This is a genomic window from Bacillus sp. FSL P2-0069, assembly GCF_038593315.1.
Lineage (GTDB): Bacteria > Bacillota > Bacilli > Bacillales > Bacillaceae > Bacillus > Bacillus safensis.
This window is the reverse complement of the sequence record NZ_CP151984.1, coordinates 3,335,302-3,392,577: the sequence shown is the minus strand read 5'-3', so window position 1 is coordinate 3,392,577 and position 57,276 is coordinate 3,335,302. Positions and strand designations below refer to the sequence as shown.

Sequence of the window (57,276 nt, the reverse complement as noted above, 5' to 3'; positions counted from 1 at the left end):
TCCTAATATAGAAAGACAGAACCCCATTGAGTGGAAGGGATTGGTATGGAGAGGTGTTCAATTATTGTAGCGTATCGTCATGAAAGGATTTTCAAAAGGTCAATTGACAGGTCAGAACTTATAGCCAAAGCAGTCTGAAAGACAAAGGATAACGGCGTTGATTTACGGTTTGTTTATCATCTTCTGATCACCGTTGGATGTTAAAAAAGCTTGTATTTCTTCGATGCCTAGTCCAATTTTTTTCGCTTCCTGAATCAAATAAACCCACTCTTCGTCAACTCTTCTTTTCACTTGCGTATCCATAATATCCTCCAGTTCAATAAGACATATTCACTGCAACCAATGACTTGAACAAACCGTCTAGTAACTGTACGTGTGGTTGAAAACAGCGCAAAATAAATTTTGTCGAAAAATGATGACATTTAACCTATTTTGTAAAATCTATCACCTACCACGTCCCTAAAAAAATGACTAAAAAACCCATAAATATTGAAATCTTACTTCTAATAATAAACAATTGTAAAGTCAGTTGAAAGATTATAAATTAAAATAATGATAAAGACCTAAAACATTTGACTCATATAAACCAATTGCGTTGACATTTGCCATCGAGTAGAACAAATTTCATCTTTTCAGGACATACATATTGTTCGTTTGGGAAGTTCTTCTCAAGATGGTATTCTAAAAGAAACAGAAACCACCAAGAAGGAATGAAGAAAGACATGTATAGCCTTTTTCAAAAGTATCAAGAAGTTGTCATGTATCTTGTGATGGGTGTGTGTACAACCATTGTCAATATCGTCAGCTTCTATTTATTCGTTGAGATGTTTTCCATGGATTACAAAACAGCTACGGTTGTTTCATGGGTATTTGCTGTTCTCTTTGCTTATATCACCAATAAGAAGTATGTCTTCAAGCAAAAGGCTCGTGACACAAAAAGCCTCATGCGTGAGCTTTCTTCATTTTTTAGTGTCCGTCTCATGTCTCTAGGTGTAGATCTGGGGCTGATGATTTTATTTGTGAGCCAAATGGCGCTCAATGAAACCGTCGCAAAAATTCTCGTCAACTTTGTGATTGTGGTGGTCAATTATGTCGCCAGTAAGTGGTTCGTCTTCAAGAAAACAAAAGAAGATGCGATTTAACACATAAAAAAGATAGGTGATGTGAAATGAGCAGCAGGCCAGACGACTTATATGATGCCATATATCAACAAACAGAAAAGCAGCATGAACAAGTGCTGAGGCTAGTCAAAGAAATGACCGCACATCCAGAAGCGTTTTCGGAACAAGAAAAGGAAAAGATCAACCGAATGGACATTGCGCTTCAAACGGCAACGGACATTTTAGAAAACTTAATGACCCCTGATACGCAAATGACGATTGTTTTAAAACAAGGAAGAATTCATGTTGATCTGTCAAAATCGTAAAAGAAGCAGCCAATGATGAAGCGGCTGCTTTTTATTATGCATCGCTTGTTTCCCGCAGTTGCTTTGGAGACATGCCGATTTTCTTTCGAAAGACTTTATTCAAGTAATTCGCATTTCGGTAGCCGCACTGTATGGCGATTTCTTCAATTGAGTATTTCGTTGTTTTTAATAATGTTTCCGCCTTCTCTAACCGGATATTGGTTAAGTAATGAATAGGTGTGAAGCCAGTGGCCTTTTTGAATTCCCTCGTAAAATGACTTTTGGATAAACGTGCCGCAGCTGCCATATCGTCTGGGCCAATTTCCTCGTGAAAATGATGGCTGGCAAACAAGGCCGCTTGGACGATGGGCTCAGGCCATTTTTCCATTTGTCCCTCAAGCTTTGGCAAATATGAATACAGTTCCATGACAAATTGATAAGCAAGGCTAGACCCCTCAAATGGATTGGTAATCCGTCTTTCACTGGCTTCATCATAAATTTTCTTCAGCAGGCGGATCGGTTTGGAATGAGGATGAAAACGCATGACCTGCTTTCCTTGATCTATAAATTGGTCAAAGCAAAGATCACAGGCTTCCCCATAAAGCGTCAAATAGAGAAATTCCCAATGCTCACTGTCCTCTGGAAAATAATATTGATAGGCACTTGGACTTTTCACAAGAAAGGCCTGCCCTGGCAAGACTTTGAACCGCTTCTGTCCGATTTCAATCATGCCGTGTCCAGACAGTGTGAGCTGAAAGATGCACTTGCCCTGATCCTTCCGCTCCACGCCATTCCAGCTGTATAACGAAGATGATTGAACCTCCCAGCCAACAGACCATATTTGTGCCGGCAATGTAACATCAGAATGGTGAAAACGAAATGCAAATGCTTCCTTCTTCAAATTGGAAAACCTCCTTCACAGCAAAAAACAACCTTTTTCTATTTTGAATCATGTTACACCTCATATCACATCGTACCATTCACAGCAAAAAAAGGGTATTTTTTAACGATTTTTTTACCATTGAACTTACGCAGTTCAGGCAACTAAAATAAGAGTATCAGATGAGAAAAGGGGAATGGATATGATCGATATGTTACGCACGGCATTTCACCAGCAATTTGGGGATAAAGAAGAAGAACTTCGCTATTTTTTTGCCCCGGGAAGAGTGAACTTGATTGGTGAACATACAGATTACAATGGAGGTCATGTATTCCCTTGTGCGCTCACTCTCGGTACATATGCAGCATGTGCAAAGCGGTCAGATGGCCGCGTGAGAATGTATTCCTTGAACTTTGATGGCGATGGTGTGAAAGAATTCGACCTTTTTGAAATCGCTTACTTAGAGTCGGATGGCTGGGCGAATTATCCGAAGGGCGTGTTCCATCAGTTTATTGAAGCAGGGATGAAGATAGAAGAAGGCTTTGACATTGTATACGGCGGCAATATTCCCAATGGCGCAGGCCTGTCTTCCTCTGCCTCCATCGAGCTTGTCACCGCCGTCTGCATCAATGAATGGCATTCATTCGGCGTTTCAAATGCCCGTCTTGCCCTCCTTTCGCAGCGTGCAGAAAATGAATTTATTGGCGTCAATTGCGGCATCATGGATCAGTTTTCAATTGCTCTTGGAAAAGAAGATCACGCCATTTTGCTTAATTGCGATACCCTTGATTTTCAATACAGTCCGTTTCGGCAAGAGGGACTGGCGCTTGTCATTGCCAATACAAACAAAAAGCGGACACTGGCAGACTCCAAATACAATGAACGCCGGTCAGAGTGTCAATCAGCTTTAAACGATTTACGAGAAGAAATCGACCTTGCCCACTTATGTGAGCTCACGGCAGATGAATTTGCCGAACATGCCCATTTGATTCAGGATGAAACATGCCGCAAACGTGCAAGACACGTGGTGACAGAAAACGAGCGGACCATAAAAGCAGTCAAATTTCTGAAAGATGATAAAATGGAAGAAATAGGTGCGCTTATGAAGGCTTCTCATCTCTCTTTAAAGAATGATTATGAAGTGACTGGATTTGAACTAGATACACTGGCAGAAGCCGCTTGGCTCCATCCTGGAACGATAGGCTCTCGTATGACGGGCGCGGGTTTCGGCGGCTGTACGATCAGTATTGTGAAAGAAAAGCAGCTGGCATCATTTATAAAAGAAACGGGTGCGATTTATCAAGAGAAGACGGGCATTCAAGCCTCTTTTTACACAGCTGGAATTGGAGGCGGCGCAAGAGAACTCACGAAGGAGGAAGTGTAATGACAATTTTAGTGTGCGGGGGAGCAGGGTACATTGGCAGCCATGCGGTAGCGGCTCTTTTAGCGAAAGGTCAACAAGTGGTGGTAGTGGATAATTTGCAGACAGGGCACAAAGAAGCTGTTTTGGAGGGAGCTGTTTTAGAAGAGGGAGATTTACGAGATCAAGATTTTTTAAGACAGGTTTTCAAAACGCATCAAATAGAAGCGGTGATGCACTTTGCCGCAGATTCACTTGTCGGCGAGAGTGTAACAGACCCGCTAAAGTACTATGACAACAACGTTGGAGGAGCGACAGCCTTACTTCAGGTGATGAATGAATTTGATGTGAAACACATCGTTTTCTCTTCAACCGCTGCCGCATATGGTGAACCAAAGCGAGTGCCGATCGTTGAAACGGATGAGACGAATCCAACCAATCCTTATGGAGAAACGAAACTAGCCATTGAAAAAATGCTGAAGTGGTCTGAGCAGGCATATGGAATGAAATACGTTGTGCTTCGCTACTTTAATGTAGCTGGCGCTCATACAGAAGGACTTGTCGGAGAGGATCATCAGCCTGAGACACACCTCATTCCGATTATTCTGCAAGTGGCTTTAGGAAAACGAGATCAGATCATGATTTACGGTGATGATTATGAGACAGAGGATGGCACGTGTATTAGGGATTACATTCATGTCATGGATTTAGTAGAGGCGCACATCTTAGCTGTTGATCATCTGCGCGCTGGAAAAGGAAGTGCAACATATAACTTAGGGAATGGCACTGGTTTCTCCGTGAAGCAGGTAGTAGATGCTGTAAGAAACGTCACGGGTCATGCGATTCCAGCACAGGTCGCTGACAGACGCGCGGGAGATCCAGCAAAGCTGATTGCTTCTTCTGAAAAAGCGCTGCAAGAATTAGGGTGGACACCTCAATATGCTGACCTTCACACCATCATTCAAAGTGCGTGGGATTGGTTTCAGAAGCATCCAGACGGCTACCAGAGTAAATAACGCATAACAGGCAGGCAAGAGAGGGGACAGAGAGAATGGCGGTTGATATTTTTGAAAAACTGGAACAGCTGATTCAATACGGGATCAATCAAGAGCTGATCACACGACTAGATATCGATTATACGAGAAATCGGCTGCTTGAGGTGCTTGGGCTGGATGAAGCTGAGCCAAGAACAGTCTCAGGGGAAGCGGAGCTTGAAGACATCTTAATGCCGATGCTGGATTGGGCAGTTGAGACTGGCCTTATCCCTGAGGGGACGGATACGTATCGCGATTTACTAGATGCGAAAATCATGGGATGCTTGGTGGCGCCTCCAAGTGTCATCTGCGCAAAGTTTGAAGAGAAGCGCCAGCATGAAGGGCCAGAGGCTGCTACAAGCTGGTTCTATGAAATGCAGCAGCACGCACACTATATTCATACAGGCAGAATCGCCAAAAATGTGCAGTGGTTTACACCAACAGATGATGGCGTGCTGGAGATCACAATCAATCTATCAAAGCCGGAAAAGGACCCAAAAGCAATCGCTGAAGCCAAAAAGCTTAGTCAAAAACAATATCCTCTTTGTCTCCTTTGTAAAGAAAACGTTGGGTTTGGGGGGCGCATCAACCATCCAGCGAGACAGAATCACCGGATTATTCCTGTGACACTCACAGATGAATCTTGGTTTCTACAATTTTCACCTTATGTGTACTACAACGAGCACTGCATTGTGTTCAAAGGCGAACATGAGCCGATGAGCATCACCAAAAAGACCTTTGAACGATTGCTTTCTTTCATATATATATACCCGCACTATTTCATCGGATCGAACGCCGACCTTCCGATTGTCGGGGGCAGTATATTAAGTCATGACCATTTTCAGGGCGGTGCGCATGAATTTCCGATGGCAAAAGCGAAACTTGAAGATGTTTTTTCTCTGAGTGCCTTTCCGAATGTGAGGGCCGGGATTGTGAAATGGCCGATGTCTGTGATCCGCCTTCGAAGCAGCGATAGGCAGACGCTTGCAGACGCCGCAGACTTTATCTTAAACGAGTGGAAAATGTATTCAGATGAAGGAGTAGAGCTGCTAGCTCATACAGGAGAGACGCCGCATAATACCATTACACCAATTGCACGCCGACATGGAGATGACTATGAATTAGATCTAGTGCTGCGTAATAATCGTACAAACAAGCAGCACCCGGACGGAATTTTCCACCCGCACGAAGAAGTCCATCATATTAAAAAAGAGAATATCGGATTAATTGAAGTGATGGGTCTTGCAGTTCTTCCTGGTAGATTAGCAGAGGAATTGAGCCAATTAAAAGAAGCGCTGTTATCTCAAAACCCCCTTGAAGAAATCAAAGCCCGTCCTGCTATCACGAAACATGAAGCATGGGCAAAGCGTCTGCTTGAAGAGAACACCTTTACAGAAGAGAATACAGAAGCCATTTTACAAAAAGAAGTCGGCATCATTTTTTCTCGAATTCTCTCACAGGCGGGTGTGTTTAAAAGAACCGAGCAAGGGAAAACAGCTTTTAAACGTTTCATTCATACACTCATATAGGCAGGTGATTAGATGATTGAACAAGTAAGAACAATAATGGAAGAAAAACAGCTCGACGGTGTCTTAATTCAAAAGCGAAATAACTTCTCCTGGCTGACAGGAGGAAGAAGAAATCACATTGTGTTAAATACACCAGAGGGCGTGTGCAAGCTGCTTGTGTTAAAAGACGACATCGTCCTCATCGTGAATCAAATGGAAGAAAAGCGGATCATTGAAGAAGAGATGGCGTATATCGATCACCCATTTCAAGTGGTGACGATGGATTGGTTTGAGGATGATACGGCACACATTCAAACACTCACAAAAGACAAACGAATCGGGTCAGACATTCAAATGGACGGATTCGAATGGGTTGAGCCGGATTTGTCGCAAGTTCGATCCATTCTTTCTGCATCACAGCTCCGCCAATATGAAACGCTTTGTCATGAAACAGCGGTCATTGTAGAGAGTGTCTGTAAAGAAATCGTTCCAGGACAGACGGAGCACGAAATCGCTTCTTTAGCGGCTCAAAAAGCGATCGCGCAGGGAATGACGATTGAAGTGCTGCTTGTAGCAACAGATGACCGGATTCATCAATACCGTCATCCAATTCCAACAGACAAAAAACTTCAAAAGCATGCGCTTGTTGTCCTTTGTGCTGAACGGCATGGACTCGTGGCGAATGTCACAAGGTCTGTTTACTTCGGTCAGCTTCCACAGGAGCTTGAAGAGAACAAAGAGCGGCTTGCACGAATTGACACGGTCATGAATGCCGCTACGCGCCCCGGTAAGACTTTGGGAGACGTGTTGAAAGCAGGTATCGCTCAGTATGAAAAAGAAGGCTTCCCTGATAGCTGGAAAAAGCTTCATCAAGGAGGAAAAACGGGCTTTATATCTAGAGAAATGATTGCAGTGCCTTCATCGAAGGAAGAAATTCAGCTGCAGCAAGTGTTTACATGGAACCCTTCATTGCCTGGATTGAAATCAGAGGATACGATGGTCGTAGAGAAAGAGGGGAACCGCTTTTTAACCTATACAGGCAAGTGGACATACATTGACGTTGAACATGAAGGGGACATCTATAGGCGCCCTGATATTTTAGTAAGAGATGAATAATTGCAGAATGCCGGCGCTAAGCCGGTTTTTTGCTGGAAGTCATTAAGTGGGATTCCACATATTCAACATGATTACCAATTCTTACAGTGTATAGTCAGAGGATCGATACTTTCTTTTCTTATCAACTTGCGTTAAAATAAGTAAGGTTTTTGTTAAATGTGGGGATACCTATTTTGAAATTGTTTACCTAGATAAAATTTCATTAAGTTAAATTGAAATTTGACCAAACTTTTTTATTGTGGTAAACCTAAATTTGACAAAGTTCTTGATTGTTTGTCCTTTGCCTTCAACTCTCAACTTTTCAAAATCCTAGAAATTTATTGTGTGTGCAATAATATAAATTTATGTCGAATTTATGACATTTTAAAAGAAATCTGTTGAAAAATAAATGAACTTTTGAAAAAAGGGAAGCTAACTCTAACAGATTTTGATAGCATTACAAAGGGAAGAAAAGTTTTCGAAGGCAGATGGCTTTTCACAATTATTCAGCAATTTATACATTATCTAAGGAAGGATGGTGATCTTCTTGTTCAGAGCCATTAAACCTATGCTTTTATTAGCGATGCTCGTGAGTGTTTTTGTATTAGGAGGTTGCAGCAATATCGCTGTTTTAGATCCTAAAGGACCAGTCGCAGCACAACAAAAAGACTTAATCCTTTTATCGATCGGATTTATGCTCTTTATCGTTGGTGCGGTATTTGTAATGTTTACCATCATTTTGGTTAAATACCGTGAGCGTAAGGACGTTGGAAACGCCTCTTATAACCCAGAACTACACGGGAACACGCTTCTAGAAGTTGTCTGGACAGTGATCCCAATATTAATCGTTGCTGCCCTTTCAGTTCCAACTGTAAAAACAATTTACTCTTTGGAAGAGGCACCTCAAGCAACAAGCCATAAAGATCCTCTTGTCGTTTATGCGACAGCTGTTGATTGGAAATGGATCTTTAGCTATCCAGAGGAAAATATTGAGACAGTGAACTACTTAAACATTCCAAAAGATCAGCCGGTTTTATTCAAAATCACTTCCGCTGATACAATGGCATCACTATGGATTCCTCAGCTAGGCGGGGAGAAGTATGCGATGGCTGGAATGGAAATGGAACAATATCTTCAAGCTGATGAAGTAGGCACATACCAAGGAAGAAACGCCAACTTCACAGGCGAGGGCTTTGCTCAGCAAAAATTCAAAGTCAATGCGATGACGCAGTCTGACTATGATAAATGGGTAAACAAAACGAAGAAAGAAGCACCAAAGTTAACGAAGAAAACGTATGACTACTTGATGCTTCCTGATGCTGCAGATGTGCAGACATTCTCATCAACACATTTATCCTTTGCGAAGCATGGAGAGGATTCTGAATACGCACTCCAAGCACGCAAACGTTTAGGTTACCAATCAGTTTCTCCGCATTCCAAAACAGATCCTTTCGAGAATGTGAAGAACTATAAAAGAAAACTAGATAATGAATAAACTGACTAAGGAAAGGAGGAGGCCGTTATGCATTTAAAATGGGATGAGTTTTTTGTAACTGGAGACCCATTAATTCTTGGTGCGCAAATTTCTATCGCTCTTACCTCCATTGCCATCGTGTTTGTTTTAACCTACTTTAAAAAGTGGAAATGGCTCTGGAAAGAATGGCTGACATCAGTTGATCATAAAAAGCTTGGAATCATGTATATCCTTGCTGCTGTGATTATGTTCTTCCGCGGTGGGGTAGACGGACTGATGATGCGCGCGCAGCTGGCGCTTCCTAATAATACGTTTTTAGATTCAAACCACTATAATGAAATCTTTACAACGCATGGTACGATCATGATTCTATTCATGGCGATGCCATTTTTAATTGGTTTAATCAACGTCGTTGTTCCTCTTCAAATTGGTGCACGTGACGTTGCATTCCCTTATCTGAACAACCTTAGCTTCTGGACATTCATGGTCGGAGCAATGCTGTTCAACATTTCCTTCGTTATTGGAGGATCACCAAGTGCAGGCTGGACGAGTTACATGCCGCTCGCCGGAAATGATTTCTCACCAGGACCTGGACAGAACTACTACTTGCTCGGGCTCCAAATTGCAGGTATTGGTACACTTATGACAGGTATTAACTTCATGGTGACCATCTTAAAAATGCGTACAAAAGGTATGACACTTATGCGTATGCCAATGTTTACATGGACAACATTGATTACGTCTGTCATCATCGTTTTTGCATTCCCTGTACTAACAGTTGCTTTAGCACTTATGACATTTGATCGTTTATTCGGTTCTGCATTCTTTACACTCGAAGCAGGCGGTATGCCGATGCTTTGGGCGAACCTTTTCTGGATTTGGGGACATCCTGAGGTATATATTGTTATCCTGCCGGCTTTCGGTATTTTCTCAGAAATTTTTGCGACGTTCTCAAGAAAGCAGTTGTTTGGTTACAAAGCGATGGTTGTATCAATTGTGGCAATCTCTGTTCTTAGTTTCCTTGTGTGGGTTCACCACTTCTTTACAATGGGGAACAGTGCAGCGGTTAACTCATTCTTCTCGATTACAACAATGGCGATTTCTGTACCAACAGGTGTGAAAATCTTTAACTGGCTCTTTACGATGTATCGAGGCCGTATCAGCTTTACATCACCAATGCTTTGGGCACTTGGTTTCATCCCAAACTTCGTAATCGGTGGTGTAACTGGGGTTATGCTTGCGATGGCAGCTGCGGATTACCAGTACCATAACACGTACTTCCTTGTATCCCACTTCCACTATGTATTAATCGCAGGTACTGTATTTGCTTGTTTTGCTGGTCTTGTTTTCTGGTATCCAAAAATGTTTGGTTACAAGTTAAACGAAAGAATCGGCAAATGGTTCTTCTGGGTATTCATGATCGGATTTAACATCTGTTTCTTCCCGCAGTACTTCCTAGGACTGCAAGGAATGCCAAGACGTATCTATACGTATGGACCAGAAGATGGCTGGACTGCACTAAACTTTATTTCAACAATTGGTGCATTTATGATGGGTATCGGATTCATCATCCTTTGCTACAACATTTACTACAGCTGGAGACATTCAAAACGTGAAGTGTCTGGAGACAGCTGGGGAGAAGGACGTACACTTGACTGGGCGACATCTTCTGCAATTCCGCCGCATTATAACTTTGCAGCACTTCCAGAAGTGACAACACCAGATGCATTCCATCATTGGAAGCAAAACAATGTGGACGTTCATCCTGAAAAAGAATTCAAGAAAATTCACATGCCGCACAATTCAGGCAGACCGCTGATCATGTCTGCATTCTTTGGACTTGGTGCATTCGGTCTTGTATTTGAATGGTACTGGATTGGCGTTATTGGCTTAATCGGTGTATTCGCAACGATGATTTTACGTTCATTCGAATATGACGATGGCTACTATATTCCTGTTGAAGAAGTCATTGAAACAGAGAAAAAGAATAAGGAGGCGCAGAAGTAATGGGACATAATGATAGCAGCTATGCAAATGCACCGCTTGAATATCGCTCTGAAACCGGACGTTTAAACATCCTTGGTTTCTGGATATTCCTTGGCGCGGAAATCGTGTTATTCTCAACACTTTTTGCGACCTACTTTGTTCTACATGGCAGAACAGCTGGCGGCGTTTTACCAGCTGAGCTGTTTGATATGAAGCTTGTATTGATCATGACATTCCTGCTATTGGTTAGTTCATTTACATGTGGGATTGCTGTTCATGAAATGCGCCGTGGAAGTACAAAAGGGGTTGTCATATGGACGATTCTCACACTGCTTCTAGGTGCAGGCTTCGTTGGATTTGAGCTTTTCGAGTTCTTCCATTATGTACATGAAGGTGCGAGCATCCATACAAGTGCGTATTGGTCTGCATTCTTTGTACTTTTAGGAACTCACGGATTACACGTATCGATCGGTATCTTCTGGATTACCGGGATCTTGTTCCAAATTAAAAAACGTGGATTAACTCCACAAACAGCAGCGAAGATTTTCATCTCAAGTCTATACTGGCATTTCCTTGATGTTGTATGGATTTTCATCTTCACAGCTGTTTACTTGATCGGATTAGGGGGGCTTTTGTGATATGGCTGGAAAAACACATTCCTCAGCAGAGCACGAACACTTCCCTTGGAAACACGTAGTTGGCTTTATCCTATCCATTGTGCTGACAGTCTTAGCATTCTGGATTGCGATTGGAGCTGAAATTGGCAGTTCCGCAAAACTATGGATTATCTTTGGTTTTGCGTTCATTCAAGCATTCTTGCAGCTGTTCATGTTTATGCACATGACAGAGAGCGAGAACGGAACTGTTCAAGTCGGAAATACTTTGTTTGGTCTGTTCTGTGCGATTATCTTCGTCATCGGATCTGTTTGGATCTTTGCGGCTCACTACAGCCACGGAGAGAACAGTAAAGACGGTTATTCACCGTCTGCGCCAAAGCAGTCTGAGCATTCAGAGAAATAATAAAAAAACCACTCATCTCTTGAAGGTGAGTGGTTTTTATCATGATGGTGATAACGCTTCCAATAGTTGGGCGATATCTATCTGCTGCTGAATCTTTTGCGAATGAATGGAAGTCCGTAGATGAGGAACGCTGCAATGTGAGCCAAAATCACGTTAATGGCAAAGAATGCGATCATGAAGGTATGTCCTGCTGGAGATAAACTGCTTGTCATGTAAAGACCGAAGAAAATCCACATAATCATAATGGGTGGAATAGATGCTAATGCAATCTTTCTGTTTTCCAGCCATAAAAACAGGGGTGTAGCCGTTGCAATACATAGGTACGCAAAGAACATATCCATCGTATCCAACTCCTTTGTAAGTTGATGTTCAAATCAAATGAGAGGTCAGGATGCAATTGTGTCTGTTTTTAGGAGATATTGTGAACATTTTGTTACAAGTATTATACCACAATTGACTTTGAAGTAAACGTAATAATTGGAAAATGGGCCTTATTCCATACAAAATGGTTTTATTCCTCAGTGCAGCTTATCTCATCTGATGTTTACTTGTCATATCGCCACATAGGTCATTGAATTTTCCCCTTAAAATCTGTAAAATAAACTTTTTAAAGGACTTGAGATCGATTGAATGAAAAGTGTATAGAGGGATTTTTTCCTATTGTTAGGATGAAAAGTATTTCATTTTTTGAAAATTGAATGGAACCTTTCGGATGTATCTTCCGTCATATTTAAGGTGAGTTGATTTTGTGAAAATTTCAATCTAATATAAATAAGGGCTTTTATGTTTTGTAATAAGGGTGGTTAGTTCATGAACAAGCAGAATACATCTCCTTACTATCAAGGAGATTTGATTTTTATATTTTTAGCCTTCTTTGCCATCAGTGTCATTGCGATTTATGCTGCGGGTCAATTTGGGCAGTACGGATCTAATGCATGGACCAGACAGATTATTTACTACATGGTCGGAGTTATATGTATTGTTGCCATAAATTACTTTGATTTGGAGCAATTAGAGAAGCTAAGTCTCTATATTTTTATAGGCGGAATACTGCTGTTACTTTTTCTGAAGGTTGCTCCTGCACAAATCGGAGGTCATGATTTTGCTCCAATCAAAAATGGTGCAAAAAGCTGGTTTGTGTTACCTGGAATAGGGACATTTCAGCCTTCAGAGTTCATGAAAATTGGTTTGATTATGATGCTTGCATCTGTCATTGGAAAGTCTACACCTAGAGGAAAGCGGACATTAGAGGATGATATTTTCCTTCTATTAAAAATTGCCGGGGTGGCAGCTGTACCAGTTGGACTGATCTTCTTGCAGGATGCAGGGACTGCGGCTGTTTGTATGTTTATTGTTGTGGTGATGGTATTTTTATCAGGGATCAATTGGAAACTGATCTCTCTCATCGGTTCAGTGGTTGTGCTTTTAGTTGCTTCTGTTTTAGCTGTGATTATCTTATTCCCTGATTTTGCGAAAACAATCGGCATTCAACAGTACCAAATTAACCGGATTACAGCTTGGCTGCCTGATAGCTCTACGTCAGCCAACCAAGCGCAGACGCAGGATGCATCTGGATCTGATAAATATCAAGTGGAGCAGGCGATTATGGCCATTGGTGCAGGGCAGATTTTTGGGAATGGCATTAAAAATTTAAAGGTCTATGTCCCAGAAGCACAAACGGATATGATTTTCTCCATCATAGGAGAAGCCTTTGGCTTTATCGGCTGTGCGTTTGTTGTGATCATGTTCTTCTTCTTGATTTACCGGCTTGTCGTACTGATTGACCGTATCCATCCTTATAGCCGATTTGCGTCATTCTTCTGCGTAGGATATACAGCATTGATTGTAATCCATACGTTCCAGAACATTGGCATGAACATAGGCGTGATGCCTGTAACAGGGATTCCACTCTTATTTATCAGCTTTGGAGGAAGCTCTGTCTTGTCCGTTCTCATTGGATTCGGGATCGCCTATAACGCAAGCGTTCAATTAACGAAATATCAAAGTTATTTATTTAAATAAAACGGGTAAGGGCAGTCTAAGTATAGGCTGTCTTTTTTTATGCGAGTTTTCATTTTTGAAAAGCCCTATGTCTTTGCCTTATGATAGAAGAAGTGAAGGAGGTCTTCGAATTGAACAAAACGATAGAAACCATATTAAATCATCGATCCATCCGTTCGTTTACAGACGAGCGTTTGACAGAAGAAGAGGTGCTGACACTGATCAAAAGTGCACAGGCTGCTTCGACATCAAGCTATGTACAGGCGTATAGTATTATTGGGGTGACAGATCAGGAGAAGAAGGCCAAGCTTGCTGAACTGGCTGGGAATCAGCCTTACGTTGAGAAGAATGGGCATTTCTTTGTCTTCTGTGCAGACTTGAAACGCCATGATCATATTGCAAAAAGAGCAGGGAAGAATCATCAGGAGGCGTTTGAGAATACGGAAGCCTTTCTCATTAGCGTCATCGATGCGGCATTGGCTGCACAAAATGTCAGTGTTGCTGCAGAATCAATGGGACTTGGGATCTGCTATATTGGCGGACTGCGTAATCAGCTGAGAGAAGTCTCTGAAGTGCTTGAAACGCCATCTTATGTGCTGCCGTTATTCGGTCTGGCTGTTGGCCATCCAGCTAATCAGTCGTCACAAAAGGAACGGCTGCCAGTTGAACTCATCTATCATGAAAATTCATATCAGCAAGATGAAGCGCATGTGGATCGTTATTTAAAAGAATACGATGATCGTATTTCGGCATATTATGAAGAACGAACAAACGGTGAGAGAAAAGATACTTGGTCTGAGCAGATGCTGCGGGGCTTTAGTCAGCCAAAGCGTGCCTTCCTTGGAGAATTTGTGAAAGAGAAGGGCTTTAATCGAAAATAAATAAGACATCCCCCTTTCCATTTAAGAGAGGGGGATTTCTGTAAGAGGTGCAGCATAATGAAATTAAGTATACTGGATCAATCTCCTTTGATAGGAGGCGCTACGCCTGCTGAAGCACTGAAGCAGACGGTTGAACTGGCGAAGCAAGCGGAGAAGTGGGGCTATCACCGTTTTTGGGTATCAGAGCATCATTTTTCAAACCGGCTTGCAGGATCGAGTCCAGAGGTGCTTCTCGGCCATTTATCAGCCGTTACATCGCACATCCGCATTGGCTCAGGCGGCGTTATGCTCCCGCACTACAGTGCCTATAAAGTAGCAGAGAACTTCAGGGTTCTCGAAGCGCTGGCTCCCGGCAGAATCGATCTTGGGATTGGACGTGCCCCTGGTGGTATGCCCATTTCTTCCATTGCCCTTCATCATGGTGAGCGAAAGCGTCTAGGCGACCAGTATCCTGAGCAGGTAGAGGAATTGAAGGTCTATTTACATGATCTAGCGGATGAATTTTACCCGCTGCCTCATTTGACCGCTTCTCCGAAGGTTGAGACCGCGCCAGAAGTATGGATGCTCGGTTCCTCTGGCGGGAGTGCAAGGCTTGCGGCGAAAGCAGGTGCAGGCTACACGTTTGCTCTTTTTATTAATGGTGAAGGCGGAGAAGACTCTGTGGAGCAATATATCAACCGATTTGAACCTTCAGTATTCGGTGAAAAGCCGCGTGTCAGTCTGGCAGTCTTTGTTTTATGTGCCGAAACAGAGGAGCAGGCAGAAAAACTGGCTGTCAGCTTAGATTTATCTTTACTTGCCAATGAACAAGGGCTGAATCTTGAAGGCTTTCCTTCATATGAAGAGGCACAGTCGTATTCCTACAGTCCATATGAACAAAAACGAGTGGCTGCTAATCGTCAAAGGATGGTCGTTGGAACGCCAGCATCTGTGAAAGAGCAGCTGACCGCACTCGCGAAGGCTTATCGGACAGATGAATTGATTGCTGTGACCATCACACATCACATGCAAGACCGGCTCACATCGTATCGTTTATTAAAAGAAGCCTTTGATGCATAACGTATGTATATTTATCGCCTGCGGAGCCAGTACAAGGGGAAAAGGAGCATCATGGTGAGGAAGAAGGCGGCTGACACGAGCAGGCTGAGCGGGTAGATACAGGAAGTATAAACAGACAGCTCGCATGCTTGATGAAAAGGACGAGGCTGCTTCGTGTGTAAAAAGGTTAGAAAATAAACCAAGGTGATCGTCAGAAAAAAAGCAGTAAAAAAAGAAACGATCCATAGCAATATCAACATGAGTTTCTCTTTCCTCCATATATGATCGAAAAGCCTTGATGAGCTTATCCGCTCATACAAGGCTTTTCTTGTGATTCACATTTATTCAGGGTAAATTTCGAAAGCTTCCTTCGTTTGTACGGTATCTGATTTTCCTTTCAAGCTTGCATACGCAAGCATTGTATACTCACCAGCTTCAAGCTTCTGGCCTTGATTGATTGTGCCATTCCATTTTACGCGGTGTTCTCCTTTATCAACATGTTGATAAACACCAGCTTCACCTAAATACTCTCCATCGGTCGAGTAGACAAGGAATGCAAGGTTCTCAGCACCGCCAGGCAGGTAGCTGCTAATGACATAGCTTCCAGCACGATTGTCCGGCTCTACGGAAACAGAAGTGACGCGCGGATAATCAGGCTCTTTCACAATCAATAAAGTAGGGATTTCTGTGATCTTTCTGCCATTTTCGCGAAGGGTTATGCTGCCTTGGTACGTCCCTTTTTTGGTTTTTCCGTAATTCACCTGTACTGCGGAAGTAAAGGATCCAGTGGAATTCCCTTTGACGGTGATTTTTTTCGTTCCGTTTGTACTAATGCCGCTGCCATTGAATTTGTAATCAATGGTATACGTTTTCGGTGCTTTTGAAAGGTTTTCTACCTTAAATTTTTTCGTTTTGATTTGAACGCCTTTTTCCTTTAAGAAAGTGCCGTAAGAATAGCTCGCATCAGAAACGATAGAAGACGCCTGAAGTGATTCCATGATTCGAACGCTGCCTGTTCCTTGTGTGTTATGAGGGAATGGGCTGCCATTTGCGTCAAACAGTTTTTCTGCTGTATTCATCAGCAATGCTTTGATTTGTTCAGTTGAGTACGATGGTTTTGCTTGTTTGATGATCGCTGCAACTCCTGCCACATGAGGAGATGCCATACTTGTTCCTTGCTTAGACCCATATCCGTAAGGCTGAGAAGGATCATGCGTTGGGATCGTACTCACAATGCTGACGCCAGGTGCTGACAGATCAGGCTTAATCATCCACGTATCCACAACCGGTCCGCGGGATGAGAAGTCAGCGACTTGCTCACTAAGTTCCTTGACAAATTGAATGGAGAAAGCCGTTGTATCGTTTCCAGCCTCAATGGCTTTAATAAGCGCTGTTCCTTCAGCTTTTGACAGCTTAATCGTAGGAAGTGCGAGACCTGGTACATCGACTGGGATTTCTCCATCGGTATTGTTATACATCACAACGCCGATTGCACCAGCGGCTTTTGCATTGTCGACTTTATCCACAAAAGCAATGGCACCCCGTTCAATCACAGCCACCTTTCCTTTCACATCGATGTCTTCAAATGCCTTTTCGTCACCGATTCCTGCTTGGACGAGTGTGACTTGTTTTTGGTCAAGCGCTTTTAAATCACTCTCTTGGTAGTATCCCATGACTTTTGCAGTAGAATAATTTGGGAATTTCACATTGTAAAGGCTGTACGGAAGCTGAGTTGCTCCGACAGAAATGGCCTCTCTTGACGTGCCGGGAGAACCGACAGTCCAGCTGTTCGGACCGCTGTTTCCATTCGAAGTCACAGCGACAACGCCTTCAGACATGGCCCAATCAAGTGCAATGCTCGTTGCATAATCAGGGTTATTGACACTGTTTCCAAGAGAGAGGTTCATGACATCTGCTCCGTCAGTAACAGCCCGGTCGATGCCTGCAAGAACGTTCTCAGTTGTTCCAGATCCACCTGGTCCAAGTACACGGTATGCAAGAAGCGTGGCATCCTTTGCGACCCCTTTAATTTGTCCATTTGCCGCAATCGTTCCTGCCACGTGTGTGCCGTGATCTGTGGATTCGCCTCTAGGATCTCCTTTAGGTGTCTCTTGCGGAGAATAATCATTATCAACAAAATCATAGCCTTTGTATAAACCGAAGTTTCCTTTTAAATCAGGGTGGGTATAGTCTACTCCAGTATCAATGACTGCGACTTTGACCCCTTTTCCAGAATAGCCGGCATCCCATGCTTTTGGTGCACCGATAAATGGAGCGCTTTTATCCATAAGCGGGGAGACATCTTCGTTTGGAAGCTGGATACTTTCTTTTTTCACTTCATCGGTTTTATATGTAACATCCGGATAAACGGCTTTTACTCCATCCACTGCGAGCAGCTTCGGGATTTCGTTTGCAGGAAGTTTCATAGAGAAACCAGAGAAAACTTTTTCATATTCTTGACGAACACTCGCTTTATCTACCTCTTTGAGTGCTGCGTTCTTTACTTTTGTTCGAGATTTTTTGAGGGAGGCCTTTGTTTGTGATTCGCCTTCTTGCTCGGCTTCAACTAAGGATTTTTCCTTTAATTCAACAATGACAGTGGTTTGTTTTTTCGAGTTGACATTGATTTCACCGAAGATTTCTGCTTTTTCTAGTTCCATCTTTTTGTTAGATGGAGCAGCAGCAGCCTGTTGACCGGTAAAGAATGTGGATAAAATAAAAATAGTGGAGAACAATAGAACAGAAGAACGAGATATTACCTTTTTCATTTATTTTCCCCTTTCTAGCTGTGTTTTTAGGGAGATAGCCTTTCTTTTTGTGGATAAATAGGAAAGATTCACTGCCCGTTATTAAGTATTCAATACGTTGAAAACAATTCCTTTACTAAAATGGTCTTATTTTACATAGTTATAAAGAACTATTTTGTTTATAAAGTCGCACTTATTCACAAATGTCTGTTGATAACTCAATTATTCAGATACATATATGGAAAATAAAAAATTTACATACACAAAATCTAGTAAGAGGGTGTTGATATGTGGATAAACCCTGTTGATAAGGTGTGCTTATCTTTGGGATAGCGTGTGCATAAAATTTTCATTGAACCATCCAGGCACATGATGATCTTCTGCACTTTTCAACAAAACTTCTGAAAACTAGTTGGTTTTTTCACCCAGATTGTGACAAACCTCTCTTTTTTCCCGGGATATGATAGGAGCAGTTGTTTAGCTAGAGCTGCTAGATTCTAAGAAAAGCGGAGGGATGTTCAGTGAAGAAATTAAAAAGCTGGTTGAGCGTATGGTTTGGTTTTATGATGAATGTGCTTGTGAACCCTGGTGTGATGATGAAACAGCAAGGGTTTCAGGCGGCCGCGGCGGATGCCGGATTCTTTGAAGTAGTGAAAGAGAGAGAGCTGGAGAAACTGGCAGAAGAACATAAGAAGAAACGCAGGATAGAGAAGCGGTTTACTCAAAGTCTGATGATGCTTGAAGAGAAGACGATGCGAGAGGCGCGTGCTGGTCCGCTCTTACCTTTACAGAAAAAGTGAAACAGGGTAAAATCCCACATAAGAAATGTTATCTGCTGGGAGAGGATACCCCTTGAAGATATATAAAATATTGAATAACAACGCAGTGATTGTGAAGGAGGGCGATCAGGAGAAAATTGTGATGGGACCCGGAATTGCTTTTCAGAAGGGGAAAAATGACGTCGTTCCTCTTCAAAAAATAGAGAAAATCTTTGTTGTGCGTGAAGAAAATGAGAAATTCAAACAAATTCTTGCCACATTGCCAGAAGCGCATATTGAGGTGGCAGAGCATATCATCAGTTATGCAGAGGGGAAACTCATGATGCCGCTCAGTGATCACATTCACATATCACTGACTGATCATTTGTCCTTCGCCATTGAACGCCTTCAAAAAGGCATTGTGTTATATAATAAATTGCTTGGTGAGATCAAAGTCTTATATAAGCAGGAATATGAGATTGGAAAGTATGCCATTCGTTATGTAAAGGAGCGGCTTGGGGTTGAACTGCCGGACGATGAGGCAGGATATGTGGCACTTCATATTCATACGGCCAAAATGAATACGGAGTCCATGAAAAAGACCGTGAAATATACAACGATGATTAAAGAAATGATCGAGCATATTGAAAGATATTTTCAGCATTCAATTGATGAGGATAGTATTTCCTATCAGCGGCTTGTGACACATTTGAGGTATGCATTAGGCAGGTTGGAATCAAATGAGGCATTTCAAATCATGGACGAAGACATGCTGATTTTTATCCAAACAAAGTATGATACGGCGTACCGGTGTGCACTTGGACTTGCTGATTTGTTAAAAGATGAATATGGACTTCATCTCCCTGAATCGGAGATCGGCTACATCACGCTGCATGTCCAGCGTCTGCAGGAAGCCGAATTGGTTTAAAATGATCGTGCCTGCATGCAGGCTTTTTTTTATGCACACTACTCTTATTAGTGTACATGGGTCATTGGATTTGAAAAAAGAGGTTGACGCATGTCACAGTCTTATACTATGATGAAAGCGTAATCAAAATTTGATACCGCGGGATTGTGACTGTCAGGCAGGCAAGACCTAAAATTTGCGTAACGAGGGGACGTGTATGTCCTTTACTCGTTGGTGAATTTTAGGTCTTTTTTGCTTTAAAAAAGGAGGAAACTTCATGGATTATCAAAAAACAGCCAAAGAATTAACAAAACTGTTAGGCGGCAAAGAAAATGTCATCAGTGCTACGCATTGTGCAACAAGACTCAGATTGGTGGTGAAAAATGAGGATTTGATTGACAAAGAGGTCATTGAAGAACTTGAAGGTGTAAAAGGGGCTTTCTCAAGTTCAGGACAATTTCAAGTCATTTTTGGAACGGGATCTGTCAACAAAGTATATGAACCATTTGCTCGTGAGACTGGTCTTGAGACTGGCGACGAGAAACAAAAGCCTGTCAGCCATGATGAAGCAGTGAAACAAAAAATGAATCCACTTGCGCGTTTTGCAAAGACGTTATCGAATATTTTTGTACCGATCATTCCAGCAATTGTTGCGAGTGGTTTATTAATGGGTCTCTTAGGCATGATGAAAGCTTTCAAATGGGCTGACCCAAGCTCTGCGATCTTCCAAATGCTTGATATGTTCTCAAGTGCAGCCTTTATCATTTTACCGATTTTAATTGGGGTCAGTGCAGCGAAAGAGTTTGGCGGAAATCCGTATTTAGGGGCTGTCATTGGGGGAATTATGATTCACCCGAATCTGCTTAATCCATGGGGATTGACGGAAGCAAAACCAGAGTATATGCATTTATTCAATGTTGATATTGCTCTTCTTGGTTACCAAGGGACGGTCATTCCAGTGTTATTGACCGTGTATATCATGTGCCTTGTTGAGAAGAATTTAAGAAAGGTCGTTCCGAACAGTATTGATTTACTTGTGACCCCATTTGTCACCGTGATTGTAACTGGATTTGTGACATTTATTGCAGTTGGTCCGCTTGGAAGAATGCTCGGTACAGGAATTTCGAATGCATTGACATTTATTTATGATCATGCAGGGTTTTTAGCAGGACTCATTTTCGGCGGTGCTTACTCTTTAATTGTGCTCACAGGGGTTCATCATAGCTTCCATGCGATTGAGGCCGGATTGCTGAATGATATTGGGCGTAACTATTTGCTGCCAATCTGGGCAATGTCTAATGTCGCCCAAGGCGGGGCAGGATTGGCTGTCTTTTTCTTAGCCAAGCGTGCAAAAACAAAAGAAATTGCCCTTCCTGCTGCCTTCTCTGCTTTTTTAGGAATTACTGAGCCTGTCATATTCGGTGTAAACCTCCGCTATCGTCAACCATTTATTGCGGCGATGATTGGAGGCGCATTGGGCGGGGCATTTGTCGTTTTCACAAAGGTAGCCGCCAATGCTTATGGTTTAACAGGCATTCCGATGATTGCGATTGCAGCACCATTTGGTGTTCAGAATGTGGTCAATTATGTGATTGGTATGTTAATCGCTGTTGCTGTTTCATTTATTCTCACCATCATTTTTAAAATAAAAGAAGTCGAAAAATAATCAAGGAGTGGTCACAGTCATGACAACAACTGACGCAGCACTTCGTCAAAAGGTAGCAGACCGTATTCGAAACTATGAGCATTTGGTCAAAAAGGATGTGTACCGGCAGCATTTTCATTTGATGCCGCCAGTCGGTCTTTTAAATGACCCGAATGGACTGATTCAGTGGAAAGGAATTTACCACGTCTTTTATCAGTGGCAGCCATTCAAAACGGGGCATGGTGCAAAATTCTGGGGGCATTATACATCGACAGATCTAGTCAATTGGCAGCACGAAGAAGCCGCTCTTGCCCCAAGTGATTGGTTTGATCAAAACGGCTGTTATTCTGGCAGTGCATTTATAAACGATGGGCAGATGCATGTGATGTACACTGGAAACGTTCGGGATGAACAAGGGAACCGTGAGACGTATCAATGTTTAGCTGTTTCAGAGGACGGTATTCACTTTCACAAAAAAGGTGTCGTGGCAACACTGCCGGAAGGGTTCACTGCTCATTTTCGAGATCCAAAGGTATGGAAGCGAAATGGCCAGTGGTACATGGTCCTTGGTGCACAAAGCTTAGACCTGAAGGGACACCTTGTCTTATTTACCTCTGATACGTTAGATAATTGGACGTTTCAAGGCACGATTGCAGGCAGCGGAAAGAATGGTTTAGACAATTTCGGCTATATGTGGGAATGTCCAGACCTGTTTGAATTAGACGGCCGGGATGTATTGATTGTGTCACCGCAAGGGCTAGAGCCGGATGGCTTAAAATATCACAACACACATCAATCAGGCTATTTTGTTGGCACATTGGATGATCATTCCTATCAATATACACACGGAGCGTTTGAGGAGCTGGACCGCGGCTTTGACTTCTATGCGCAGCAAACCTTTCTAGACGAATCAGGCAGACGACTTTTAATCGGGTGGATGGGGGTGCCTGATCAAGGAGAAGAACATCATCCGACCATTTCTTATCAATGGATACACTGCCTCACGATCCCGAGAGAGCTCCGTTTAGATGAGGATGGACATCTGATTCAAAAACCAGTAAGTGAACTTCAATCCATGCGGACCAATGAACAAGAGCATGTTTTTCATATTAAACGTTCTGTTCATTCCATCCCTGTAGAGGATATTACGAGCGCAGAGGTATTCATTGATCAAATTGACACACAAAAAGGGTTTGAATGCTGTATCCGTGCAGCAGCACGCATCATCTATGATAAAGAGGAAGGGAAGCTGACATTAGAGCGGGATCGATTTGAAGATCGATCAAAGGAAGTTCGTGAAGTAGTCATAGAGGAATTACACGACCTTCATATCTTTATCGACTCATCGTCAATTGAGATTTTTGTAAACGGAGGCCGAGAAGTTTTTACTGCACGTTACTTTCCTTCCCCGGGAAATAAATCGATCTCCATCAGTGGCAGAAATGAAACAAAGCTGAAACTGAAGACATGGCATTTACAAAGAGAAGCAGATCAATGATCTGCTTTTTTCTAGTGAGATCAGCCTGTATCTTAGAGCCTATAGCATGTATATACAAGGTTGGCCTAAAGCGGTTTGATGACGTTTTACATATATGATAACAGGTGGAATTATGGTATCATTTTAAAATATATACAGCTGAGGCTGACGTTTATCCAAATGCGGTAGGACAAAAAAAGGGGTTGTTTACTTGAATTCAAAACAGCAGCCGACGACTAGAAAACGCTTGGAGACAATGGCAGATCATGTTGAAGATAAACGTGAAGAATATAAAGAATTGCTCATTCAAGTTCAATCTATTCTCGGTGAACCTTCTTTAGAGCAGGAAGAAGTGAAAGAGAAGCTGTCAGATACGTATAAACAAATGAAAGAATATGCTTTATTTGTTGAATCCATTGAAGCCTTTATTCGAAAAATGGCGAAAGAGTCCGATCAGCAAAAATAGGCGTTCATGTATGGATAAAAGAGTGTACTCGGAAGCGGGTACGCTTTTTTTATTCAATAAGATGATTCAGAAATTTAAATGAAAGCGTTGACATTTGTATTGTCATGATCAATAATAAATAAAAATTTCATCTGAGCATGTACAGGAGGAACGATATGAACCATACAACCAAGAAATGCCTGATCACCTTTATTATTGTCCTGTTTTCTATGAGTTTTCTTTTTCCTTCCGTTTCTTCTGCCCGAAATCATACGTCATCTGCTGCGTCAACTGCTTCAGTCCCGTCTGGTCAATATTATCGTTCACAAGAGGTAGCTCTGCATTCTCACGTTCAAAAAGCTTCTCTTTATTACACAACAGATGGCAGCCAGCCGACAACTCAAAGTCAGTTATACAAAAAGCCCATTCATATCGAAACTGATACGACTTTAAAAGTAAGCGTTTACAAAAATAGGCATCGACTTGCTACGTCTACGTACAATTATCGTTTTGTCACACGAGAGGATATCGCATCATCTTTTTTATCTTTTGAATATCAAGGAATGCCTTATCGGTTGTACATTCCGAAAAATCATAAGAGGGGTAAAGCCTATCCTTTAGTCCTCTTCTTACATGGAGGCGGGGAGAGGGGAACAGACAATCAAAAGCAGTTACTTGCGAATGATGGTGCAGTTTTATGGGCTTCTCCTGAAGTTCAAAAGAAACATCCTTCGTATGTACTTGCACCTCAGGCGCGAAATGCTGTCGATGGAGGCTTTGCATTAACAAGAAATGTGCAAAATGAAATTGATCTGACGAATGTGTTTCAATTTTCACCAGATTTACACAAAGCTTATGGTGTCCTTCAGCATGTGTTAACTTCTTATCAGATTGACCAGAAAAGAATTTATGCGACGGGTTTATCACAAGGTGGATTTGGCACGTACCAGTTGAACATCACATATCCTCGTTTGTTTGCAGCAATGATTCCTATTGCGGGGGGAGCAGATCCACGCAAGGCGGGAATTTTAGCGAGCAAGCCAATATGGGCATTTCATGCAGAGGATGATTCCATTATCCCTATCAGCTATGCGAGAAATACAATTCAAGCTATTCAAAAAGCTGGCGGCCAGCCGCTTTATACGGAGTATGCAACCAAGTATGGATATGACCATGCATCATGGACGCCTGCTTATGAGACGCCAGGCTTAACAGATTGGCTGTTTGCGCAGAGACGAAGCTTTCGATAAACAAAAACCGATTCACCTTCTAACAAGGCGAATCGGTTTTTTCTGTTTTATTTGTCAAAACGATGAGCAGAATGCTTTGTTGGTCCGATGTATTCGTTTAGCTGGAAAGAGCCTTTAATGGCAGCCGTGATGAATTCTTTTGCTGCATAAATGGCTTCTTTCACGTCTGATCCATTCGCTAGTTCAGCTGTGACTGCTGCTGAGAATGTGCAGCCTGCGCCGTGTGTGTATTCTGTGTCGATTTTATCTGTTTCAAGGCGTTCGAAGGTTTGTCCATCATAAAGCAAATCGATGGCTTTGTCTTCGCTGAGCTTACCGCCTCCAGTGATTACCACATACTTTGCACCAAGTTCGTGAATGCGTTTTGCTGCTTCTTCCATTTGTTCGATCGTTTTGATCTCGCCGATTCCGCTTAATTGACCTGCTTCGAAAAGATTAGGTGTGATAACGGTTGCCAGTGGCGTGAGCTTTTCACGCAATGCTTCCGCGTGCTCTGGGTAAAGGACTTCGTTCGCACCCTTACAAACCATGACAGGATCAATGACGACATTTTTTAGGTCATATGTTTTGATGGTGTCAGCTGCAAGCTCAATCACGTCGACGGTTGGAAGCATACCCGTTTTCAGCGCATCTACACCAATACCTTCTACAATGGTAGAGAGCTGCGCGCGAATTGTCGCCGTATCAATTGGAAACACCTGATGATCCCAATGATTATGAGGGTCCATTGCAACGACAACGGTTAAAGCTGTCATCCCGTAGACGTTTTTTTCTTGAAACGTTTTTAAATCTGCTTGGATACCTGCACCGCCGCTTGAATCCGAACCTGCGATGGTGAGTGCTTTATTCATAGACATAGTTGCTGAACCTCCAATGTGATGTGTAACAGTTACTGTTCTATCCCTTATTATAATCAGCTTTTCCATTTATCACAATGAAACGGCATAAAAAAGCGTTCCTCTCATCGGAACGCCTCTCTTTCTTACCTTTTACAAATCACCAATTTCCCTTTTTTCAGTTCATCTAAAAGGGTTAAGGCTAACTCTTGATCGGCCCCAGTTGACATCATTTTGGCCATCAGTTCATCATCCCGGGTGCGAATGACATTGGCGACTTGATCCAAAATCCCTTGATCGACCGCAGTCATGCTTTTGGCATCTGTATACTCCGTTACGGTATCAGAGCGTTCTGGGTCGTACGCAAAAACAAAAACAGCGTCTTTTGATGAACCCGATGAATGAATGTGGTCAATGGTCTGTTTTGCTTCTTTACTATTTTCCACCGTGATATATTCCATCATGGTCACTCCTTTTCATCAAAAATTCCCATTTTCTCATCAAATCAAACCGCCTTTTATATCATGAGAAGAAAGTCAATTTATGTTTTAATGGAAAAAGACGAATCTATTAAAGGAGTAAGCTGCATATGAAGATTTCCTTATTAATTGTGACACATAACCGGCTCAGCGCACTGTGTGAGCTGCTTGAATCCATTACAAGACAAACCGTACAGCCTTTTGAAATTGTTGTCGTCAATGATGCAGGAGAGCGAGTCGACATCATTCAGGAACTTTACCCTGAGCTTCCGATCCGCTTGATTCATTTAGATGAGAATGTCCAGCATGTAAATGCCAGAAATGTGGGGGTGCGGGAGCTGACAGGAGACGTCATCATGCTGAGTGACGACGATGATTACTTCACACCTTGTCATATCGAACGCATGAGCAAGGCGCTGGAAGATGCCGATTTTGTCTTTTCTGATGCAGAAATTGTATCATTTGAAGAAAAAGGCGCGACCCGTTTCCCGCTGTCGAGGCGTTTGTTTGCTTATACAGCGGATATTGAGGATATGCGTGTCTTTTCTACATATGTTCCTTCGGGCAGTATGTACAAACGCTGTATACACGATGAGATTGGCTATTTTGATCCAGCGATGCATCATTATTGGGACTGGGACTTCTTTTTGCGTGTATCACAGCATGCCCGAGTCAAACGAGTGCCAGCGGCGAGCGTGATCTATGCGTTTTTTGACGGTGGTGGAAATCAGTCTAGTGATCTTGGTGAAACAAGGAAAAACTACTTAGATGATTTAAGTGAAAAGCATGAACTGGGCGATCTGCCGACAGCGAACTTTGCGATATTATTAGAAGAACCAGCGATGAAAAAAAGAGAATCAGAGAGTGAGATTGTGTGGGATGGAAAACCGATGATCTCCAGACTAGCGCAGCAAGTAGAAGGAGGAAAACCACAATGAAGCCATTTTTAAATGATAGCTGGTGGGCTGTAATGAAAAGTGAATTTGAACAGCCGTATTATCAGGAATTACGTGAATGGATGAAGGAAGAATATCGCACGCAGACCGTTTTTCCAAAACCAGATGACGTATATCGTGCTCTTCATTTGACGTCATATGAAAAGGTCAAAGTGGTGATTTTAGGACAAGACCCTTATCATGGCCCAGGGCAGGCACATGGATTAAGCTTTTCTGTTCAGCCGGGCGTCAAACACCCGCCATCTTTGAGAAATATTTTTCAGGAGCTAAAGGATGATCTTGGCTGTCCTGTTCCAAACCACGGTTCACTTGTCAGCTGGGCAGAGCAGGGTGTGCTGCTCTTAAACACTGTGCTGACTGTGAGAAGGGGCGAGGCGAATTCTCATAAAGGCAAGGGCTGGGAACGAGTGACAGACCGCGTGATTGATGTGCTGAATCAGCGTGAGCAGCCTGTCGTTTTTGTGTTATGGGGAAGACATGCTCAAAACAAGAAAGAACGCATTGATCAAAACAAGCATTTCATCATTGAGTCACCTCATCCAAGTCCTTTTTCTGCAAGAAACGGCTTTTTTGGCAGCCGGCCCTTTTCAAAGGTAAACGCGTATTTAAAGCAAATGGGGATTGAAGAAATCAATTGGTGTATCAAGGATATTGAATGAAAATAGGACGAGGGGAGAGCCCCTTCGTCCTGTTTATTTTAAAAATTTGCGGACCAAGTCGAGTCCATTTTTCGCATTTGGATAACGGAAGGAAAAATCGAAGCGATTGGTTTGCCGCAGGACGCTTTTTTCATGCGTAAAAGTAAAGAAGCTTTCCTTCCCGTGATATCGCCCCATGCCGCTTTCGCCGACGCCTCCGAATGGCAGGTAAGGGGTAGCGACATGCATAAGCGTGTCATTGATACATCCTCCGCCAAATGAGAGGTTGTCTAGAATATAGGATTCTGTTTCTTTATTTGTTGTAAATAAGTAAAGCGCAAGCGGCTTCGGCCTTGCTTTGATCATATGAACTGCCTCATGCAGAGAATCAAAGGTCATGACAGGCAGAATCGGTCCGAAAATTTCCTCCTGCATGACAGGATCTTCCCATGTGATGTGGTCTAAAATGGTCGGAGCGATTTTGAGCTCCTGTTCATTGCGCTGTCCACCTGTGACGATCGTTCCATTTGAGAGAAATTGTGTAAGCCTGTCAAAGTGACGCTGGCTGACATTTTTTCCAAAGTGCGGATGCGTTTCGGGATGTTCACCATAAAAGTCACGGATACAGGCTGTCATTTCTCGCAAAAGTTCCTCTTTGATGGATTCATGAACGAGCAAATAGTCTGGTGCAATGCAGGTTTGCCCTGCATTGGTGAACTTTCCAAAGGTGATCCGCTTCGCTGCCAGCTTGATGTCGGCATCAGGCATGACGATGCTGGGACTTTTTCCGCCAAGCTCAAGTGTGACAGGGGTCAAATGCTTTGCGGCGGCTTCCATGACGACTTTGCCAACTGCCACACTTCCAGTAAAGAAGATATAATCAAAGGGCAGTTTCAGCAGTTCTGTACTGACTTCAACACCGCCCTCTACGACAGCCGCATGGTCTTCTTGAAATACACGTTTGATGATAGTGCTGATCACTTGTGAGACTGCCGGCGTCAGCTCAGACGGCTTTAAAATCACGGCATTTCCCGCAGAAATCGCACCGACTAATGGAGAAAGGGCCAATTGGAAAGGATAGTTCCAAGGAGCAATGATGAGCACAGTTCCATAAGGTTCCTTGATAATCATGCTTTTTGATCCGATATGAGTCAGCGGTGTTTTCACGCGAGTTGGCTTCGCCCATTTGTGAAGGTGCTTGATGGTATGATTGATTTCTTCATACACCATCCCAATCTCTGTTGTATAGGCTTCCTGTTCGGATTTATGTAAATCATGGGCTAAGGCCTGTAATATATCCTTTTCATGCTGTTTGATTGCTGCTTTTAAATCTTGAAGAATGCGGATGCGTTCTTGAACCGCCGGCTTCTGAAAGACTTTTTGTTTCTGAAATAGAGCAGTAAGCTTGTCCATTATTCAATCCCTTCATAGACGATTTTGTTTCTTTTATTATGTGTGAATGAAGATGACGGGTCAAATAAGAGAGTCGTGAGCGCACTGCTTTGAAAAAATGAACCCATTTGGTTTGTTCATTTGGTAAAATAATGTTGAAAAGAGATTTTTTTAGATTGGAGGGTCTACCCTTGAATATTCATATATCAAGCCTGCTTCAAAAAATGGAGGAAGCGGTTCAAAAAGCAAAACAAAGTGGAAATGATGAAGAGGTGAAACGTCAAGTAGCGGCCATTTCTTCACTATGTGATGTCATTCTCGACGCACCATCAAAGGTGCAAATGCCGCAGTCGCCGGCCATCTCACCACCTCCATCGATACATACACCATCAGCGCCATCTGTGACTACAGATCAAGCCATGCTTGAGAAACTCATGGGCACAAGTGGTGCGAAGAAATTTCAGCAAAATGATGAGGGTCAAAAAGAGAAGGACGGGAACGGCGACTCTATTTTTGATTTTTAATGGTCTTGTCACGACAAAGGGAAGGTGATCGGTTTGAAACTATTTTTGGGCGCCATTCAGTGGATGGCATTTTTTATCGCAGCTTCTATTGCCGTACCAATTGCGATTGCACAAGCATTTGAATTGAACCAAGTGCAATCGGCGGAGCTGATTCAAAGTACTTTCTTTTCACTTGGTCTTGTGGCGATGGTGCAGTGTTTATGCGGCCATATGCTGCCGATCAATGAAAGTCCAGCAGGGCTTTGGTGGGGTGTGTATACCCTTTATGCCGGCATGACAGGTACAATCTTTGCGACGTATCCTGAAACCCTGCAAGCATTACAAGGGGCTTTAATTTTTAGTGCTGTTTTCTTTTTTATTTTTAGTTTATTTAAAATCATCAATTGGCTCGCGTCTTTATTTACGCCAGTCGTCACAGGCATTTACCTGCTGCTGCTTGTTGTGCAGCTAAGTCAGCCAATCATGAAAGGGCTGATGGGCATCGGCTATCGGGGAAATCAGGTGGACGGGCTTGTCTTTTGCTTATCGATCTTGATTATTATCCTCACCTTCATGATCAGCCGCTCAAAATGGCATTACTTGAGGCAGTTTTCTGTGTTATTCGCACTTGCAGGCGGATGGCTGTTATTCGCTCTACTCGGATTGGCGAAGCCGGTTCGAATTCCAGAACAAATCATCGAGTTTCCGAAGCTGTTTCCATTCGGTATGCCGGTCTTTGACAGCGGATTGCTTGTCACGTCCTTTTTTATAACGATTTTACTCATTGTGAACATGCTGGCAAGTATTCGAATTGTGGAAAGTTCAGTGAAGGCATTTGGTGAACTGCGTGAGCGGAAAAGAGCACGACCTGCTGGTTTTGTCGCAGCATTTGGTCATTTATTAAGCGGGCTGATCGGGGCGATTGCGCCTGTACCTATTTCGGGGGCAGCCGGATTTATCCAGACAACCAAAATTCCTTCGAGAAAGCCATTTTTCATAGGAAGTCTGCTCATTGTACTCATTAGTTTATTCCCGCTGCTCATGAGCTTTTTCTCTGCATTGCCATCACCTGTGGGGCTTGCTGTAAACTTTGTGGTCTTCTCTTCTATGATTGGGATTGCGATGTCAGAGTTTGATCAGTATGAGAAAGAAGAAATTCCGCGGATTCGCTTTGTTCTTGGGATTGCTGTTTTAGCAGGCGTAGGGGCGATGTTTGTGCCTCAGGGGGCCTTGAAAGGCATGCATCCTGTGCTCATTTCATTATTAAGCAACGGTCTTGTTCTAGGCACACTCATTGCGATCGTGGTCGACCAAGTCTTGTTACGAAAGAAAAAGAAATCCGACAATCTCGTGTCAACGTAAAGGGAAAGTTGAATGTCGCCCTTCACCCGCGCTATGATAAATATAATTGACGAGATAAGGAGAATGACGAATGAAACTATTTTTCATTTTAGGTGCTATTAACGCCATGCTTGCTGTTGGACTTGGAGCCTTCGGTGCGCACGGTCTAGAAGGGAAAATCCCTGAAAAATATATAGAAATATGGAATAAAGGTGTTCAATATCAAATGTTCCATGCCATTGGCTTATTTGTTGTCGCTTTTCTTGCAGATAAGCTGTCAGGTGTCTCCTTGGTTCCTGCCGCTGGCTGGGTGATGCTTGCAGGTATCCTTTTCTTCTCAGGAAGCCTTTATGTGCTGGCATTGACGCAGGTGAAGATTTTAGGAGCCATTACTCCTATTGGCGGAGTAGCATTTATCGCCTCTTGGATCATGCTTGTCATTGCAGCAGCAAAAAATTTATAAGCCAATAAACCGATGCTCTCATAGGGGCATCGGTTTTTTTCTTAACTCCAGTAAGGGGTATAGTTGGGCGGTGCTTGATAATATGGGACGTAGTGAGATGGAGGGACAGGATGCGTTTGAGACTCATCCTCCCGGTGGCAAAATGGTCCGATAAACACACTTGGTTTCACAGGCTTTATCGCCTGCTTCCACTGTGTTTCGTTCATGCAATAAGTATGGGCCATGATGTGAGAAGGGGTGAGGGTGAGAAGGTCTGAGCCTAGGATCACTTCAGGTGTAGATGCGTTAAAAATGGCTAACAAATGAGTTCTGTCTTGGAGAGCGACTTCATAGTGCCACCAGCCTTGAGGCACGTTTGCCACCTGTCCAGGTGTGATGGTGTAGGTGTGCAGTTTTTTTGTAAATGGATTCAGCATCGATACGGCAGCAGAACCGGCTATACAATAAACAAGCTCTGCGGCATTTTGATGATAATGAGGCTCTACGACTTTGCTTTTACTCAAATATATATCCAGCAGGGACACTTGATCCAACGAGTTTAATTGTTTTTTTCCTAACACATTAATCAGGTTATGCTGATCGAATTTCACAAGGGGGCTTTGATTCAGATCGTATGAAAATTTGACATTTGGTGATGTATAATCCAGCTCAACAGTCATTGATGTCACCTCTAGGCTTTTGATAAAAACTACTAGGCATCTTATGAACAGCGCCCTAGAGGTGTGACAAAAACCTAGACAAAAGAAAAAAGCAAGGGCACCTGAGCCTTGCTTTTGCCATGCTTGACGTTATCTCGGAGAATACGTAGACATGGAGTATGGATAGTCGTATTGAATTTCCCCATCAAACGTAATGTAATCAAGATAGATCGTTAATAGTAAGTATCGTGTTCCTGTCTTATTATCACTAATGATAATGTGGTCACGTCCTGCAGCTTCAATGACGCCTCTAAAAATCTTCGAATTCCATTCCTTGCTCGCCTCAAATGTCATATAAATCGTGGCTACCTTGCCGCGGTTCAATCGTAAAATATTTTCAATATAGGACTGCTCAATAGGCAGCTGCCCGGTGACATTCTGCTGATAAACCGGTCCAGAAGGAATTTGATATGGCTGACCGCCGCCCTGCGTTCCTTGGCCTCCTTGTGAAGTGCCGGTAGACGGCATTGGCGAAAACCCCTGCTGCATTTGACCCTGCGTTTGGGGAGGGACTGAATAACCCATCTGCTGCGCAGGATACGGATTTGCTCCATATTGTTGCTGGCGAAAATCTTGACCTTCGAAACCCGAACCTTGCCCAAATTGATTTTTCAATTTCATAACGTTCCTCCTCTTTCCTCATGGTGTTCTAAACAGAAGGCGCTAAAGCACCTGTTGTTTCCATAGCATTCTTTCTCTCTTTCACACTATGAGACAGGAGGGGAGAATATGTACATTGAACGAAAAAAAGGAACTGCTATGCAATTCCTCAGCGTGTAGACAATCCCTCGTATTCTATCGGTACTCGTCTTTTTTACATGATCCAGTTTACAGCGTGCTGAATATCAAATAAAAGTGTCATGATGAGAAAAAACGCGGCGAGCGGTGTGATCACAATGATGAAGGCTTGCCATAATCTGAGCTTCATCACAGCGACAATGCCTAAAATTGCCATTCCAAATATCCACGTCTTTGCATATACATCCGTAAGAGTTAAAAGATCGAGATAATACCATACTTCATAATGCTGATCTAAATATGGTGAGATTTTAACAAACGTATACGGACCGAGCATCCCAACAGTGAAAATCCAAGTAAGTGAAAATAAAGCAGAAGGGAAAAAGACCGTCAGTGTGCAGGCTTTGAGTATATCTCGATATGCCGTTTGACAGTCGAAAAAGAGACGGCCTAACCATTTAATCAGAAGGACACCGAAAAATAGAATCATATTGCCTGCCAAAATACCATATCCCGCTCCTTGTAACAGAATAAAAGGGAATGGAATATGATTGCCCATATACTCGCTAAAATACCCTTCGTAGATCCAGCCCGTACCGGCGATACTTGCAAGGAGCATCATCAGCCAAATGGGAATATTGGAATGTTGATATGAGCGAATAATCGTTTTTGTCGCGACGAAAATTTTAAAAAATCGAAAAAATCCTTTTACTTCCTCTTCTTGGGAGTGATCATTCTTCATAGCTTCCAATGTTCTTTACTCCTTTAATACACACAAATGATTACTTATATTACCAAAAGTTTCGCATTTTTCAAAGATAGATCAATAAAAAAATACAATTTTATAAAAAATAGGTCACTCTACAGTCTCTTTAAGAGGAGACACATATGATAAACATAGTTTGAAAGAGACCGAGGTGAAAACTTTGACAAAAGTAACTGTCATTATGACGAGCTACAACAAGGCGGCTTACGTCGGCAGATCGATTGAAGCGGTCCTGCAGCAGACGCTGTCAGACTTTGAACTTTTTATCATGGATGATGGATCAAACGAAAAAACCCTTGCTGCTATTGAACCGTTTCGCAAAGATCCCCGCGTTCACTTTATCCAAAGCGGTGTCAAAACGCTGGAAGAGAGAACAGCGAAAACTCGCTACGCCGTGCTGATTAATCAAGCATTAGAACTGGCAAAGGGCGAGTATATTTCCTATGCCACAGATGACAATGTCTACGCCCCGGACCGTTTAGAGAAGCTCACTCATTATCTAGATGCCCATCCAGGTAAAGAGATTGTCTATTCTAGTTCTAAAGTGATCTATTTAAATAGCAAAAAAGAGCCAGTGAAGGAAACGATTCGGCCGGCGCAAACAGTGCAATGGAATGCCCCCTGTGCTATAGATCATTGCTCGGTCGTACATCGTGCATCCATTTTATCAAAAATTCATGCTGAATTTGGGTCTTACTGGGACGAGAGTCCGCATTTTTATCGGATAGGGGATGCCCGTTTCTTTTTTCGGTTAAATCATTTTTATCCGTTCTATCCCTTTGATGAAATATTAGATACAAATTACATCACAGAACAGTCCATTCATTATCAGCTGGCAGAAGAAGAGAAAAGTGCCTTTATTCAAGCACTTCCCGAGCAGTCTACCTGCTGGGAGCTTCGCAGTATATTAAAACAAAAACATGGGAGGTGACCTGAAGTGTCGCACTATATTCATCATTATTGGCAGGTGTACTTTGAGTATGTGAATCTGATGAAGGATTTGTCCTACAAGCAAATTCCTCTTGGGTTGATCAGTAATTTTTATCAATATATCAGTCCTGAAGTGAGGGAACGCATGGAAGATGAAGCATTCGGTCAAGAACTGACAACCGCTTGTCCATTACCGGAAGAGATTCAGCCATTTTTTGATCAGCATAAACAGCAGATCAAGCGTGTGGCTTATCGTCCGGCGAATGGAAAGGTATTGCTTCACTTTGAACACCTGCGTTTTACGGAACAAAATTACACGCGGTTCCATCCAAACCAAACGGTGGTGCTCGCTCGCTGGAAGAAGGCGGATTATTACGGATTACCCGTGATCAGTAAGCCGGAATTAGCCGGAGAGGTTAATAAAGAAGCCCATGCTGAATATATTGAAAAAGCAAATGCTCTCCTTAAACCTTACGCTCACCACCCTGTCTTTGGCAATGTCTTTTTTAGAGAAAAGCTGCGGAAGGACATTGTGCAATTTATTGATGTCATTGACCAGATAGAAATGCTATTTCAAATGCAGCCGATTGCAGCTGTTATTGTTGGAACAACGGAGGATGCTTACAGCCGCGTACTCGCTTTGCAAACAGTGAAACGCCAGCTTACGAGTATCTGTCTTCAGCACGGCGCGCTTATGGGAGACGAAGCCTTTTTACCAATTTTCACGACTTGCCATGGGGTATTTGGAAAATATGAAAAGGACTGGTATGTAGATAAAGGCTGTCAGCCGGAACAGGTGGAAATCACAGGTCATCCGAGGTTTGATTTGGTGAAGGAGCGAACGCCGCTTCAACAGGATCTCATTTTTCGTAAATTGAACTTCAGTCCGGCTAAAAAGACCGTGCTTGTGGCAACGCAGCCGTTTTCTGAAGCCTTTTATGGCGATGTTCTTAAAACGATCGCCAAACGGAAAGACATTCAGCTGATTATGAAGCCGCATCCTTGGGAAATTGCTCGAAATCGATTAAATGATTATGTGTCTATTGAACGAGCGGGGAATCATGTGAGATTGATTAAAAAAGAAATTGACCTGTATGATCTGCTGCCATATGTGGATATCGTGATTACGCTCACATCAACAGTTGGTCTTGAAGCGATGCTTTTTGAAAAGAGTGTGCTGATCGGGAAAACGACAGAAGGCAGAAGATACCCATATTACGAGTCGCTTGGCAGCTATCATATGGAAAACCCTGTTGAACTAGCTGAGAAAGCCATTCGTATTTTGTCGGATGAACAAGAGATGAAACTGGCAAAGCAGCAAGGAGCTCAGTTCATTAAACAACATTATCCGCATGCGCGATCTATCGATGTTCTGCTTTCTCTGCTTAAAACAAAAACTGGTGTGGATTTTCAGAGATGAAGATAGGGGTGTGCAAGCGATATGGGAAAAAAGAGAGCACAATTTCTTCCTTATGCTCTGCCTTTCATTCAGCAGGAAGAAATTGATGAAGTCATTGGAACATTAAAGTCCGGCTGGCTGTCAACTGGACCAAAAGTAAGACAGTTTGAAGAAGAATTTCAGCAGCTGACAGGTGCAAAACATGCGATCGCTGTCAATTCATGTACGGCTGCTTTATTTTTAGCGTTAAAGGCAAGAGGGATTAGGGCTGGGGATGAGGTGATTACAACCCCTCTGACATTCTGCGCAACAGCCAATACGATTATCCATACGGGAGCAGCGCCTGTATTTGTCGATATTGATCCAGCGACACTCAACCTTGATGCAGAGAAACTAGAAGCGGCGATTACACCACACACAAAAGCAATTGTTCCTGTTCACTTTGCCGGTCAATCGTGCGATATGGACCGAATTTTAGCCATTGCCAAAAAGTATGATCTATTTGTACTTGAAGATGCTGCCCACGCTCTTTACACAACGTATCACGGTCAGCCCGTTGGATCCATTGGTGATGCGACCGCTTTTAGCTTTTATGCAACGAAAAACCTAGCGACTGGTGAAGGCGGCATGCTGACAACAAATGATGATGCGCTTGCGGCTCGGATTAGAAGACTAGCGCTCCATGGGATGAGCAAGGGAGCGTGGAATCGTTATGGAGAAAAAGGAACGTGGTATTACGAGGTCGAGGAACCAGGCTATAAAATGAACATGTTTGACGTGCAGGCATCGATAGGGCTTGTTCAACTAAGCCGACTAGATGACATGCAGGCGCGGAGAGAACAGATTGCAAAAGCATACAATCAGGCTTTTCAAAAAGAAGCGGGTCTGATCCTGCCGCCTGTGCATCAAGATGGAAGACATGCATGGCATTTGTATGTACTACAAGTGAATCCAAAAGAAGCATTCATCACGCGGGATGAACTGATTGATCAACTGCAAAAGGAATATAAAATCGGCACGAGTGTTCACTTTATCCCTGTTCACTTGCATCCATACTATCAGGAAACATATCACTATTCACCAGAGGATTTCCCTGAGTCACTCGCATACTACAAGCAGACGCTCTCACTGCCGCTCTATCCAAGTATGACAGATGAAGATGTGCAGGATGTTATCACAGCGGTGTTGTCTATTTTAAAAGAACAGAGGGCATCATCATGAAGGTCGTTCATGCTGTAGATGATCAGGTGCTCGCTGCTTGGCTGGAGAAATACGGTCAACAAGCGGAACAAATGAACGGCTTCAAGCAGTTTGCTCTTGTTAATGGCGCCCAGCTCAAAGCAGTCCTGTTATATGAATGGTCAAAATGGGAAAGCGGCATTTTTGATCAGCATATTTTTCATGTGAAGTTTGTGGAAGCGGAGTCAGCGTCTTCTTTTCAAGAATTGATGGAGCGTTTCATCAATTGGATGAGAACTGAAAAATGCGATTTTTTCTTTTTACGTCTTGAAGCGTCTGATCTTGTAAAAAACCGTATCGTTCAAAGACTGTCACATGTGTACTATGTGGGAGGTCTCACTCGTCTTGAGGCGCCGCCTGTTCATATGGAGCTTCCATCAACAGGTGAAGATGTGGTTATTAGTCTGCCGGATGAAAAGGATTACGATGAGGCGGTCTCACTTGCTCATCAGGCGTTTGGGAAAAGCCGATACGCACTTGATCCTTTTTTAGATCAGAATGTCGTCCAGCATTTCTTTCAGGAATGGATGAGAAACAATTTACTCGGACGTGCAGATATCAATCTCGCGGCAAAGGTGAATGATGAAGTCATTGGTTTGATTCAAGGGGTGACAAAGGGAGATGAACTAGTGCTTGATTTATTGTCCATTAGACCGGATGCACAAGGAAAAGGGATCGGAAAAAAGCTCGTGATGGCGATAATAAAAGCCTCTTATGAGAGAGGGCATCGGTTTATGTCTGCCGGAACTCAGATGCATAACACAACCGCGATTCAGCTGTACGAAAAGCTAGGCTTTAGAACAAAAAATGCCTTCTTGTATTACCATGTGTGGCCGAAAAAAGGAGAGAGGTAAGATGGCGCATTTCTATATTGGAGATCGCAAAGTAGGGGATGGTGCGCCTGTCTTTATCATTGCAGAGGCAGGCATTAACCATGATGGAAAGCTGGATCAGGCGCTTGCTTTAATTGATGTGGCAAAAGAAGCAGGTGCCGATGCGGTGAAGTTTCAAATGTTTCAAGCTGATCGGATGTATCAAAAGGAACCGGGTTTGTACGAAACAGCCAAGGGGGAAGAGGTGTCTATTTTTTCTTTAGTGGAACAAATGGAGCTGCCGCCAGAATGGCTCCCGGTGTTATTGTCACGTTGCGCGGAAAAAGGGCTGATATTTTTAAGCACAGTGTGTGACGAAGAATCTGCGGATCTATTGAATCAAACCGATCCGCCGGCTTTCAAGCTGGCATCCTATGAAATCAATCATCTGCCTCTTATGCGTCACACGGCATCTTTTCAAAAGCCCATCATATTCTCAACAGCCGGGGCAACCATTTCGGATGTCCATGAAGCATACGAGGCGATTACAAGCGAGCACAATCAGCAGGTCGCTATCATGCATTGCGTAGCAAAGTATCCAGCACCTAGAGCTTACACGAATCTGCGTGTGCTTCAAACTTTAGCTGCGGCATTTCCCGACGCAGTCATTGGCTTTTCTGATCATAGTGAGCATCCAACTGAAGCGCCTGTAGCTGCTGTGAAGCTTGGGGCAGCAATCATTGAAAAGCATTTTACAGTCGATAAAACGTTACCTGGGGCTGATCATTCCTTTGCGCTTGATCCTGAAGAATTGAAGGAAATGGTTCAGCATATTCGAGCGGCAGAAAAGCAGCGGAATTTAAAAGAAGCTGATATTCATTCAGTGCCAGAAGAGCTCCTTGGCAGTTCTTATAAAACGACAACAGCTATTGAAGGCAAGATTCGTGAATTTGCGTATCGAGGCATTTTTACGACAAAAGGCATTGCGAAGGGCGAGACATTGACCGCAGAAAATCTAGCCGTGTTACGTCCAGGACAAAAAAGCCAAGGTCTGCATCCAAGGTATATGGCGGTTTTACTTGGCACAAAGGCTGCCAGAGATATCCCAGCCAATACAGGGGTTTCGTGGAAAGATGTACTCATGAAGGAGACGCCAAATGATCAATGATGTCCTTTTTGTCATACAGGCGAGAATGGGCTCAACAAGGCTGCCAAAAAAGGTAATGAAACCGATCGGCGGTATGGCGCTGATCGACCTGATTGTTGAACGAGTAAAGCAATCAGATCATTACAATCACAAAACGCAGAATCTCATGATCGCCACAACAGTTGAGGCAGAAGATGATCTGCTGGCTCATTATTGTCTCTCCCAGGGCTATAAAGTATTTCGTGGCAGTGAGACGGATGTACTGCAGCGATTTGCGCAGATTGTCCGTCATTTTGAACCGCAAACCATTGTGCGTTTAACAGGAGATAACCCATTTATAGATCCAGTCCTTTTGTCGAAAATGCTTGAAAAACATAGACAAGAGAAGGCTGATTACACGTATACGGCTGGAACGCCACTCGGTATTTCCGGGGAAATGATCGACGCACAGATTTTAAGTGAAATCGACAATTTTCCCCTTACGCAGCCAGAGCGTGAGCATGTCACGCTCTATATCAGAAAGCATCCTGAGCAATTTCACCTGCAATTATTCACACCGCCCAAAGAACTTGCATATCCTGCTTATCGATTCACGATTGATACAGAAGAAGATTATGTGTTTGCGACCCGTTTACTAGAGAAAGCTGGCGGCTCCATTGCTGTGCCTACGGCTGAACTCATCACCATTTGCGAACAAGACCCTGATATTGTTCGGTTGAATCAATTTGTGAAACAGAAGGATGCTGAATGAACAAGAAAATCATGATTGTTGTGTACGGTGGGTTTTTAAGAGGAATGGGGCATGTCGTCAGAATGAAACGGCTGGCAAATCAACTGCTTCAAGAAGGAAACGACATATCTTTCTATACAAATGAACAGATCTGTGTAGAAATGCTCTCAGGTCCAGATTGGCACGTTCATTTGGTGCAGGAGTCGAAGGCATTCCTTCAGATGGAGCAGGACATAAAAGAGCTGAATCCAGATCTTCTGCTGATTGATGTACTTGATTGTGACCTCCAATTTCTTCGATTGATCAAAGCGTCCTCCGGCTCTGCACGGCTGGTTTTATTCGAAGAAATAAGAGCAGAAGCCTGTCAGCTTGCCGATGCTGTCGTGAACGGCATTTATGGCGGTCTGGACGAAAAGCACATGCAAGTAGATGGGACAGAATATTTTTATGGAACACCTTATTTATTGTTAGATCAAGAGATAAGCCGATTAAAAGACACATATGAGGTTCGAAAAGAATGCAAAAAGGTGGTCATCAGCCTTGGGGGCAGTGACCCGCGCGGATTGTTATCAAAGGCTGTATCAGCACTCCTCGAAGCTGACCACTTACACATCTTAGCGGTTACAGGAAAAGCCTCCCGCATTGAAGAACAAATAGAGGCTGAGCATATTCAATTCATTCGTCATACAGATCAATTACTTGCACGCCTTTCGGAAGCTGATCTGGCAATAGTGGCTGGCGGGATGACGTTATACGAGGCAGTTTGTATCGGAGTGCCCAGTATTGTCCTTTCACAAGTCGATCACCAAGCAGTGACAGCCGCTCGTTTTGCACAAAAGGGAGCCTGCCGTCATCTTGGATTAGGTGAACTTGTGGATGAAAAAGATATACGATGTGCTGTGGAAAGGCTGTCCGGCAGCTATTTTCTCCGCAGGAGCATCCATCTCAATGGACGGACACTCATCGATGGAAAAGGAACTGAACGAGTGAAAAACATTCTTATACACCTCATGAATCATCACCAAAAAGAACATAAGGATGTGTAGATGTGAAGGGAGTTATTTTAGCAGGAGGAAAGGGATCACGACTGGCACCTTTAACGAAGATTTTCAATAAACATTTATTGCCGGTTGGTCCATATCCAATGATTTATTGGTCATTGTTCAAATTGAAGGAAGCAGGGATTTTAGATGTGATGGTCATATCACAAGAAGAACAAATCCCGCTGTTTCAAAAGCTGCTTGAAAGCGATCAGGAACTGGGGATGAACATCGTATATCAGGTACAGCCTGAAGCGTCTGGGATATCAGACGGCTTATCCTATGCAAAGCCCTTTGTTAAAGGGGAGAAGTTTGTGCTGATGCTTGGTGATAATGTATTTGAGGATTCGCTAAACCCTTTTGTTGAAGCCTTTCAGCGGCAAGATAGAGGAGCCAAGGTTTTGTTGAAAGAAGTGGCAGATCCAAACCGGTTTGGCATTGCAGAAATTGATGCCACGCGCCAACGGATTTTATCAATAGAAGAAAAGCCGGAGTATCCGCGCTCATCTTACTGCGTCACGGGCATCTATTTTTATGATCAAGAAGTCTTTCAATATATTGAGAGAATCTCGCCGTCAGATCGAGGCGAATTAGAGATTACAGACGTGAACAATCTCTATATCTCAAATAGCCAGCTGACCTATGATATGTTAAAAGGGTGGTGGATTGATGCAGGAACACATGAATCTCTCCACGAAGCATCTGCGAAAATGTTTGAAACGATGAAGAAAAAAGAGGGATCCGAATGACGAAGTCTTATTTAATTACAGGTGGAGCGGGTTTTATCGGACTGAATTTTGTGAAGCTGCTGCTTCAGGATACAAATATCAGGCTCACCGTTTTTGATAAATTAACATATGCCAGTCATCCAGACGAGATGGATGAATTATTAAAGTTGTCTCATTTTCGGTTTATTCAGGGGGATATTACCCTTCAGCATGAGCTGGATCAAGCATTTGACGAAGTCTATGATGCAATCATTCATTTTGCGGCAGAATCGCATGTTGATCGCAGCATTGAATCGGCAGAGCCTTTTATTCAAACAAATGTCCTTGGAACGTATCGTATGCTTGAAGCTGTTTTAAATGGAAAGGCGAAAAAGCTCATTCATATTTCAACAGATGAAGTATATGGAGATTTGGAGCCAGATGATCCTGCTTTCACAGAACAAACACCACTCTCACCGAACAATCCTTATTCAGCAAGCAAGGCGAGTTCAGACCTGCTTGTAAAATCCTTTATCCACACTTACCAATTACCCGCGATGATTACACGATGCAGCAACAATTACGGACCGTATCAGCATGAGGAAAAATTAATACCGACCATTATTAGAAAAGCAGTCAATGGAGAGAAAATCCCGATTTATGGAGACGGCCAGCAAATTCGCGATTGGCTGTATGTAGAAGACCATGCGAGAGCTGTGAAGAAGGTGCTCGAAAACGGCACAGCCGGGCAGGTATACAATATTGGCGGCGGCAATGAGAAAACAAATCTTGATTTAACCAAAACGATTCTATCGCAGCTTGGAATCAGTCATGATCAAATTGCGTTTATTCAAGACCGAAAAGGACATGACAGACGGTATGCCATTGATGCAAGTAAGCTAAAAGGCGAGCTCGGCTGGACGCAGGAGACGTCATTTGAAGAAGGTATCGAAAAAACGATCAATTGGTATCGAACCAAATACGATCAGAGCGAAGAAGGGTGACGGATGAAAGTTTTAATCACCGGTGCAGGCGGCCAATTAGGGAAAGAATTGAGCAGACAGCTCAAAGAAAAAGACATGACCGTCATTGCCTTAACGAGGAACATGCTCAATATCACAGACCAGCAGGCAGTTAGACATGCGATGAGACACTATCAGCCTGATATTGTTGTCAGTGCAGCAGCCTATACATCTGTTGATCAATGTGAAACAGAAACCGAAAAGGCGTATCTTGTGAATGGCATTGGCGCCTACTATACAGCCCTGGAAGCAAAGCGCGCAGGCGCTGATGTGTTACATGTCAGTACAGATTATGTGTTTGACGGGCAGGCGCACACCCCTTACCAAATCGATGCACAAGCAGATCCTCAAACCATTTATGGAAAGAGTAAAAAGCTTGGTGAGGAATTGATTCAGCTTGTGTCAGATGAAGTGAAAATCATTCGTACCTCGTGGCTTTATGGACATGAGGGGCATAACTTTGTGAATACCATTCTTCGGCTCGCTGAAACGAAGGATCATTTGCGCATTGTGAACGATCAAATAGGGTCTCCTACTTATACAAAGGATGCAGCTGAGGCCTTGATTCATTTGTTTGATCAGAAGGCAGGCGTGTATCATGTCAGTAATCGAGAAAGCTGTTCCTGGTTTGATTTTGCGTCAGAAATTGTGATGAAAAGCGGACTGTCCGCCACAATTGAGCCGATTTCCACGGAAGAGTACGGCTTCCAAACGCCTCGCCCAGCCTATTCTGTCTTAGACCTTCAAGCGATTGAAGCCACAGGCTGGCAGCCGAGGCATTGGAAGGATGCACTTTACGAATATTTGCAGAAAGAAGGGAGATGGCAACAGCATGATTGATGGTGTTCAAACGAAAAAACTCATGAAACATTGTGATGACCGCGGCTTTTTTGCAGAGCTCATTCGAGATGATGAACCGATGCTGAAACGCTTTGGGCAGGCGTCATGGTCGAAAAGCTTTCCAGGCGTGATCAAAGCCTTTCATTATCATGAAAAACAAGACGACGTTTGGTTCTTCCCTGCAGGTCATGCGCAGGTCGTGTTATATGATTTGCGTGAGGACTCTTCCACAAAGGGGCAAACCGATGTGTATTATATGGGGGAAGACAATCCGATGCTGCTTCTTATCCCAAAGGGTGTCGCGCATGGCTATCGTGTACTAGGTGAGACGCCGCTGCAAATTGTGTATTTCACAACAGAATCGTATGACCCGAATAACCCAGATGAAAAGCGAATCGCCTGGAATGACGAAACGATCGGGTTTAATTGGGAAACGACATTTAAATAGAGAACGGGGGGCCTTTCGCAGGAGAAAGGTCTTTTTTTGTTGAAATACATTCTATATGTGTCATTTTATGTATATGTACTAAGCTGATAAGAAAAGGGATGTGGATGAGTTTGTCTAAAAGAATTGCGTTTGTAACAGGAGCAAGTACAGGGATTGGAAAGGCCATCGCCGTAAAGCTTGCCGCTCAAGACAATGTAAAGATCATCATCAATTCTAGAAATCAATCCTCACTAGAAGAAGCGCAGCAGCACATTGGGCGTATGGCAGAAACAAAGGAGCCGGTGGCTCTTTTCTGTGGGGACATGTCAGATGAAGGAGTGAGGGCTGAGGCTTTTACGAAAATAGAAAAAGAGTTTGGCAGACTGGATGTGTTGATTAATAACATTCCAGGGGGGAAGCCGGATACCTTTGATTCGTGTGACAGCGAGCAGATGATGGCAGTATTTTCTCAAAAAGCCCTTGCGTACATTGATACGATGAAGCGTGCGGCAGCGATGATGAAACGACATGAGTATGGCCGGATCATTCAAATTGTCGGGAACCTATGGAAGGAACCTGGCGACCAAATGTTTACGAACAGTATGATGAATGCAGCGATTATCAATGCTAGTAAAAATGCTGCCACACAGCTTGCACCTTCAGGGATCACAGTGAATTGTTTAAACCCGGGATTTATTGCTACAGATCGGTATGAACAATTTATCGGAAACATGATGCGTAAACAGGCATTATCGCGGGAAGAAGCTGTACAGGCTGTAGCGTCAGGAATTCCAATGAAAAGAGTGGGGTCAGCGAGTGAAATGGCTTCATTGGCCGCTTTTATCGCATCAGAGGAAGCCTCCTATCTTACAGGCCAACAAATATCCGTCGATGGTGGTTCGATGAAAAGTATATGACATCAAAAACCCGCTATATGCGGGTTTTTTGATTAAAGCGAATTGGAAGGATGCGAAGCCGGTCGATAAACAGGGCAAGCTGTTCAATTGGAGCAACCATTGAGATGCGGACATGACGGCTTCCATGTGCTCCAAACACACCCCCCGGCGTGACAACGACATCAGTATGTTCGAGTAAATAGTCAGCAAATGCATGAGAATGTTCAAAATCATCAGGGATTGGAGCCCATAAATAAAAGGCGCCAGCCGGACGTTCGATGGACCACCCTAGCTGCTTTTCTGCCTGACGGATGAAAAAGTGAATTCGTTCAAGGTAGACCTCTTTTAATGATTGTATGTGACGGTCATCACTTTGCAAGGCGACAGTTGCAGCTTGTTGAAATCCGCCATACATACTGACAAACACATGATCTTGGAAGGCGTTAATGGCTTGGATGATGTCCTCATTACCTACAGCAAAAGCGACTCTCCATCCTGCCATATTAAATGTTTTGGATAGAGAATATAATTCCACTCCTACGCTTTTCCCAAGAGGAGCGTTTAGAAAGCTTACGGGTTTTTGTTCATAATGAAATGAACCATAGGCAAAATCATGAATGACATGCAGTCCGTGAGCTGATGCAAAATCAGCAGCCTCTTCAAAAAATGCATCATTTGCCACAGCACCTGTTGGGTTATTCGGATAATTTAAGAAAAGAACCTTTGCCTTTTTGAGTACCTCCGGATCAATTGAAGAGAGATTCGGCAAATAGCCATTTTTCGATTCAAGTTTGATGCAGTAGGGCTTTGCGTCTGCCATCAAGATCCCAGAATGATATTCTGGGTATCCTGGATCGGGGACGAGGGCAACGTCCCCAGGGTCAAGAAGACACTGACTCATGACATAAAGGCCTGTTTTCCCTCCATTGAAAAGAGCAACCTCTTTCTGTGGGTCTATCTCAGGGCCGAACTCCTTTTTGTAGAAATCTGCAATGGCTTGCTTGAAAAAGTCGAAGCCTCTAAAAGGTGCATATTGCTGAAATTGCAAAGCGCCTGCTGCCTCTTGAAGGGCGCTTACGATATGTGCAGGAGTAGGAAGATCGGGATTTCCCTGACCAAGGTTTATGATGTTCGCTCCGTTTTGTGCTTTTTGCGCAATTTTCTCAAATACGGTTCCAAATTTCTGTTCTGGCAGCCGTTTAATCATGTTAGATGGTAAGATCTCCACCACGTTACCCTCTCTTTCTATCCCTTGACTAATTCATCCATTAAATGAAGGGCAGCTTGTTTCTGTAAGTTGCGGATGGATGCTGCAACATCCTGTGAGGATGACCCTTTTAACTCAAGCGACACGATGCCATTAAAGGCTTCAAATAAAGATAGATCGACAAAGGTGCCTTTGGACGGGACAGATTCACTGACGATCACAGTATCTCCAACTAAAGCATCCTGCGGAATATAGATATGATCAATGGTGATGTGTGTGGCCTCTGCCGGTATGTGTCCGCTTTCTTTGAAATGCTGAGGGTATAAATGGCAGTCTGCTATATAATGCGTATGTCCAGAAAGCAGCTCTTTTGGCAGCTCCGCTTTTTTTCCATCGACTAATACATCGATCAGCAGCTTGGCCATATCCACCCCAAACACTTTTTTGATATTCGGAATCATATTCCAGCCAGCAAATCTAGCTGCGGATTCGATCAGTCCTGCTTCTCGATTTTTCATGAGCTTGATCTCTGTATGGGTCGCACAGTTTTCAAGGCCCAGCCCTTCATTTGCCTTCTTAGCTGCCTCAATAATGATTTGCTGGGCTTCATTGTCTAGGATCGAGGGAGTAATATGAGCCGTTTCTGTAAAACCGATTTGAGGGGTCTTGTCATGTATGACAAAAGGGATATATTCCCCCTCCACGACTAACCCTTCTACACTGACATAATCAGAATAGCCACCCTCCTGATACCAATCCTCGTAAGCACCCTCTAAATACGTTTCAGCGACAAATGGTGCTTCATATGTCACAGCGTTTGGGACGGGAATCGTTTGCAAGTAGGATTGTACGTTTAAAAAGAGATTATCACTGCCGGCTCTGTCGTGAAAAAGGGTCACGCCAATGGAGCTTGCTAAATATGTAGGCTTTAAAATAAGCGGTGTCCCGATCTGTTCAATAGCTTGCTGGAAATCAGCTAAAGTCGTGACAGGCTGAGTTTTCACCGCTTTGACACCAGCAGCGTTGAATGCAGCTCTCATTTGGCTTTTATCACGTGCCATTTCAGCTGCTTTTACCCCAGCGCCGCGCAGCCCCAGCCGCTCAGCGGCTTTTGCCATTGGTGCAATGAATAATTCATTATTGGTGGTGATGGCATCAGCTTTGAAAAAGGAAGCCACACGGACTAGGTCATCCACCACCTCTTCCTCTGATTTCAGATAATCATCATGTGCCCAGTAAATAGAATCAGGGTGTTCAAAAGAAGGGTGTGTCTCAAAATAATCACGATCTTTGATGACGGCAATGGAGTATTTTTCGATTAGTTCAGCGTGACCCTTTGTAATGGCAAAGGGTCTAGGGATATAGGAAACGATATGATAAGATGCCGCCACGCTTTCATAAAACATATGGGGCGGGCATCCTCCTAAGTCAGCAATGACAAGTACGGTTTTTTTACTCAATGAAAGCACTCCTTTTTATCTAGCGGTGTATCCGCCATCTGCTGTGACAACACTTCCAGTCATATAGCTGGATAGATCAGAGGCGAGAAACAGCATCACGCCCGCAATTTCTTCGGGTTTTCCGAGACGAAGCAAGGGATTCACCTTTGCTTTTTCCTTTTTAACAACCTCAAGACTTTCTGAATGATTGTCTAAAAAGGATTTTTCATTTAATGGCGTATCAATGATCCCTGGGGCGATACAATTCACCCTGATTTGATGAGCGGCATAGTCGATCGCCATCGATTTGGTGAGCTGGATGACACCGCCCTTTGTTGCGTTGTATGCAGGAATGTCAGGCCAGCCAACGAGACCACCGACAGATCCAGTATTAATAATACTTCCGCTTTTCTTTTCAAGCATATGCGGCAATGTATGCTTACTCATAAGAAATACACCAGTCAGGTTGACCTGTAGAATGTGGTTCCAATCCTCCAGTGTCATCTCGTGAATAGGTGAGACAATTTCGATGCCTGCATTGTTAATCAAAACATCAATTGTCCCGAATTGGCTCAGCACGGATTGAACGGTTTTTTGACAGTCAGACTCATTCGTAATATCTGTTTTGAAAAACGCAGCATGTTCATGAGGCAATGATTCAATGAGTTGTTTACCGCTATCTTCATTGATATCAGCCACTGCTACTTTTGCTCCGTGCTCAAGGAAAAGCTTGACGGCGGCAAGCCCAATCCCAGACGCACCTCCTGTAATCAGGACGACTTTTCCGGCAATGTTCATTTCTTCACCTTAGGCGCTTTTGGCTTTAAGCGGTTATAGCGTGGAGGGAAGAAGAGATTAATAGACTTTGATGCTTCTGGCTTTGGATTAATGGCGCCATGATCTTCTTTTGGATCACAGAAGTAGGTCGTGCCAAATTCCATCTTTTCTGTAAAGCCTTCAATCGTCATATCGTACCCACCGCTAATGCAAATCCCGATTTGTTCATTACGGTGCTTATGAAAAGGCATTTCCCCGCCATTTCCCGGAATGTTGGCAATCATAAGCTCCATCCAGTCCTCCACAAAAAAAGTCACTTCCATGCCAGGAAGTAAATCACGCGTTTTGAAAATATCTAAGAAATAAGTAGGAGGAGCCGTATATTCCTCGCCATCTTTCAATCTCTTAATATCAATGGCGATCACTTCTTCATCTGTCAGATTCGATGCGCCGTGAGGAACGAATGGTGGTGCAATATAGGCTGATTCTAATGGGGTGAGCAATTGGGTCGATTGGCCGACCGTCATTTGAAGCTCACCTTTTAATACGATGCCGATTTGTGCTTCTGGATGCTCATGAGGTTCGATGATCGTGTGAGGAGGGACGTGTGAAATTAACACTTCCGTATCGCCTCTGACAGTAGAATATTGGATGACACCATTATCCCATTCTCGTTTTTTCGCTTGAGGAAAATATAATTCTTGCACCTTTTGTTCAGTTGTCATGTTACATCTCTCCTTTTCCGAATATAGACCAGCTCATAGGAATGCTTTTAAATGTTCGAATGAAGGTGAGCCCGTATGTAGCTCTTGCCACTTCATTGGTTAAAGCGAAATCAAATTCGCCGTCTCTGACTTTTTGTGCGGCTGTACTTGTAGAATTGACAAGCTCAAATTCAGCATTTTGATGAATAAAATATTGAATCAAATTCACAGGTGCAGGATGAGAAACAATTTTTAAATGGTGAAGCATTTGTTCTTGAAAGGGGAAATCTGGTCTGACAGCCAAACCATACATGGGCGTGTCACATCTGAATATTTGTAAAAGCTGCAGGTCAGGTCTCATGTAGAAGTGTTTAATTCCTTCGTATGCGTGTGGAACGAGAGTGTATTGGAGTGCGTTAGAGAGAGTATGTTCAATGCAAGTTTCGAATGTGTCGTAAAGGGATAGTTTCGTATGAGTGCCGAGTGTAGTGGTGGAATGAGAGATGAAATGTTTTGCTGCATATTCACTGCTTGTCCCCTTAGGGCCTAATGTATTGACTGTAAACATCTTAGGTGAAACGATGGGCTCTTCTTTGAAATGAAAAACATCATTCTTTAAGATCATGTTTACCTTACCATCCAATCTTTTTCAAATTTTTACTAGATTATAAAAAATAAAATTGGTAATTGTCAACAAAATTTATAAAAAATGTATTTTATGATGATATTAAAAATTGATCTAAAAAACTGCACATATCGAGATGTGCAGTGAAATGAGCTCACGTTTCAAATGTGTTTTTATGTTTCTGCTGTAAGGTTTTTTCACGTTTATAGCTGACGAAGCTGATGAGAAAACCAACAAGCGTAATGAGTGCACATACAAGCCCTACTGTATGATAGCCGAAATGGACATAAACAGGTCCCATCAGAGCTGATCCAAGCATTACGGCAAGATTGGAAGCAAGGCTGTAAAAAGCCATCACTTTGCCTCGGTGGGTCTGGGAGCAGTCGCTCAGGACGGTGCTCAAAAGCGTGACAGATAAACTTTGCATGGCACCCCAAATAAATAAAGCAAAAATGAGCAATGTCCATGAGAACGGTGCATAAGGAAGTAAGGCAAGAACAAGCGTAATGCCGCCCAGCACAAAGAAAAGTGAACGTGTTTTGCCAAACCAATCTGCTAATTTCCCAGTAAACATACTCATGGAAAAGCCAACACCATAAGCCATGATTAGAAGTCCAGCTGTTGATTGCCCCCCGGAAAACAGACTTTGCAGGTAAGCCCCTAAAAATGAGTACATGCCATAAAATCCAAGCATGTTACAAAATGTCACGGTCAAATAGGCAGGGACTCGGTCGATTTTCAAAGCCCCCCATAAAGAGCCTGATTTCTCCCTAGTTTGAGGTGCCTTTGGAGCAGCTGTTGTGACTTGTTTTCGAGATTCAAGGATGACGAGCAGCAAGACAACGAGACTCATCATGGCGAAAATCCAAAATGTCCAGCGCCAGTTCAAACTTTGACCGATAAAGGCGCCAATGGGCACACCTAGGACAAGAGAAAGAGACCAACTCGATACAATGAGCCCCATCACTTTGCCGCGATACTCGTATGGAACCCGGTCGCCCACAAGAGCATAGGCTGTTGGCACAAATACACCAGTCGCCAGCCCAGAAATAGCACGGCCTGCAAAAAACACGGCCAAATTTGGGGCAGCAGCACACATCACTGTGCCAACCAAAAAGAAAGACAGCCCAATAATCAAACACAGCTCTCTTGAATACCGGTCCCCTAAAGGAACGAGCAGCGGAGCTCCAACCAGCACAGCTAACCCATAAATGCTGATGGAAAGAGCGAGAATATCAAGAGAGTGCTGAAAGGAGTTTGATAAATCAGGCAGCAGTGGTGAAATTACCAGCTCTTCCGATCCCGCAGCAAAAACGCCAAGTGTGAGTGCGATGGCAAGTGTGATGGGAAATGTTTTAGAAGCCTGGCTGTCTAAAGATTCTTTCATCAAGTGATCCCTCCATACTTGCTTTTTCATTCAATTCCGTTAAAATAAATTCTACCATTATTTAGTTTTATTTTACATTTCATATCATAAGTATTATCATAAAATACTTTTCAAATGGAACGATTTTTGGATAGGAGAGGTACGAATGAAAATCACCGATGTAGATGTGCATATTTTAAATGAATTGAGAGAAGATGCCCGCTTATCCATGAGGGAATTGTCCAAACGAGTGAATTTATCAGCACCTGCGGTAGCAGAAAGAGTGCGTAAATTAGAGGATGCAGGGATTATCGAAGGGTATTCTGTTCAAGTCAATTATAAAAAATTAGGGCTTCTGATTGACTGCCTGCTGGAAGTTACGGTGTTAAATGGGGAGTATCAGCGTTTTGTGGCTTTTATGAATGAGCATCCACGCGCCTTTTTTGCTTATCGAGTGGCAGGTCAGTCTTGTTTTTTCATTAAGCTGTCAGTTTCTTCTCTTGAAGAAATTGAAGCCTTTATTCAAGAAGTATCTGGATTTACAAAAACCGTCTCCCATATTGTCTTGTCAGAGCACTCTTTTTCCCATCCAATTCAGGAACGCTTGAAACAAATAGAAGAGCCAGAAATGACAGTGGTGAAATAAAAAAAGGACCTGACTCAGGTCCTTTTTGTTCGTCTATCTGACTGATAGCTCATAATTGTAATGATAAGACCAATAAATGTCACAGCTGCAGCAAATAACGGAACAAGCTGTAAATGTGTGATTTCGATAGCAAGACCGCCAAGCGCTGCACCGCCGGCATTCCCAATATTAAATGCAGAATGGCTGAGCGTCGATGCGAGTGTCGGTGCTTCATGTGCCATGTTCATCGTGCGGTATTGCAAGGTAGGAACAAGAATAAATGAAATGATTCCCCAAACAAAAATGGTCAGCACGGCAGGCACTTTGAATTCGGAAGTGACTGTAAACAATAACAGGACAGCAATGAGCAGGATCAGTGTCACCATAATACTTGGCATCAGCTTCCAGTCAGCAAGCTTTCCGCCAACTAAATTTCCGATAGTGACCCCAAGTCCAAATAGGACAAGGATGAGCGTCACCCCATTTTCCTGAAATCCAGTGACTTGCAGCAAGATTGGGCTGATATACGTAAAGGCTGTAAATACACCAGCAAAACCAAAGATGGTCATTGCAAAGGAAACGAGTACTTGTGGTTTTTTCAAAACGGATACTTCATTTCGAATATCGAGTACTTCTTCTTTCGACTGATTTGGGACTAAGCTGATGATACCAATTAAGGAAATGAGACCAATGACGGCAATGACTAGAAAAGACATACGCCAGCCGAATTGATTTCCGATAAAGGTACCGAACGGCACACCGAGTACATTGGCAACTGTCAGTCCTGTAAACATGAAGCTGATCGCGCTTGCGCTTTTCTCTTTAGGCACAAGCCGTGCAGCCATAATGGCTCCGACGCCAAAGAAGGTTCCATGAGCAAATGACGTTAAAATACGGGCGGCCATTAATAGACCATAAGAGGTCGAGACAGCGGCAGCAGCATTTCCTGCAACGAAAAGAATCATTAACAGAATGAGGAGACGTTTCCTCGACATTTTTCCAGTCGATAACGTTAAAATAGGTCCGCCAACTGCGACACCAAGTGCATATCCAGTAATCAGCTGTCCTGAAGCAGAAATTGATACATGAAGGTCGTTTGCGACATTTGGTAAAAGTCCCATGATGACAAATTCAGTCATGCCAATCGAAAACGCACCGAGCGTTAACGCAAAAATAGCGATGGGGAAGTTTTTCATGATGTGATCACCTTTCTAAACAAATACATAAAAAAGCTTCGGAGAGATCCGAAGCCTTAAGAGTTTATCATACATGGAAATAAGACGCCAGCTGCTCGTTTGCTAATCGGTTTCCAACAAAGAAGGAACCAAATTCGCCGTAGCGTGCACTGACTTCATCAAAGCGCATTTCATAAACCAATTTTTTAAATTGAAGCACATCATCAGAGAAAAGGGTAACGCCCCACTCATAATCATCAAAACCAACAGAACCTGTAATGATCTGTTTTACTTTCCCAGCATAGCTTCGGCCAATTAAGCCGTGGCTTCTCATAAGAGATTTACGCTCATCCATGGAAAGCATGTACCAGTTGTCATTGCCAGAACGTCTTTTATCCATTGGATAGAAGCACACGTATTGAGAAGAAGGAAGCTCTGGATATAAGCGAGCACGTACATGCGGGTTCTCATAAGGATCTCCGCCATCGCCGCCTCCTGCTAAGTAGTTGCTGAGCTCAACAACTGAAACATAAGAATAAGCTGGAATCGTAAACTCTGCTAGCCGTGTCTTGTTGAATTCGAGTTCAATTTCACCTAGTTCTTCCATTGTCGGACGTAAAATCATGAGCATAATATCTGCTTTTTGGCCGACAATACTATAGATTGTTTGGCTCCCAGCCTTATCATGCTCAGCTGTTTTCCATTTTTCCAATAGACCTGTGAATTCATGAATGATGGCTTGGCGCTCATCACTTGTCAGCAGCTTCCAAGCTGTCCAGTCAATTGTTCTAAAATCATGCAGTGCATACCAGCCATCTAGTGTTTGAGCTGCTTCATTTGTTGTATGTTGTTCGCTCATTTCTTTCACTCCTATTAACAGTTTTCCATCTGTTCCAACTATAACATAGTTTGTCCAAATGGAGATGTGATCAAAACTTGAACGAGGAAAACAGCTTTTATCAAAATTGATTAAATTAGTTTGAAAAATAAGAATTTAATTTGTAAGCGCTATAATATAAGTTGGTAGTTTGAATTTAGGTAGAAGAAGAGTATGCTTAAAAGAGAACGCTTTTTTTGTAAAATCAAGGAGGGTATTGAAGTGGCAGATATTTTTTCAACAGTTCAGGAAAAGGTTGCAGGTAAAGGAGTAAAGATCGTTTTTCCTGAGGGAATGGACGAACGCATTCTAACAGCCGTTCAAAAATTAGCAGATGGCAAAGTATTGCAGCCAATTGTGGTAGGAAAAAAACAAGAAGTTGAAGCTAAAGCAAAAGAATTAGGTCTTACACTTGATGGTGTTGACGTGTATGATCCTCATACATATGAAGGTTTTGAAGAGCTTGTACAAGCTTTCGTAGAAAGACGTAAAGGCAAAGCAACAGAAGAGCAAGCCAGAAAAGCATTACTAGATGAAAACTACTTCGGTACAATGCTTGTGTATAAAGGTCTTGCAGACGGACTTGTGAGCGGTGCGGCACACTCAACTGCTGACACAGTGCGTCCAGCACTTCAAATCATTAAAACAAAAGAAGGCGTAAAGAAAACATCTGGCGTCTTCATCATGGCTCGCGGCGAAGAGCAATATGTGTTTGCTGATTGCGCAATCAACATTGCACCAGACAGCCAAGATCTAGCTGAAATTGCGATCGAAAGTGCAAACACAGCAAAAATGTTTGATATCGAGCCACGTGTGGCAATGCTTAGCTTCTCTACAAAAGGCTCAGCAAAATCAGACGAAACAGAAAAAGTATCTGAAGCAGTTCGCATTGCAAAAGAAAAGGCACCTGAGCTTGTACTTGATGGAGAATTCCAATTCGATGCAGCTTTCGTTCCTTCAGTAGCAGCGAAAAAAGCGCCAGATTCCGTCATCAAAGGCGACGCCAGCGTATTTGTTTTCCCTAGCCTCGAAGCTGGAAACATTGGCTACAAAATTGCACAGCGCTTAGGTAACTTTGAAGCTGTAGGTCCTATCCTTCAAGGTTTAAACCAGCCAGTAAACGATCTATCAAGAGGCTGTAATGCCGAAGACGTTTACAACCTTGCGCTTATCACAGCAGCTCAAGCACTATAATGATCTCGACAAAGGCAGCCAGTACGATAGATTCGTGCTGGCTGTTTTTTTGATGACAAATGTGTACAATATAGGGGGAAAAGAAAAAATTTTGATCGTAGATAAAGCCGATAGAATGGGCAGGTGCTATAATGGACGATTTAATACATAAGCTTCAGCATAAGGTCGCAGGATTAACCGAGGCACAAAGGAGAATTGCAGATTATATCGTGCAAAATCCAATGGAGGTTGCGTTTTTAACTGTAGATAAATTGGCGTCAAAAGTAGGGACGAGTACAGCGACCATCATGAGATTCTCTGCTGCTGTAGGGTATTCCGGTTTCTCAGAGCTTCAAAAAGAGCTTCAATCAAATATGAAGCATAAAGCTGCCCCTCAAACGAGACTTGAAGCGAACCTCAAGCATTCAAATAAAAGTAAGCTTTTGCATAATCATGTCGAGCTGCAATTTCAAAATATCCAGTACGCTTTAGACAATATCACAGAAGAAACCTTTCAGCATATTGTTGAAAAAATAGCCAGCTCTCGCCAGGTTCTGTGTACAAGTGTCCGAAGTGGAAGACCTGTTGGAGAGTATCTGTCACAAGGAATCAATCGCCTACTGGGGAACTGTCAATATATTGATGCAGACAAAAGTGACTGGGTCGACGAACTCGTTCATTTTCAATCTGATGATTTCATTATAGCGGTCAGCTATCCTCGCTATGCAAAGCGTATAAAGGATTTGCTGGAGGCAGCGAAGTCATATGGGGTGGAAGTGCTTTTAATTACAGACAGCTACAGCTCTCCACTAACCAAGTATGCACAATATGTATTACCATGTTCCTCAGCAAGTGCGGGCTCTCATAACTCTGTCGTATCTGCTATCTTTATCGTAGATTACATTTTAAGTGCCTTAGCCATTAATGACCCTGAAAGGACAAAACCTCGTTTAGATCAAATCAATCATATGTTAACGAAAATGAGTTATCACACAACACATTAGTCGTGTGGTGACTCATTTTTTTTATTTTAAAATTTTCTGAAAGCGCTTTACTAAATAAAAATGAGATGGTATGATCTTATCACAAAAGTAATATATATTACTTTATATAAAATTAAATGTAATGAATATAACTCGAAGGGGATGATGGAAACAATGGGTACTGTTCAATTCGTGTCAAATGATCTAATAGATCGGGCAAAAAAACTGAGCTCGACCTTGCTGTCAGACGTGATGGGATGCACCGGCGCGATGGATCAACAAATTAAACCTGTTGCAAGAGGCATGAATATAGTAGGGACAGCTTTTACCGTCAGCTTACGGCCAGGGGATAATTTATTTCTTCATCAAGCGATCTACTCTGCGAAAGAAGGAGATGTACTGATTGTTGATGGAAAAGACCATAAGGGTCATGCATATTTAGGGGAATTGATGGCAGGTGTAGCAAAGGCTGTAGGAATAGAAGGAATCGTGATTGACGGGCTTGTTCGCGATAAACTCGCTTTAGAGGAACTGGCTTTTCCGATCTACAGTAAGGGGTTTATGCCAAATGGACCTTTTAAAGATGGTCCTGGGGAATTGAATCAAATCATCTCGTGCGGCGGTGTCAAAGTAGCACCAGGTGACTTGGTCATTGCTGACGATGATGGAGTCGTCATCGTTCCAAAGGAAAAGGTGGAACACCTGCTGACACTAGCGGAAGAGAAACAAGCGTATGAAAATCAGAGATTAAAAACGATTCAACAGTATGTGGACGAAGGAAAGCAAGACATCAGTCTTTTAGCACCGGCATGGCTGGAAGGCAGAATGAAAAAATATCAGGGATAGGGGAGATCGGTGATGAAGATAGGCTTTATTGGATATGGAGAAGCGGCATATGAGTTGTCAACGGGATTGAAAACAGAAGGATTAGATCAATTTTATGCGTATGATGTACTTTTACAAAATGAGAAATTGTCTGGTGCGTTGAAAGAAAAAGCATCGCAGACAGGAGTTCAATTAACCAGCAGTATTAGTGAAGTCATTGAGAAATCTAATATTGTCATTGCTGCTGTGCCAGCGAATAAAACTTTAGAAGTGGCCCAATCCGTATCGGGAAGTTTGAAAGAGAATCAAGTATATGTGGATGTGTCGGCATCAACACCAGACATCAAAAAACAAGTGGCAAACGAAGTTGAAAAGCAAAAAGCTCTATTCGTAGATGCTGCCATGCTAGGGCCTCTTCCAGTCAACAAACACAAGGTTCCGATCACGGCAAGCGGCAGTGGAACTGACCAATTCATGAAAGTAATGAATGCTTATGGCATGAATATTAAAAAAATCAGTGACCAGCCAGGAGATGCTTCGGCCTTGAAACTGATCAGAAGCGTTTATATGAAGGGGATCGTTGGTCTCAT

At 43.0% G+C, this 57,276-nt stretch carries 59 protein-coding genes (1 of these 59 only partly in view); 41 read left to right on the top strand and 18 right to left on the bottom strand.

Annotated features, from left to right (window positions below; translation table 11 throughout):
* Positions 1-162: 162 nt before the first annotated feature.
* Complete coding sequence (locus tag NSQ34_RS17410; RefSeq protein ID WP_008345506.1) at positions 163-303, bottom strand: anti-repressor SinI family protein; 141 nt, start codon at positions 301-303, stop codon at positions 163-165.
* Positions 304-758: 455 nt separating this feature from the next.
* On the opposite strand from NSQ34_RS17410, the gene NSQ34_RS17405 reads away from it, so the two are divergent.
* Positions 759-1,142, top strand: a complete 384-nt coding sequence (locus NSQ34_RS17405) for a GtrA family protein (RefSeq protein ID WP_012011676.1) — start codon at positions 759-761, stop codon at positions 1,140-1,142.
* Between the two features lie 26 nt (positions 1,143-1,168).
* Positions 1,169-1,426 (top strand): hypothetical protein, encoded by a 258-nt coding sequence (locus tag NSQ34_RS17400; RefSeq protein WP_034281308.1) that lies wholly within the window; start codon positions 1,169-1,171, stop codon positions 1,424-1,426.
* Positions 1,427-1,460: 34 nt separating this feature from the next.
* Here NSQ34_RS17400 and NSQ34_RS17395 read toward each other — a convergent pair whose 3' ends face one another.
* On the bottom strand, positions 1,461-2,306 hold the full coding sequence (locus NSQ34_RS17395; RefSeq protein ID WP_024423841.1) for an AraC family transcriptional regulator: 846 nt from the start codon (positions 2,304-2,306) through the stop codon (positions 1,461-1,463).
* A gap of 175 nt (positions 2,307-2,481) precedes the next feature.
* On the opposite strand from NSQ34_RS17395, the gene NSQ34_RS17390 reads away from it, so the two are divergent.
* From NSQ34_RS17390 to qoxD, 8 genes are all read left to right on the top strand, one after another.
* The gene (locus NSQ34_RS17390) at positions 2,482-3,669 is read left to right on the top strand and encodes a galactokinase (protein ID WP_098677119.1); all 1,188 of its coding nucleotides are present in this window, start codon (positions 2,482-2,484) and stop codon (positions 3,667-3,669) included.
* Positions 3,669-4,661 (top strand): UDP-glucose 4-epimerase GalE, encoded by a 993-nt coding sequence (gene galE, locus NSQ34_RS17385; RefSeq protein ID WP_342500978.1) that lies wholly within the window; start codon positions 3,669-3,671, stop codon positions 4,659-4,661. Before NSQ34_RS17390 ends, galE begins: the two co-directional genes overlap by 1 nt.
* 35 nt (positions 4,662-4,696) lie before the next feature.
* Complete coding sequence (galT, locus tag NSQ34_RS17380) at positions 4,697-6,208, top strand: UDP-glucose--hexose-1-phosphate uridylyltransferase (protein ID WP_342500977.1); 1,512 nt, start codon at positions 4,697-4,699, stop codon at positions 6,206-6,208.
* A 12-nt stretch (positions 6,209-6,220) separates the two neighbouring features.
* Positions 6,221-7,303 carry an aminopeptidase P family N-terminal domain-containing protein gene (locus NSQ34_RS17375; RefSeq protein ID WP_217008668.1) on the top strand — a complete coding sequence of 361 codons (1,083 nt, stop codon included), beginning with the start codon at positions 6,221-6,223 and terminating at the stop codon, positions 7,301-7,303.
* Positions 7,304-7,820: 517 nt separating this feature from the next.
* Entirely contained in the window at positions 7,821-8,777 is a 957-nt protein-coding gene (gene qoxA, locus NSQ34_RS17370) for a cytochrome aa3 quinol oxidase subunit II (protein WP_342501087.1), read from the top strand.
* Positions 8,778-8,804: 27 nt separating this feature from the next.
* On the top strand, positions 8,805-10,763 hold the full coding sequence (gene qoxB / locus NSQ34_RS17365) for a cytochrome aa3 quinol oxidase subunit I (RefSeq protein ID WP_024423835.1): 1,959 nt from the start codon (positions 8,805-8,807) through the stop codon (positions 10,761-10,763).
* Positions 10,763-11,380, top strand: coding sequence for a cytochrome aa3 quinol oxidase subunit III (gene qoxC / locus NSQ34_RS17360; protein ID WP_041115415.1), 618 nt, complete (start codon positions 10,763-10,765; stop codon positions 11,378-11,380). The genes qoxB and qoxC overlap by 1 nt, the downstream gene beginning before the upstream one ends.
* A gap of 1 nt (position 11,381) precedes the next feature.
* Complete coding sequence (gene qoxD, locus NSQ34_RS17355; RefSeq protein WP_012011667.1) at positions 11,382-11,762, top strand: cytochrome aa3 quinol oxidase subunit IV; 381 nt, start codon at positions 11,382-11,384, stop codon at positions 11,760-11,762.
* A gap of 77 nt (positions 11,763-11,839) precedes the next feature.
* Here the strand turns inward: qoxD and NSQ34_RS17350 are convergent, their stop codons facing one another.
* The gene (locus NSQ34_RS17350; RefSeq protein WP_008345491.1) at positions 11,840-12,103 is read right to left on the bottom strand and encodes a spore morphogenesis/germination protein YwcE; all 264 of its coding nucleotides are present in this window, start codon (positions 12,101-12,103) and stop codon (positions 11,840-11,842) included.
* A 469-nt stretch (positions 12,104-12,572) separates the two neighbouring features.
* Here NSQ34_RS17350 and NSQ34_RS17345 point away from each other — a divergent pair, with 469 nt between their 5' ends.
* From NSQ34_RS17345 to NSQ34_RS17335, 3 genes are all read left to right on the top strand, one after another.
* Complete coding sequence (locus tag NSQ34_RS17345) at positions 12,573-13,784, top strand: FtsW/RodA/SpoVE family cell cycle protein (RefSeq protein WP_034281302.1); 1,212 nt, start codon at positions 12,573-12,575, stop codon at positions 13,782-13,784.
* Between the two features lie 110 nt (positions 13,785-13,894).
* Positions 13,895-14,644, top strand: coding sequence for an oxygen-insensitive NADPH nitroreductase (gene nfsA / locus NSQ34_RS17340; RefSeq protein WP_061110231.1), 750 nt, complete (start codon positions 13,895-13,897; stop codon positions 14,642-14,644).
* 57 nt (positions 14,645-14,701) lie between these two features.
* Positions 14,702-15,703, top strand: a complete 1,002-nt coding sequence (locus tag NSQ34_RS17335; protein WP_144496439.1) for an LLM class flavin-dependent oxidoreductase — start codon at positions 14,702-14,704, stop codon at positions 15,701-15,703.
* Positions 15,704-16,023: 320 nt separating this feature from the next.
* Here the strand turns inward: NSQ34_RS17335 and NSQ34_RS17330 are convergent, their stop codons facing one another.
* Positions 16,024-18,450 carry a S8 family serine peptidase gene (locus tag NSQ34_RS17330; protein ID WP_098677124.1) on the bottom strand — a complete coding sequence of 809 codons (2,427 nt, stop codon included), beginning with the start codon at positions 18,448-18,450 and terminating at the stop codon, positions 16,024-16,026.
* A 500-nt stretch (positions 18,451-18,950) separates the two neighbouring features.
* Here NSQ34_RS17330 and NSQ34_RS17325 point away from each other — a divergent pair, with 500 nt between their 5' ends.
* The 6 genes from NSQ34_RS17325 to NSQ34_RS17300 all read left to right on the top strand — a co-directional run bounded on the left by NSQ34_RS17325 (position 18,951) and on the right by NSQ34_RS17300 (position 24,911).
* A complete protein-coding gene (locus NSQ34_RS17325) occupies positions 18,951-19,229 on the top strand; it encodes a hypothetical protein (protein ID WP_034281298.1) in 279 nt (92 codons plus the stop codon).
* Positions 19,230-19,281: 52 nt separating this feature from the next.
* Positions 19,282-20,115: a PRD domain-containing protein gene (locus NSQ34_RS17320; RefSeq protein WP_034281297.1), complete on the top strand. Its 834-nt coding sequence runs from the start codon at positions 19,282-19,284 to the stop codon at positions 20,113-20,115.
* Positions 20,116-20,371: 256 nt separating this feature from the next.
* Positions 20,372-21,760: a sucrose-specific PTS transporter subunit IIBC gene (locus tag NSQ34_RS17315; RefSeq protein WP_327825583.1), complete on the top strand. Its 1,389-nt coding sequence runs from the start codon at positions 20,372-20,374 to the stop codon at positions 21,758-21,760.
* Between the two features lie 19 nt (positions 21,761-21,779).
* Entirely contained in the window at positions 21,780-23,237 is a 1,458-nt protein-coding gene (locus NSQ34_RS17310) for a sucrose-6-phosphate hydrolase (RefSeq protein WP_327825582.1), read from the top strand.
* Between the two features lie 190 nt (positions 23,238-23,427).
* On the top strand, positions 23,428-23,682 hold the full coding sequence (locus NSQ34_RS17305; protein WP_024423823.1) for a hypothetical protein: 255 nt from the start codon (positions 23,428-23,430) through the stop codon (positions 23,680-23,682).
* A gap of 155 nt (positions 23,683-23,837) precedes the next feature.
* Positions 23,838-24,911, top strand: a complete 1,074-nt coding sequence (locus NSQ34_RS17300; protein WP_342500976.1) for a chitobiase/beta-hexosaminidase C-terminal domain-containing protein — start codon at positions 23,838-23,840, stop codon at positions 24,909-24,911.
* 47 nt (positions 24,912-24,958) lie between these two features.
* On the opposite strand, the gene NSQ34_RS17295 is transcribed toward NSQ34_RS17300, so the two are convergent.
* Positions 24,959-25,768: a bifunctional hydroxymethylpyrimidine kinase/phosphomethylpyrimidine kinase gene (locus NSQ34_RS17295; protein ID WP_024426411.1), complete on the bottom strand. Its 810-nt coding sequence runs from the start codon at positions 25,766-25,768 to the stop codon at positions 24,959-24,961.
* 125 nt (positions 25,769-25,893) lie between these two features.
* Positions 25,894-26,208, bottom strand: coding sequence for a general stress protein (locus tag NSQ34_RS17290; protein ID WP_024426410.1), 315 nt, complete (start codon positions 26,206-26,208; stop codon positions 25,894-25,896).
* Positions 26,209-26,336: 128 nt separating this feature from the next.
* On the opposite strand from NSQ34_RS17290, the gene NSQ34_RS17285 reads away from it, so the two are divergent.
* Complete coding sequence (locus NSQ34_RS17285; protein ID WP_024423819.1) at positions 26,337-27,164, top strand: glycosyltransferase family 2 protein; 828 nt, start codon at positions 26,337-26,339, stop codon at positions 27,162-27,164.
* Positions 27,161-27,841 carry a uracil-DNA glycosylase gene (locus tag NSQ34_RS17280; protein ID WP_046312854.1) on the top strand — a complete coding sequence of 227 codons (681 nt, stop codon included), beginning with the start codon at positions 27,161-27,163 and terminating at the stop codon, positions 27,839-27,841. Before NSQ34_RS17285 ends, NSQ34_RS17280 begins: the two co-directional genes overlap by 4 nt.
* A gap of 33 nt (positions 27,842-27,874) precedes the next feature.
* On the opposite strand, the gene NSQ34_RS17275 is transcribed toward NSQ34_RS17280, so the two are convergent.
* On the bottom strand, positions 27,875-29,233 hold the full coding sequence (locus NSQ34_RS17275) for an aldehyde dehydrogenase (protein ID WP_041115436.1): 1,359 nt from the start codon (positions 29,231-29,233) through the stop codon (positions 27,875-27,877).
* A gap of 170 nt (positions 29,234-29,403) precedes the next feature.
* Here NSQ34_RS17275 and NSQ34_RS17270 point away from each other — a divergent pair, with 170 nt between their 5' ends.
* From NSQ34_RS17270 to NSQ34_RS17260, 3 genes are all read left to right on the top strand, one after another.
* Positions 29,404-29,736 carry a YwdI family protein gene (locus NSQ34_RS17270; protein WP_034281287.1) on the top strand — a complete coding sequence of 111 codons (333 nt, stop codon included), beginning with the start codon at positions 29,404-29,406 and terminating at the stop codon, positions 29,734-29,736.
* A 33-nt stretch (positions 29,737-29,769) separates the two neighbouring features.
* Positions 29,770-31,077, top strand: coding sequence for a purine/pyrimidine permease (locus NSQ34_RS17265; RefSeq protein WP_098677125.1), 1,308 nt, complete (start codon positions 29,770-29,772; stop codon positions 31,075-31,077).
* A gap of 70 nt (positions 31,078-31,147) precedes the next feature.
* Positions 31,148-31,519, top strand: coding sequence for a DUF423 domain-containing protein (locus NSQ34_RS17260; protein WP_025093833.1), 372 nt, complete (start codon positions 31,148-31,150; stop codon positions 31,517-31,519).
* A gap of 41 nt (positions 31,520-31,560) precedes the next feature.
* On the opposite strand, the gene NSQ34_RS17255 is transcribed toward NSQ34_RS17260, so the two are convergent.
* The 3 genes from NSQ34_RS17255 to NSQ34_RS17245 all read right to left on the bottom strand — a co-directional run bounded on the left by NSQ34_RS17255 (position 31,561) and on the right by NSQ34_RS17245 (position 33,697).
* Positions 31,561-32,178 carry a cupin domain-containing protein gene (locus NSQ34_RS17255; protein WP_034281285.1) on the bottom strand — a complete coding sequence of 206 codons (618 nt, stop codon included), beginning with the start codon at positions 32,176-32,178 and terminating at the stop codon, positions 31,561-31,563.
* A gap of 129 nt (positions 32,179-32,307) precedes the next feature.
* On the bottom strand, positions 32,308-32,838 hold the full coding sequence (gene gerQ / locus NSQ34_RS17250; RefSeq protein ID WP_024426405.1) for a spore coat protein GerQ: 531 nt from the start codon (positions 32,836-32,838) through the stop codon (positions 32,308-32,310).
* A gap of 193 nt (positions 32,839-33,031) precedes the next feature.
* Positions 33,032-33,697 carry a hypothetical protein gene (locus tag NSQ34_RS17245; RefSeq protein ID WP_317222495.1) on the bottom strand — a complete coding sequence of 222 codons (666 nt, stop codon included), beginning with the start codon at positions 33,695-33,697 and terminating at the stop codon, positions 33,032-33,034.
* A 184-nt stretch (positions 33,698-33,881) separates the two neighbouring features.
* On the opposite strand from NSQ34_RS17245, the gene NSQ34_RS17240 reads away from it, so the two are divergent.
* From NSQ34_RS17240 to NSQ34_RS17185, 12 genes are all read left to right on the top strand, one after another.
* Positions 33,882-34,652: a glycosyltransferase family 2 protein gene (locus NSQ34_RS17240; protein WP_041115894.1), complete on the top strand. Its 771-nt coding sequence runs from the start codon at positions 33,882-33,884 to the stop codon at positions 34,650-34,652.
* Positions 34,653-34,658: 6 nt separating this feature from the next.
* Positions 34,659-36,071 (top strand): CDP-glycerol glycerophosphotransferase family protein, encoded by a 1,413-nt coding sequence (locus tag NSQ34_RS17235; RefSeq protein ID WP_327825580.1) that lies wholly within the window; start codon positions 34,659-34,661, stop codon positions 36,069-36,071.
* 21 nt (positions 36,072-36,092) lie between these two features.
* A complete protein-coding gene (locus NSQ34_RS17230) occupies positions 36,093-37,271 on the top strand; it encodes a DegT/DnrJ/EryC1/StrS family aminotransferase (RefSeq protein WP_342500975.1) in 1,179 nt (392 codons plus the stop codon).
* Positions 37,268-38,143: a GNAT family N-acetyltransferase gene (locus tag NSQ34_RS17225; protein ID WP_034621873.1), complete on the top strand. Its 876-nt coding sequence runs from the start codon at positions 37,268-37,270 to the stop codon at positions 38,141-38,143. Before NSQ34_RS17230 ends, NSQ34_RS17225 begins: the two co-directional genes overlap by 4 nt.
* 1 nt (position 38,144) lies before the next feature.
* The gene (locus NSQ34_RS17220; RefSeq protein WP_342500974.1) at positions 38,145-39,269 is read left to right on the top strand and encodes an N-acetylneuraminate synthase family protein; all 1,125 of its coding nucleotides are present in this window, start codon (positions 38,145-38,147) and stop codon (positions 39,267-39,269) included.
* Complete coding sequence (locus NSQ34_RS17215) at positions 39,259-39,999, top strand: glycosyltransferase family protein (RefSeq protein WP_101676577.1); 741 nt, start codon at positions 39,259-39,261, stop codon at positions 39,997-39,999. The genes NSQ34_RS17220 and NSQ34_RS17215 overlap by 11 nt, the downstream gene beginning before the upstream one ends.
* Positions 39,996-41,024: a glycosyltransferase gene (locus NSQ34_RS17210; protein WP_101676576.1), complete on the top strand. Its 1,029-nt coding sequence runs from the start codon at positions 39,996-39,998 to the stop codon at positions 41,022-41,024. The genes NSQ34_RS17215 and NSQ34_RS17210 overlap by 4 nt, the downstream gene beginning before the upstream one ends.
* A gap of 2 nt (positions 41,025-41,026) precedes the next feature.
* Positions 41,027-41,767 carry a sugar phosphate nucleotidyltransferase gene (locus NSQ34_RS17205; RefSeq protein ID WP_024423805.1) on the top strand — a complete coding sequence of 247 codons (741 nt, stop codon included), beginning with the start codon at positions 41,027-41,029 and terminating at the stop codon, positions 41,765-41,767.
* Positions 41,764-42,729, top strand: a complete 966-nt coding sequence (gene rfbB / locus NSQ34_RS17200; protein WP_254001478.1) for a dTDP-glucose 4,6-dehydratase — start codon at positions 41,764-41,766, stop codon at positions 42,727-42,729. The genes NSQ34_RS17205 and rfbB overlap by 4 nt, the downstream gene beginning before the upstream one ends.
* Before the next feature lie 3 nt (positions 42,730-42,732).
* Positions 42,733-43,587, top strand: coding sequence for a dTDP-4-dehydrorhamnose reductase (gene rfbD / locus NSQ34_RS17195; protein ID WP_061110217.1), 855 nt, complete (start codon positions 42,733-42,735; stop codon positions 43,585-43,587).
* A complete protein-coding gene (locus NSQ34_RS17190) occupies positions 43,580-44,035 on the top strand; it encodes a dTDP-4-dehydrorhamnose 3,5-epimerase family protein (RefSeq protein WP_065214906.1) in 456 nt (151 codons plus the stop codon). The genes rfbD and NSQ34_RS17190 overlap by 8 nt, the downstream gene beginning before the upstream one ends.
* Positions 44,036-44,139: 104 nt before the next feature.
* The gene (locus tag NSQ34_RS17185; RefSeq protein ID WP_269199619.1) at positions 44,140-44,931 is read left to right on the top strand and encodes an SDR family oxidoreductase; all 792 of its coding nucleotides are present in this window, start codon (positions 44,140-44,142) and stop codon (positions 44,929-44,931) included.
* A 13-nt stretch (positions 44,932-44,944) separates the two neighbouring features.
* Here NSQ34_RS17185 and NSQ34_RS17180 read toward each other — a convergent pair whose 3' ends face one another.
* From NSQ34_RS17180 to NSQ34_RS17155, 6 genes are all read right to left on the bottom strand, one after another.
* Positions 44,945-46,138, bottom strand: a complete 1,194-nt coding sequence (locus NSQ34_RS17180; RefSeq protein WP_342500973.1) for a pyridoxal phosphate-dependent aminotransferase — start codon at positions 46,136-46,138, stop codon at positions 44,945-44,947.
* Positions 46,139-46,155: 17 nt separating this feature from the next.
* Positions 46,156-47,577, bottom strand: a complete 1,422-nt coding sequence (locus NSQ34_RS17175) for an ATP-grasp domain-containing protein (RefSeq protein WP_217008677.1) — start codon at positions 47,575-47,577, stop codon at positions 46,156-46,158.
* Positions 47,578-47,592: 15 nt separating this feature from the next.
* On the bottom strand, positions 47,593-48,354 hold the full coding sequence (locus NSQ34_RS17170; RefSeq protein ID WP_034281272.1) for a glucose 1-dehydrogenase: 762 nt from the start codon (positions 48,352-48,354) through the stop codon (positions 47,593-47,595).
* Positions 48,351-49,058 (bottom strand): cupin domain-containing protein, encoded by a 708-nt coding sequence (locus tag NSQ34_RS17165; RefSeq protein ID WP_061110214.1) that lies wholly within the window; start codon positions 49,056-49,058, stop codon positions 48,351-48,353. The genes NSQ34_RS17170 and NSQ34_RS17165 overlap by 4 nt, the downstream gene beginning before the upstream one ends.
* Position 49,059: 1 nt before the next feature.
* Positions 49,060-49,662, bottom strand: coding sequence for a bacilysin biosynthesis protein BacA (locus NSQ34_RS17160; protein WP_024423797.1), 603 nt, complete (start codon positions 49,660-49,662; stop codon positions 49,060-49,062).
* A 154-nt stretch (positions 49,663-49,816) separates the two neighbouring features.
* Positions 49,817-51,049: an MFS transporter gene (locus NSQ34_RS17155; protein ID WP_041115461.1), complete on the bottom strand. Its 1,233-nt coding sequence runs from the start codon at positions 51,047-51,049 to the stop codon at positions 49,817-49,819.
* 145 nt (positions 51,050-51,194) lie between these two features.
* Here NSQ34_RS17155 and NSQ34_RS17150 point away from each other — a divergent pair, with 145 nt between their 5' ends.
* Positions 51,195-51,674, top strand: a complete 480-nt coding sequence (locus NSQ34_RS17150; protein ID WP_041087746.1) for an Lrp/AsnC family transcriptional regulator — start codon at positions 51,195-51,197, stop codon at positions 51,672-51,674.
* Positions 51,675-51,688: 14 nt separating this feature from the next.
* On the opposite strand, the gene NSQ34_RS17145 is transcribed toward NSQ34_RS17150, so the two are convergent.
* On the bottom strand, positions 51,689-52,849 hold the full coding sequence (locus NSQ34_RS17145; RefSeq protein WP_061110213.1) for an MFS transporter: 1,161 nt from the start codon (positions 52,847-52,849) through the stop codon (positions 51,689-51,691).
* A gap of 67 nt (positions 52,850-52,916) precedes the next feature.
* Positions 52,917-53,687 (bottom strand): hydrogen peroxide-dependent heme synthase, encoded by a 771-nt coding sequence (gene hemQ / locus NSQ34_RS17140; RefSeq protein ID WP_034281267.1) that lies wholly within the window; start codon positions 53,685-53,687, stop codon positions 52,917-52,919.
* Between the two features lie 240 nt (positions 53,688-53,927).
* On the opposite strand from hemQ, the gene pta reads away from it, so the two are divergent.
* From pta to NSQ34_RS17120, 4 genes are all read left to right on the top strand, one after another.
* Positions 53,928-54,899 carry a phosphate acetyltransferase gene (gene pta / locus NSQ34_RS17135; protein WP_024423792.1) on the top strand — a complete coding sequence of 324 codons (972 nt, stop codon included), beginning with the start codon at positions 53,928-53,930 and terminating at the stop codon, positions 54,897-54,899.
* A gap of 131 nt (positions 54,900-55,030) precedes the next feature.
* Positions 55,031-55,882, top strand: a complete 852-nt coding sequence (locus NSQ34_RS17130) for a MurR/RpiR family transcriptional regulator (RefSeq protein WP_056765504.1) — start codon at positions 55,031-55,033, stop codon at positions 55,880-55,882.
* A 153-nt stretch (positions 55,883-56,035) separates the two neighbouring features.
* Entirely contained in the window at positions 56,036-56,707 is a 672-nt protein-coding gene (locus tag NSQ34_RS17125) for an RraA family protein (RefSeq protein WP_217008678.1), read from the top strand.
* Positions 56,708-56,719: 12 nt separating this feature from the next.
* Positions 56,720-57,276 carry the 5' portion of a prephenate dehydrogenase/arogenate dehydrogenase family protein gene (locus NSQ34_RS17120; protein ID WP_217008679.1) on the top strand. Its footprint extends 322 nt past the window's final position, so 557 of the gene's 879 nt are visible here — the first part of the coding sequence; it begins with the start codon at positions 56,720-56,722; its stop codon lies off the right edge, out of view.

Bases quoted from the DNA above. Each gene is read 5' to 3' on its own strand.
- NSQ34_RS17410 (WP_008345506.1), bottom strand. From the start codon at position 303: ATGGATACGCAAGTGAAAAGAAGAGTTGACGAAGAGTGGGTTTATTTG.
- NSQ34_RS17405 (WP_012011676.1), top strand. From the start codon at position 759: ATGTATCTTGTGATGGGTGTGTGTACAACCATTGTCAATATCGTCAGC.
- NSQ34_RS17400 (WP_034281308.1), top strand. From the start codon at position 1,169: ATGAGCAGCAGGCCAGACGACTTATATGATGCCATATATCAACAAACA.
- NSQ34_RS17390 (WP_098677119.1), top strand. From the start codon at position 2,482: ATGGATATGATCGATATGTTACGCACGGCATTTCACCAGCAATTTGGG.
- galE (WP_342500978.1), top strand. From the start codon at position 3,669: ATGACAATTTTAGTGTGCGGGGGAGCAGGGTACATTGGCAGCCATGCG.
- galT (WP_342500977.1), top strand. From the start codon at position 4,697: ATGGCGGTTGATATTTTTGAAAAACTGGAACAGCTGATTCAATACGGG.
- NSQ34_RS17375 (WP_217008668.1), top strand. From the start codon at position 6,221: ATGATTGAACAAGTAAGAACAATAATGGAAGAAAAACAGCTCGACGGT.
- qoxB (WP_024423835.1), top strand. From the start codon at position 8,805: ATGCATTTAAAATGGGATGAGTTTTTTGTAACTGGAGACCCATTAATT.
- qoxC (WP_041115415.1), top strand. From the start codon at position 10,763: ATGGGACATAATGATAGCAGCTATGCAAATGCACCGCTTGAATATCGC.
- qoxD (WP_012011667.1), top strand. From the start codon at position 11,382: ATGGCTGGAAAAACACATTCCTCAGCAGAGCACGAACACTTCCCTTGG.
- NSQ34_RS17350 (WP_008345491.1), bottom strand. From the start codon at position 12,103: ATGGATATGTTCTTTGCGTACCTATGTATTGCAACGGCTACACCCCTG.
- NSQ34_RS17345 (WP_034281302.1), top strand. From the start codon at position 12,573: ATGAACAAGCAGAATACATCTCCTTACTATCAAGGAGATTTGATTTTT.
- NSQ34_RS17335 (WP_144496439.1), top strand. From the start codon at position 14,702: ATGAAATTAAGTATACTGGATCAATCTCCTTTGATAGGAGGCGCTACG.
- NSQ34_RS17330 (WP_098677124.1), bottom strand. From the start codon at position 18,450: ATGAAAAAGGTAATATCTCGTTCTTCTGTTCTATTGTTCTCCACTATT.
- NSQ34_RS17315 (WP_327825583.1), top strand. From the start codon at position 20,372: ATGGATTATCAAAAAACAGCCAAAGAATTAACAAAACTGTTAGGCGGC.
- NSQ34_RS17310 (WP_327825582.1), top strand. From the start codon at position 21,780: ATGACAACAACTGACGCAGCACTTCGTCAAAAGGTAGCAGACCGTATT.
- NSQ34_RS17300 (WP_342500976.1), top strand. From the start codon at position 23,838: ATGAACCATACAACCAAGAAATGCCTGATCACCTTTATTATTGTCCTG.
- NSQ34_RS17295 (WP_024426411.1), bottom strand. From the start codon at position 25,768: ATGTCTATGAATAAAGCACTCACCATCGCAGGTTCGGATTCAAGCGGC.
- NSQ34_RS17290 (WP_024426410.1), bottom strand. From the start codon at position 26,208: ATGGAATATATCACGGTGGAAAATAGTAAAGAAGCAAAACAGACCATT.
- NSQ34_RS17285 (WP_024423819.1), top strand. From the start codon at position 26,337: ATGAAGATTTCCTTATTAATTGTGACACATAACCGGCTCAGCGCACTG.
- NSQ34_RS17280 (WP_046312854.1), top strand. From the start codon at position 27,161: ATGAAGCCATTTTTAAATGATAGCTGGTGGGCTGTAATGAAAAGTGAA.
- NSQ34_RS17275 (WP_041115436.1), bottom strand. From the start codon at position 29,233: ATGGACAAGCTTACTGCTCTATTTCAGAAACAAAAAGTCTTTCAGAAG.
- NSQ34_RS17260 (WP_025093833.1), top strand. From the start codon at position 31,148: ATGAAACTATTTTTCATTTTAGGTGCTATTAACGCCATGCTTGCTGTT.
- NSQ34_RS17255 (WP_034281285.1), bottom strand. From the start codon at position 32,178: ATGACTGTTGAGCTGGATTATACATCACCAAATGTCAAATTTTCATAC.
- gerQ (WP_024426405.1), bottom strand. From the start codon at position 32,838: ATGAAATTGAAAAATCAATTTGGGCAAGGTTCGGGTTTCGAAGGTCAA.
- NSQ34_RS17245 (WP_317222495.1), bottom strand. From the start codon at position 33,697: ATGAAGAATGATCACTCCCAAGAAGAGGAAGTAAAAGGATTTTTTCGA.
- NSQ34_RS17230 (WP_342500975.1), top strand. From the start codon at position 36,093: ATGGGAAAAAAGAGAGCACAATTTCTTCCTTATGCTCTGCCTTTCATT.
- NSQ34_RS17225 (WP_034621873.1), top strand. From the start codon at position 37,268: ATGAAGGTCGTTCATGCTGTAGATGATCAGGTGCTCGCTGCTTGGCTG.
- NSQ34_RS17220 (WP_342500974.1), top strand. From the start codon at position 38,145: ATGGCGCATTTCTATATTGGAGATCGCAAAGTAGGGGATGGTGCGCCT.
- NSQ34_RS17215 (WP_101676577.1), top strand. From the start codon at position 39,259: ATGATCAATGATGTCCTTTTTGTCATACAGGCGAGAATGGGCTCAACA.
- NSQ34_RS17210 (WP_101676576.1), top strand. From the start codon at position 39,996: ATGAACAAGAAAATCATGATTGTTGTGTACGGTGGGTTTTTAAGAGGA.
- rfbB (WP_254001478.1), top strand. From the start codon at position 41,764: ATGACGAAGTCTTATTTAATTACAGGTGGAGCGGGTTTTATCGGACTG.
- rfbD (WP_061110217.1), top strand. From the start codon at position 42,733: ATGAAAGTTTTAATCACCGGTGCAGGCGGCCAATTAGGGAAAGAATTG.
- NSQ34_RS17190 (WP_065214906.1), top strand. From the start codon at position 43,580: ATGATTGATGGTGTTCAAACGAAAAAACTCATGAAACATTGTGATGAC.
- NSQ34_RS17185 (WP_269199619.1), top strand. From the start codon at position 44,140: ATGAGTTTGTCTAAAAGAATTGCGTTTGTAACAGGAGCAAGTACAGGG.
- NSQ34_RS17170 (WP_034281272.1), bottom strand. From the start codon at position 48,354: ATGAACATTGCCGGAAAAGTCGTCCTGATTACAGGAGGTGCGTCTGGG.
- NSQ34_RS17165 (WP_061110214.1), bottom strand. From the start codon at position 49,058: ATGACAACTGAACAAAAGGTGCAAGAATTATATTTTCCTCAAGCGAAA.
- NSQ34_RS17160 (WP_024423797.1), bottom strand. From the start codon at position 49,662: ATGATCTTAAAGAATGATGTTTTTCATTTCAAAGAAGAGCCCATCGTT.
- NSQ34_RS17155 (WP_041115461.1), bottom strand. From the start codon at position 51,049: ATGAAAGAATCTTTAGACAGCCAGGCTTCTAAAACATTTCCCATCACA.
- NSQ34_RS17150 (WP_041087746.1), top strand. From the start codon at position 51,195: ATGAAAATCACCGATGTAGATGTGCATATTTTAAATGAATTGAGAGAA.
- NSQ34_RS17145 (WP_061110213.1), bottom strand. From the start codon at position 52,849: ATGAAAAACTTCCCCATCGCTATTTTTGCGTTAACGCTCGGTGCGTTT.
- hemQ (WP_034281267.1), bottom strand. From the start codon at position 53,687: ATGAGCGAACAACATACAACAAATGAAGCAGCTCAAACACTAGATGGC.
- NSQ34_RS17130 (WP_056765504.1), top strand. From the start codon at position 55,031: ATGGACGATTTAATACATAAGCTTCAGCATAAGGTCGCAGGATTAACC.
- NSQ34_RS17125 (WP_217008678.1), top strand. From the start codon at position 56,036: ATGGGTACTGTTCAATTCGTGTCAAATGATCTAATAGATCGGGCAAAA.